39 protein-coding genes and 1 pseudogene (1 of these 40 running past the window's edge) are annotated in these 57,671 nt (G+C 51.9%); 16 read left to right on the top strand and 24 right to left on the bottom strand.

The genetic code is table 11. The features are described from left to right. Both QVO66_RS12780 and QVO66_RS12775 read left to right on the top strand, forming a co-directional pair. On the top strand, window positions 1-423 hold the 3' portion of the coding sequence (locus tag QVO66_RS12780; RefSeq protein WP_021855888.1) for a SufE family protein. 3 nt of this gene lie to the left of the window's left edge; 423 of the gene's 426 nt are visible here — the last part of the coding sequence; its start codon lies off the left edge, out of view; it ends in the stop codon at window positions 421-423. Between the two features lie 119 nt (window positions 424-542). Further along, entirely contained in the window at window positions 543-1,091 is a 549-nt protein-coding gene (locus QVO66_RS12775; RefSeq protein WP_021855887.1) for an RNA methyltransferase, read from the top strand. Between the two features lie 139 nt (window positions 1,092-1,230). Here the strand turns inward: QVO66_RS12775 and QVO66_RS12770 are convergent, their stop codons facing one another. Further along, window positions 1,231-2,394 (bottom strand): hypothetical protein, encoded by a 1,164-nt coding sequence (locus tag QVO66_RS12770; protein WP_021855886.1) that lies wholly within the window; start codon window positions 2,392-2,394, stop codon window positions 1,231-1,233. A 641-nt stretch (window positions 2,395-3,035) separates the two neighbouring features. Further along, window positions 3,036-3,696 (bottom strand): annotated as a pseudogene (locus QVO66_RS12765) (MarC family protein). 252 nt (window positions 3,697-3,948) lie between these two features. Here QVO66_RS12765 and QVO66_RS12760 point away from each other — a divergent pair. Next, window positions 3,949-4,668: a porin family protein gene (locus QVO66_RS12760; protein ID WP_021855883.1), complete on the top strand. Its 720-nt coding sequence runs from the start codon at window positions 3,949-3,951 to the stop codon at window positions 4,666-4,668. Between the two features lie 309 nt (window positions 4,669-4,977). On the opposite strand, the gene QVO66_RS12755 is transcribed toward QVO66_RS12760, so the two are convergent. Further along, complete coding sequence (locus tag QVO66_RS12755; protein WP_021855882.1) at window positions 4,978-5,499, bottom strand: methylated-DNA--[protein]-cysteine S-methyltransferase; 522 nt, start codon at window positions 5,497-5,499, stop codon at window positions 4,978-4,980. 154 nt (window positions 5,500-5,653) lie between these two features. Continuing rightward, the gene (locus tag QVO66_RS12750) at window positions 5,654-7,003 is read right to left on the bottom strand and encodes an ATP-binding protein (RefSeq protein WP_021855881.1); all 1,350 of its coding nucleotides are present in this window, start codon (window positions 7,001-7,003) and stop codon (window positions 5,654-5,656) included. 731 nt (window positions 7,004-7,734) lie between these two features. On the opposite strand from QVO66_RS12750, the gene QVO66_RS12745 reads away from it, so the two are divergent. After that, the gene (locus QVO66_RS12745) at window positions 7,735-7,983 is read left to right on the top strand and encodes a hypothetical protein (RefSeq protein ID WP_288172880.1); all 249 of its coding nucleotides are present in this window, start codon (window positions 7,735-7,737) and stop codon (window positions 7,981-7,983) included. A gap of 270 nt (window positions 7,984-8,253) precedes the next feature. On the opposite strand, the gene QVO66_RS12740 is transcribed toward QVO66_RS12745, so the two are convergent. The 12 genes from QVO66_RS12740 to QVO66_RS12685 all read right to left on the bottom strand — a co-directional run bounded on the left by QVO66_RS12740 (window position 8,254) and on the right by QVO66_RS12685 (window position 26,886). Next, complete coding sequence (locus tag QVO66_RS12740) at window positions 8,254-10,335, bottom strand: DUF262 domain-containing protein (RefSeq protein ID WP_021855880.1); 2,082 nt, start codon at window positions 10,333-10,335, stop codon at window positions 8,254-8,256. A 40-nt stretch (window positions 10,336-10,375) separates the two neighbouring features. Next, on the bottom strand, window positions 10,376-10,768 hold the full coding sequence (locus QVO66_RS12735; RefSeq protein WP_021855879.1) for a hypothetical protein: 393 nt from the start codon (window positions 10,766-10,768) through the stop codon (window positions 10,376-10,378). A gap of 7 nt (window positions 10,769-10,775) precedes the next feature. Beyond that, window positions 10,776-12,047, bottom strand: a complete 1,272-nt coding sequence (locus tag QVO66_RS12730; RefSeq protein ID WP_021855878.1) for an AAA family ATPase — start codon at window positions 12,045-12,047, stop codon at window positions 10,776-10,778. Window positions 12,048-12,592: 545 nt separating this feature from the next. Beyond that, window positions 12,593-13,579 carry a serine/threonine protein kinase gene (locus QVO66_RS12725; protein WP_021855877.1) on the bottom strand — a complete coding sequence of 329 codons (987 nt, stop codon included), beginning with the start codon at window positions 13,577-13,579 and terminating at the stop codon, window positions 12,593-12,595. Next, window positions 13,576-14,157 (bottom strand): hypothetical protein, encoded by a 582-nt coding sequence (locus QVO66_RS12720; RefSeq protein ID WP_021855876.1) that lies wholly within the window; start codon window positions 14,155-14,157, stop codon window positions 13,576-13,578. Before QVO66_RS12720 ends, QVO66_RS12725 begins: the two co-directional genes overlap by 4 nt. 40 nt (window positions 14,158-14,197) lie before the next feature. After that, entirely contained in the window at window positions 14,198-15,826 is a 1,629-nt protein-coding gene (locus tag QVO66_RS12715) for a leucine-rich repeat protein (protein WP_021855875.1), read from the bottom strand. Beyond that, the gene (locus QVO66_RS12710) at window positions 15,823-16,800 is read right to left on the bottom strand and encodes a hypothetical protein (protein WP_021855874.1); all 978 of its coding nucleotides are present in this window, start codon (window positions 16,798-16,800) and stop codon (window positions 15,823-15,825) included. Before QVO66_RS12710 ends, QVO66_RS12715 begins: the two co-directional genes overlap by 4 nt. A 53-nt stretch (window positions 16,801-16,853) precedes the next feature. Further along, complete coding sequence (locus QVO66_RS12705) at window positions 16,854-17,702, bottom strand: hypothetical protein (RefSeq protein ID WP_021855873.1); 849 nt, start codon at window positions 17,700-17,702, stop codon at window positions 16,854-16,856. Window positions 17,703-17,905: 203 nt separating this feature from the next. Then, window positions 17,906-18,772, bottom strand: a complete 867-nt coding sequence (locus QVO66_RS12700; RefSeq protein ID WP_021855872.1) for a fimbrillin family protein — start codon at window positions 18,770-18,772, stop codon at window positions 17,906-17,908. Window positions 18,773-18,852: 80 nt separating this feature from the next. After that, window positions 18,853-22,359, bottom strand: a complete 3,507-nt coding sequence (locus tag QVO66_RS12695) for a leucine-rich repeat protein (protein WP_021855871.1) — start codon at window positions 22,357-22,359, stop codon at window positions 18,853-18,855. Window positions 22,360-22,421: 62 nt separating this feature from the next. After that, window positions 22,422-25,901: a leucine-rich repeat protein gene (locus QVO66_RS12690; RefSeq protein ID WP_021855870.1), complete on the bottom strand. Its 3,480-nt coding sequence runs from the start codon at window positions 25,899-25,901 to the stop codon at window positions 22,422-22,424. 64 nt (window positions 25,902-25,965) lie between these two features. Next, window positions 25,966-26,886 carry a fimbrillin family protein gene (locus QVO66_RS12685; RefSeq protein ID WP_021855869.1) on the bottom strand — a complete coding sequence of 307 codons (921 nt, stop codon included), beginning with the start codon at window positions 26,884-26,886 and terminating at the stop codon, window positions 25,966-25,968. Between the two features lie 574 nt (window positions 26,887-27,460). On the opposite strand from QVO66_RS12685, the gene QVO66_RS12680 reads away from it, so the two are divergent. The 10 genes from QVO66_RS12680 to QVO66_RS12635 all read left to right on the top strand — a co-directional run bounded on the left by QVO66_RS12680 (window position 27,461) and on the right by QVO66_RS12635 (window position 42,573). Beyond that, entirely contained in the window at window positions 27,461-29,029 is a 1,569-nt protein-coding gene (locus QVO66_RS12680; RefSeq protein ID WP_288172879.1) for an ATP-binding protein, read from the top strand. Window positions 29,030-29,357: 328 nt separating this feature from the next. Then, window positions 29,358-30,767: an amidophosphoribosyltransferase gene (locus QVO66_RS12675; RefSeq protein WP_021855866.1), complete on the top strand. Its 1,410-nt coding sequence runs from the start codon at window positions 29,358-29,360 to the stop codon at window positions 30,765-30,767. A gap of 378 nt (window positions 30,768-31,145) precedes the next feature. Further along, on the top strand, window positions 31,146-32,240 hold the full coding sequence (locus QVO66_RS12670; RefSeq protein WP_021855865.1) for a leucine-rich repeat domain-containing protein: 1,095 nt from the start codon (window positions 31,146-31,148) through the stop codon (window positions 32,238-32,240). A gap of 580 nt (window positions 32,241-32,820) precedes the next feature. Continuing rightward, window positions 32,821-32,979 (top strand): hypothetical protein, encoded by a 159-nt coding sequence (locus QVO66_RS12665; RefSeq protein ID WP_021855864.1) that lies wholly within the window; start codon window positions 32,821-32,823, stop codon window positions 32,977-32,979. 328 nt (window positions 32,980-33,307) lie between these two features. Further along, on the top strand, window positions 33,308-35,914 hold the full coding sequence (locus QVO66_RS12660; protein WP_021855862.1) for a hybrid sensor histidine kinase/response regulator: 2,607 nt from the start codon (window positions 33,308-33,310) through the stop codon (window positions 35,912-35,914). A 184-nt stretch (window positions 35,915-36,098) separates the two neighbouring features. Beyond that, a complete protein-coding gene (locus QVO66_RS12655) occupies window positions 36,099-37,874 on the top strand; it encodes a sensor histidine kinase (protein ID WP_021855861.1) in 1,776 nt (591 codons plus the stop codon). 72 nt (window positions 37,875-37,946) lie between these two features. Next, complete coding sequence (locus tag QVO66_RS12650) at window positions 37,947-38,630, top strand: response regulator (protein WP_053397636.1); 684 nt, start codon at window positions 37,947-37,949, stop codon at window positions 38,628-38,630. Window positions 38,631-39,044: 414 nt separating this feature from the next. After that, window positions 39,045-40,208, top strand: a complete 1,164-nt coding sequence (locus QVO66_RS12645; RefSeq protein WP_021855859.1) for an MFS transporter — start codon at window positions 39,045-39,047, stop codon at window positions 40,206-40,208. Between the two features lie 20 nt (window positions 40,209-40,228). Continuing rightward, window positions 40,229-42,118 (top strand): AAA domain-containing protein, encoded by a 1,890-nt coding sequence (locus QVO66_RS12640; protein ID WP_021855858.1) that lies wholly within the window; start codon window positions 40,229-40,231, stop codon window positions 42,116-42,118. A gap of 56 nt (window positions 42,119-42,174) precedes the next feature. Beyond that, window positions 42,175-42,573 (top strand): hypothetical protein, encoded by a 399-nt coding sequence (locus tag QVO66_RS12635; RefSeq protein WP_021855857.1) that lies wholly within the window; start codon window positions 42,175-42,177, stop codon window positions 42,571-42,573. Window positions 42,574-42,584: 11 nt separating this feature from the next. On the opposite strand, the gene QVO66_RS12630 is transcribed toward QVO66_RS12635, so the two are convergent. The 6 genes from QVO66_RS12630 to QVO66_RS12605 all read right to left on the bottom strand — a co-directional run bounded on the left by QVO66_RS12630 (window position 42,585) and on the right by QVO66_RS12605 (window position 49,860). Next, window positions 42,585-43,565, bottom strand: a complete 981-nt coding sequence (locus tag QVO66_RS12630) for a flavodoxin (protein ID WP_021855856.1) — start codon at window positions 43,563-43,565, stop codon at window positions 42,585-42,587. 797 nt (window positions 43,566-44,362) lie between these two features. After that, window positions 44,363-44,953 (bottom strand): Crp/Fnr family transcriptional regulator, encoded by a 591-nt coding sequence (locus tag QVO66_RS12625; RefSeq protein ID WP_021855855.1) that lies wholly within the window; start codon window positions 44,951-44,953, stop codon window positions 44,363-44,365. A 232-nt stretch (window positions 44,954-45,185) separates the two neighbouring features. Next, the gene (locus QVO66_RS12620) at window positions 45,186-46,526 is read right to left on the bottom strand and encodes an MATE family efflux transporter (RefSeq protein ID WP_021855854.1); all 1,341 of its coding nucleotides are present in this window, start codon (window positions 46,524-46,526) and stop codon (window positions 45,186-45,188) included. 437 nt (window positions 46,527-46,963) lie between these two features. After that, window positions 46,964-47,695: a GYF domain-containing protein gene (locus QVO66_RS12615; protein ID WP_021855853.1), complete on the bottom strand. Its 732-nt coding sequence runs from the start codon at window positions 47,693-47,695 to the stop codon at window positions 46,964-46,966. Continuing rightward, window positions 47,695-48,855, bottom strand: a complete 1,161-nt coding sequence (gene pelA / locus QVO66_RS12610) for a pectate lyase (protein ID WP_288172878.1) — start codon at window positions 48,853-48,855, stop codon at window positions 47,695-47,697. The genes QVO66_RS12615 and pelA overlap by 1 nt, the downstream gene beginning before the upstream one ends. A gap of 294 nt (window positions 48,856-49,149) precedes the next feature. Beyond that, on the bottom strand, window positions 49,150-49,860 hold the full coding sequence (locus tag QVO66_RS12605) for a DNA alkylation repair protein (protein ID WP_021855851.1): 711 nt from the start codon (window positions 49,858-49,860) through the stop codon (window positions 49,150-49,152). 579 nt (window positions 49,861-50,439) lie between these two features. On the opposite strand from QVO66_RS12605, the gene QVO66_RS12600 reads away from it, so the two are divergent. Together QVO66_RS12600 and QVO66_RS12595 are read left to right on the top strand one after the other, a co-directional pair. Beyond that, complete coding sequence (locus QVO66_RS12600; protein WP_021855850.1) at window positions 50,440-51,222, top strand: Cof-type HAD-IIB family hydrolase; 783 nt, start codon at window positions 50,440-50,442, stop codon at window positions 51,220-51,222. An 882-nt stretch (window positions 51,223-52,104) separates the two neighbouring features. After that, window positions 52,105-53,280, top strand: a complete 1,176-nt coding sequence (locus tag QVO66_RS12595) for a hypothetical protein (RefSeq protein WP_021855849.1) — start codon at window positions 52,105-52,107, stop codon at window positions 53,278-53,280. Between the two features lie 348 nt (window positions 53,281-53,628). Here QVO66_RS12595 and QVO66_RS12590 read toward each other — a convergent pair whose 3' ends face one another. Together QVO66_RS12590 and QVO66_RS12585 are read right to left on the bottom strand one after the other, a co-directional pair. After that, on the bottom strand, window positions 53,629-55,770 hold the full coding sequence (locus tag QVO66_RS12590) for an alpha-galactosidase (protein ID WP_021855848.1): 2,142 nt from the start codon (window positions 55,768-55,770) through the stop codon (window positions 53,629-53,631). Window positions 55,771-55,846: 76 nt separating this feature from the next. Beyond that, window positions 55,847-57,671, bottom strand: a 1,825-nt coding sequence (locus QVO66_RS12585; RefSeq protein WP_288172876.1) for a sialate O-acetylesterase, incomplete at its 5' end; no start/stop codon positions are given.

The raw sequence follows: 57,671 nt of genomic DNA, 5'->3' as shown, positions 1-57,671 counted from the left end.
ACAATAAATGAAGCACAGGACGAGGTGATTGAGGAGTTTTCTGACTTCACCGACTGGATGGACAAATATCAGTTGCTCATTGATCTGGGCAACGAACAGAAGCCGCTCGACGACAAGTATAAGACGGAGAGTAACCTGATTGACGGCTGTCAGAGCCGCGTGTGGCTGCAGGCTGACTATGAGGACGGCAAGATTTATTTCACGGCTGAGAGCGACGCACTCATCGTGAAGGGCATCATCGCCCTGCTGATACGCGTGCTGAGCGGACACACACCGCAGGAGATTCTCGACACAGACCTCTATTTCATCGACCGCATCGGTCTGAAAGATCACCTCTCGCCCACCCGCTCAAACGGTCTGCTGGCTATGGTCAAGCAGATCAGAATGTATGCGCTGGCGTTCAAAGTGAAGAACGAAGAGTGAAGAGTGAAGAATTCATTTGAATTGACAATTCATAATTCTTAATTCACAATTCATAATTTCCGCCTTCTTGGTCAAATCATAATTTTCAATTCTCAATTATCAATTCTCAATTTGAATCGATGCGCAAGTTAAAGGTTACGGAGATGAACCGTCTGACGGTAGACGAGTTCAAGAGTTCTGAGAAGATGCCGCTCATCGTGGTGCTCGACGATGTGAGGAGCCTGTATAACGTAGGCTCGGTGTTCCGTTCGTGCGACGCTTTCCGCGTAGAGGCTGTGTGGCTCTGCGGCATCACGGCATGTCCGCCCCACGCAGAGATACACAAGACGGCGCTCGGAGCTGAGGACAGCGTTGAGTGGCGCTACTTCAAGACGGCTGCCGAAGCCGTAAGCGAGCTGCACGCCATGGGATGCAAGGTGATGGCCGTGGAGCAGTGTGAAGGCAGCACCATGCTCAACGAGTTTGTGCCCGACGCAGGCCAACGCTATGCCGTCGCGCTGGGCAACGAGGTGAAGGGCGTGCGCCAGGAGGTGGTTGACGCCAGCGACGGCTGCCTTGAGATACCGCAATTCGGCACGAAGCACTCGCTCAACGTGTCGGTAACGGCAGGCATCGTGGTGTGGCACTTCGCGCAGGAGCACATCAAATCAGCAAAGCAACAGCAATAATGCCACGGCACCGCAATAAGCGGCGGCATAACACAGAACACATACGGCCCTGAAGCCGGCCGAAATAAAACAACGTCCGCAGATGTCTGCATCAGGCAGAATCTGCGGACGTTGCATTTTCTATCTTGCTAATATAATCCTATCTGTTCCACACCTTTACAGAGCCCAGCCTTGTAGAGATGATGTATGCACCTGCCGGCATGCTGCTGATGCTTATGCCCTCCTGCGAGTTATATTTCTTCATATCCATCAGCACGCCCGTCTGGCTGTACACCCTTACCGGCTCGTTTTCAGCCACGCCCGTCAGGCGCACTCTGCCGTCGGCATAAACAGCCTGCACCATGTCCTTCACAGCCGGACGTATCACGTTGATTCCGGTAGACGCCACAGGAGCATATTCCATCACAAGCTCGTCATACACAGCCATCTCGCCCGTGTTTCTGTCCGTCTGATAAACGATGTTTGAGAGTATGGCGTTCTTCGAGTTGAGATAAACCGTTCCGTCCCACTCGTTCTCCACGGGATAAAGCGTGTTGACAGTCTCGAGCGACAGGTCGTGCGTGTATTCATCACGGCTCGACGGCTGCTCCTTCACTTCACTGTATGTCATCCATTCCACAATGTTTCCTGCTTCGTCATACGTGCACACCTCGCCTCCGGCCGGCATCTTCGCGCCGGTGAAGAAGTCGCCAATGGTGCTTATCTTCTCAACCATACGGTCCTTGTCGTCATAAATATACTTCGTGCCGCTCGAGAACGTCATCTCATCGCCGAAGAACGACGAATAGACATTCTCCTCGTCCAGACGTCCCTTGTCGTCATAAGTATAGATCACCTCCTCGAATTTCTCCGTCAGCGCCTCGTCAACGTAGGTGTTGCGCTTAACGAGCTTGTTGCCTTCGTAGACATACTCATAGACACCGCCAAGTTCAAACTCGCCCTTCTTGCGGTTAAGGTTATAGTTGGCACGGCTTAAGATGCGTCCGTTCTCGTCGTAAGTGTATCTCACCTGCGTAGAATATGTATAGAAGTCGTCGCCCGAGAACTTCTGGTATCCCTTCTCGAGCACCTCGTTTCCGTTTTCGTCATAAACATATTTCAGCGTATAGTCGTAGATAAAGCCTGCCAGTTCGCGATACTGCACCGCACTGTCTACACGGCCGTTGGCATCGTCGTAGAAGTATTTGTAATAGTCGTTAGTGTGCTTCGATGTTATTCCGGTCAGCTTATATTCATACTGCTGGGCAAATGATGCCGAAGAAAACAATACAGCGATGATAAGGGAGATAAAATTTCTGTTCATAATGCGTTTGATTTAGAGGTTATACATGTTGTTTCTTAAAAGCTATAGCATTCCGAAAGCAAATATAAGCAAAATTTTATAAAAACAAAAGATATTTTGTAAAAATGTAATAATCTTTTATAAAACCAGCCCTTAAAGTTAAAATTAGTCGTCATAGCAAGACAATTTGCAGACAATTTCAAGGCAAAAAATCTGTCAGCCGCCGCATTATTTCTATCCATTCAGCCCCAGCGTGCCCTCAGCCGTCCCTATGCTCTTTGCCGGCGTCATGCCGTATGACATTTTTGAGGGCATAACACACCATGCCAAAGAAAACATCCGACGGCACCCTGCCATACATGAAACCGCAAACACAATATCTTATATTCAGAATACAGCCGGTATTTTAACCCCTATCTGTTATTATAATCCGGCCGGAATTTTTGCTTTAATACTGAGCGGAATTTTCATTTGACGTTCCGCAGGCGTGGCTGATATGTCAAGAAGAAGCCGCCAAAAGACGGACGACGAAGGCAGGAATAAGCCGAACAGGCTGAGCTATATGCTGCCTAAAAAGCGTTTTGAGACAATAAATGCGGCAGCCCGGACACTTGTCCCGACTGCCGCATTCAACGCGTCATACCGCATTATATGATATCACGTCAGGCACCTGCCGCGCCCTGACTTATTATGTCTATAAGTATAGGCTTCATTCCGCCGACGAAACATTCAACGGCGATGACCATAAGCAGAAGGCCCATAAGGCGCATCATTACGTTGTTGCCCGTCTCGCCGAGCACGCTCACAAGGCGCGTGGAGGCGCGCAGGATGAAGTATGTAAGCACGTAGATAAACACTATCGAGCCTATCAGTATGCTCTTCATCGTTATTGTATGGGCGTCGCTCATCAGCACGATGGTGTTGGCTATGGCGCCCGGACCGCAGAGCATAGGTATGCCCAGCGGCGTTATCGATATGTCGTTGGCATAGGTCTTTATCTCGTCAGAGTTGAGCTTCACGTGCGTGTAGCGTGCCTGCAGCATGTCGTAGCATGTCGTAGCCTATCTTGAAGATTATCACGCCGCCGGCTATGCGGAAGCCGTTGGTGGATATGCCGAAGAACATGAAGATAAACTGGCCGGCAAAGGTGAACACGATGAGGATGATCAGCGCCGTGATGGTGGCGCGCTTTACGATAGACTGGCGCTGCTCCTCGCTCATGCCCTGGGTCATGGTAAGAAACACGGGCATCGTGCCAAGAGGATTGGCAAGCGTGAAGATTGACGTGAGGCACAACAGTGCGTAAGGAAGTAATGTTTCCATGGTTTTTTAAATTTTTCTGCAAATTTATAAATAAATTAATAATAAAGACATAAATGTCATGAAAAATAAAAATAATAACCGCCCAATGGTTATTTCGGCTGCGCGTGCCGGCAAATACAGCCGCAAAAAGCATACATGACAGCGCCGTCAGGGCGCATATTAGGGGTTTCCCTACGCAATTTAGGCCTTTTCCTTTTGACATCTCGCCATTTTTTAGTTTCTTTGCACCAAGTAAACAATATTCAGAAACTTATGAGCACGAAAACAATTAAGAGATTTGCCATAGCCGCACTGGCAGCAACAGCACTCTCACTGCCGGCATCGGCACAGAATTATTGCCACAGCCGCTACTACAACGAGAGCACCGGAAGACTGGAATATTCTTACGGACGCCACGACAGCGGACTGGGCACGGGCAACATGTATTACGGTTTCCGCATAGGTCCGGCGTTCTCAACGGTCAACTCTGACGACCCAACGCTCGACGGCAGCGACTCGCAGACAGGCCTGACCGTAGGAGCAGTGGTGGGAATTCCGCTGTCGGCCGACATTCCGCTCTACCTTGAGCCGGGACTCTTCTACACCGAGAAAGGCGGAAAGAAGGACATAATAAACGACATGGGCGAGAAGAAGAAGATGACCTACGACCTCAACTACATAGAGATGCCCATCGTGCTGAAGTACATCTACAGCATCACCGACCACTTCTCCGTGCAGCCGCAGTTCGGCGGATATCTGGCATGCGGCGTGGGCGGCAAGATGAAGAACTATGACGAGCGCAAGGCCTTCAGCTCGTTCTCCGACGATGCCTTCCAGCGCTTTGACGGAGGTCTGCGCGTGGGATGCGGCGTGGCTTACGACCTGTTCTACTTCGACATAACATACGACATCGGTCTGTCTAACATCTGTCACGACACATTCGACACGTCGCACAACGGATGTCTGTCGCTCAACTTCGGCGTAAACTTCTAAGTCTGCCGATGCCGTATCAAAGTAGGTACCCGGACGCATGCCGCAAGGCATGACGACAACATATCACAATTTATTTTATAATGTTATTTTAAACTGAGGCTGCCTGCCCGCAAGGGTTACGGCGGCCTTTTTCGTTGACAGCCTTACGGGCTGCGCCACCGCCCGTAAGACAAGCGGTCAGCCCAGCCCAAATCCGGCGTTATTGTTCTGCCTGAATTTTTGCCTCATGGTAATCCCGACGCATATAACAACACACCCTACAATGCGCCCCACATGAAGCCTCTGTCAGGCCGAACCGCAACAGCCTCACTACACCAGTCTGCCTTCTGCCATAGAGCGCTCCGCCTGCAGCAGCCATTCCTTGCGCCATATGCCCCCGGCATATCCCGTCAGGCTGCCGCCCGAACCGATGACGCGGTGGCAGGGCACTATAAGCGACACGGGATTGCGCCCTATCGCTGCCGCCACGGCCCTCACAGCCCCAGCGCCACACTCGCCGCAGGCAGCCATGCGCAGCGTCAGTTCCTTGTATGTCAGCGTAGTTCCGCATGGAATGTCCATCAGCCTGCGCCACACGAGGCGGCTGAACGGCGTTCCCATAAGGCTCAGCGGCGGCACAAACTGCGGCTCATGGCCGCTGAAATATTCGTCGAGCCATCTCACGGCAAGCCTCAACACGGGCACGTCTGCCTCTTCGGTTCTACCGGTCAGCGTGCTGCCGTAGTGTTTCTGTCCGTCAAACCACAGCCCCGTAAGCCTGTCGTCGCGGCATGCCAGGGTTATCTCTCCCAGCGGCGAATGATATTTGCATGTAAATGAAATGTCGCTCATGCGGATATGTTTTTACCTGTTAAACGATTAATGCGGCACGACAGACGGCCCGTTTACATGCCCGGCGCCACATTTCATCATAATATATGGCACGACAGAAACAGGCTATACACACCAGAAAGCCTCATGCCGCCATACGGCTTTGCTAATTCCACTAACAGCTGCGTTTGCTCTCTGCCACGAATCTTCGCAGCAGGAAGGTCAGAAAATATGGAAATGTATAGAATTTGCCGTTGAATCCGATGTTCCTGTAGCCCAGTTTGATGCCATACTTCACGTCATTATATTTGTCGTCATTCAGCAGTCTGTTCAGCGAAGCCGTAGCCCCGTCGTTGGCCTTCACCTCCACCGGTATGAGCGAATCGGCGTCCCTTATAAAGAAGTCCATCTCAAGAGCCGGTCTGTCGCTGTGGTAATAAAACAGCCGGTAGCCCTGCTTTACGAGCATGTCGCCTACGATATTCTCGTATATCGCCCCTTTGTACGTTCCGAGATTCCTGTTTGCCCTCAGGTCTTCCTGTGCCTCCTCGTCGAGCGAGGCTATCAGCAGTCCTGTGTCCTTAAAGTATATCTTGTACATCTTTGGGTCGTAGTTGCCTTTCAGCGGCAGCTCGGGCTGATTAAGACAGTAGCACACGTTCACCACTCCGGCATCGGCGAGCCATTCAACGCATCCCATATAGTCTCTGTTGCGCGCGTTTCTGGCTATCTTGGTTATCTGAAACCGCTTGTTCTCCTTTGCCAGGAAGGTCGAGATATGGTTATACACCGCCTTCACCTTTGCCTTGTCCAGGCCTTCAACATATTTTGTTATGTCTTCCTCATAATCCTTCAGCAGCTGGCGCTGAATGTCGAGCGTGCCGCTGAAATTCTTGTTCCTTACGTACGTGCTGACCACTTCGGGCATGCCTCCGATTATGACATAGTCGCGGAACAGGCTCATCAGTGTGTCCATCTGCAGTTCAGACAGCGGCCTTACATCAAGCATTTGACTTAGCAGGTCGGCCGTGAACTCGTCATTATAGCCCATTGCCCACAAAAATTCCTCAAAGTCCATCGAGTGCATCTCGTAGTCCTCCTTATATCCCACGCTGTTAGATTCTATCTCATTGTAGCTTATCCCCATGAGCGAGCCTGAGCAGATTACGTCGAAACGGCCGTCGAGCTTAAAAAACTTCAGCGACGTGGCGCAGTTGGGGCACGCCTGAAGCTCGTCGAAGAAAAATATGGTATTGCCGGGAATAAACTTCAATTCAGGATTCAGCAGTGATATATTCTTCAGAATGGCGTCCACCTCAAATCCGTCGTTGAATATCTCACGGTATTTTTTCTGCTCGATAAAGTTTATCTCTATCACGCTTGCATAATTCTGACCGGCAAACCACTCTACTGAGCACGTCTTGCCTATCTGCCTGGCACCCTTGATGATAAGAGGCTTCCTGTCAGGTCTGTTTTTCCAGTCAGTCAGATATTTGTCAATCTTTCTTTTCAGCAACTTCTCCATATTTCCAAACGTCTTGATACATCTGCAAATATAGTAAATTTCACATTTTCCGCATCATAAAAACCCATATTTTTCACACTTTCCGTGCCATATTACCCCATTATTTTCACATTTTCCATACAATATACAGCCATCAATTTCACACTTTCCGCATCCAAAAGGCCTATAAATTTCACATTTTCCCCTTATTAAGGCCAAAAGTAATCAGCTGTATAAGCAGACTAAGCCAACAGACGATACTTATTCTGACGGTATCTGTGTAATGACATTATGAAGGTCGTGAGGCACACTACACACCGTGGCGCCGCCGCATTTTGTAAATATTTCAGACAAAATCCATACCGTTTGACGTCTTCAGAATGCCCATGCTCCTCACGTCTCCGCGATTTTGCCTGAAAAACGTCAAAAAACGAGCATTCACACTAAAGCATTGACATACAGACATTTAAGCCATTTTGAAAGCAAAAGCCGCAGTGTTAAAATATATTACTCTGCCACTTTCGGTGCAAAACCCATAGGTTTACGCTCCAAAAGCAGTGCTATTGCAACGCAAAACAAGCCCTTACATGCCCCAAAAACATCATCCTCACATCGCTTATAGCCGCACAAAAGCAAACATAAGTTAAAACAAAGACACTCAGCACGCCATTTCTTTAACATCCATTAAGGTCTTCTTCTCCAGATTACAAAAAAATTTTGTCCTGACTTTTTACCGCGTTTTTAGTTTTTGTATGAAAGTAGTGAAATTATTTGTTGATACAATATGGGCAAATTTTATTATCAATGATAATAACGTTCCAGAAGATACAAAAGCAAGGCAAATTCGGACAATTACCATAACTATAGAATTTTGTTTTTTACATAAACAAGCACAAAAAATCAATATAATCAGCCAAATCACATTAAATTTTAGAGATTTGGCAAATTATAGCTTATTTTTAATCAAGAATAGCTCAGATCAATATAAATATTATCATTGATTAAAATCAGCATTTATCCTATTATTCGATGCAATATGTGTACATCTTTGATTATCAATAGTATGGCGCTCTAAAATGTACAGCCAGCAAGTTGGCAAGTATCTGAGAATGTGCAAGTTAATGATTTTCAGCTTCATTCTCGACTTATCCTCCATTTTGAAAAGTAAGTGTAATTTCTTGAATATCAAAATTGCGGTACAAAGAGATGAGAAAAGGTACAAAAATAGCTCTGAAACCGAATGGTAATCAGAGCCATCTTTGCATTAAATATTATTCTTCATCTTCATCACAAATATCAGACCTAAATTCAAAAATTAGTTCCGAGGAGGGAATATTACATTCTTCAAATAAACCATGTAGAATATTTATCTTTGTCTGTGTACTATTATCAGTCCATAAGTACATATTTGGTCCAAGCTCTCTTCTCCATGATTCTGGGGTTGTTGAAAATCCAGATTTTTCATTTGCACATAACCACTCAATAGTAGAGCGCCTTTTCAATAAAATGTGATTACATACTTGAATCAGCATGTCTTTCCAAGTGTTTACTGTGTATCGAACTCCATATAGGATGTATGCTTGCAGTTTTTTACCTGTAAATTCAAAATCATCATCTTCTAATGATGCTGATTCTGCCTCTTGCTTAATAGGCTTGAATGTGGTTGACGGCATCGGCCATAATTTCATAAAAACGCCCAATAGTTCCTTTTGTCTTTCTTTCAGTTCATCCTCAGTCCATTTATCACAAGATTTGACATAATTGTTTAATCTGAAAGCACTCTCTTTAAACCCTTTCTCCATATCTCTCTTCTCAAGGAATGTAAGGTTACTGTATTGTGAGTTATAGGCTGTTAGTGTAAGGTTAGCCATAGTGTGAAGATATGTCTGGTGTATGCGTTCCCATTCTGGGCCTAAATCTTTTTTCCATTGATTCGAAAGCGTCTGAGGCATTATGTGCTCAATGGAAATTTTCTTCTCTGAAAGTCCTTTTACAACATCATGGCGTTCATTATTATCCCTGTTTTCCAAACGTTCCAATATGAACATTCGTGCATTTGCCGGAATCTTGTACACTTGGCGTGTGGCAAAGTCCGTTTTAACATCCTCGTCACTGGGGAAAATAGACGAACGTCCCTTCTTGAGTAGGATATATGTCAAGACATCAATATAAGCAGGCTTGTTGTCACTTACAACTTTACCTATATGGTTTAATACGTCTCTATGTAAAGTGGCAAATACTTTGTTTAAGGCATTTGACGGAAGGTTACATATTATGCGGCGTGCCCAATAGGACTCAATTACATCTATGACCCTGCAGATTTCACTTTCAGGCAAATCGTTTTTTGAAGCATAATCAAAAAAAGCCATAAAGAAAGGATATGCAATTGTTGAATCAAGTGTTCGTAATTGACTTAGCTTTTGATTCAATTTATCGGTTCCGGCTTTTGCATTATCTATTTGACTATATATTTTAGCATAATGGTGCATATCCTCAAGCAAATCAGCTCTTGCCATATTGTTTCCTTCAGCATACTCCTTAAATATAAAATAAATTTTATCTATACGACCTATTTTACCTTGCTTCATAGTGAGATAATCGCGCACAAATGAAGAAGGATCATACTTTGTAAAAACTTCTATAGGATTCCAAAAACGGTTATAGAGATAATCTTGTTCTGTTGGGGAAAGAGACATTAATAAATAGTTGCGTATCTTATCAGCTTCACTTAGGTCAAGCCCTGTTGAGTTGAGACTTTCAAAAATCAATTGAGGATCGTCATCTGCATCTAGACGAATATTTATGACTTCCAATTTCTTAATTGTTTCAAACAATTCGTCAATTGTAAGTCCTGAACGTATGACCCTATCATAGAAAAAATCATAATTTCGCGTAACATTAGATTCTTTAATGTATTGTTCTCTTGATTTATATAGCAAAGCATCGAATGCTTCCATATCCTTTTTGATCGGTTTGAGTTTTACCTTGCGTTCGTCTTCTTGGTACTCATCCACAAGGTATCGCTTGAATATTTTTTCAACCAATTTGGAATCTACTGCCTCTATCAATCCCTCTTTTTTTGCATTGACCATAGCAATCAGCAACAACGAAACGGTGGTAATACGTTGTTGCCCATCAATGATATACCTGTCTTCAGTTCCAGGTTGAATACTTGATACAATGCTTCCAAAAAAATGGCTTTTTCTGTTACTCTCGTGCAGATTTAGCAAATCATTAAATAGTTGTTCGCAGTTTTCTTCCTTCCAATCATAATTTCTTTGATATAGAGGTATTATAAATCTTTTATCTGAGCCATCAAAGAATTTGATTAATGGTTGAGCATCACCTTTCATAACAAGTTTATTTATGTTGTTTATAATATTCGTTGCAATATCAAAAAACAGATTTAATGTAGTTTATCAATTCCGTATTGTTACAATTGGGAATTTCTAAACTTTTACCTCCATTAAATCCATGTTGCAATAAATCGGATTCTGTTAATTGAGAACGATTTGATTCAGCAAGCAATTCCAGTTTATAAGTTTTATCATCAGGAGCCTTTTCTACCCAAAACTCCTTATCCTCACGTTTGCAGTTCTCTGCTGTTACAATCATTTTGAAGCGGACATAACGCTCATCTGACATAAACAGATATACTATATCGCCTATGGCGAAACGAGCTCTCCCCATTCTCCAAGAAATAAACCCTAAGGTGTTTATAGCATCAGCATGCCTACATCTTTTCTTATTAGCGAAGGCAATCCAAGTACGGTTACACTTATTCATAGTCTTATTATTTTGCAAAATACTCTTTTTTTAACCAATATGCATAAATCGGATCCTGGAATGAGATTTCACCGGCCTTATTATCCAATATATCATTCTTGATAAGGGCTGCCTTTGAACGGGATATTGAGGTCGTTGAAGAGATTTGATAGCGATGCATCACTTCAGTCGAACTGATGGCTTTTTCGCCGGCTATAAGGGCTTTAAGATAGTTCAGCTGCTGTGTCGTAAGTGTTTCGGTGATTGTTACGAACAGCAGACTCAACTGCTCCACTAATGCCGTGTGTGCCTCACGCACAATCTCAACAGTACATACATCCTTTGTTCTGAGCCATGAAAGCTGTGCCAACTGCTGTGCGTAGTATGGATGGTTATCTACGAGTTTTGCAATCAAATGGCTTGCTTCATCGTCGATGTTCTTGCCGGTATCAGCGAAACGATCAACAGTACATACATCCTTTGTTCTGAGCCATGAAAGCTGTGCCAGCTGTTGTGCGTAGTATGGATGGTTATCCACGAGCTTTGCTATCAAATGGCTTGCTTCATCGTCGATGTTCTTGCCTGTATCAGCGAAACGACTCTTGAAGAATTCCACAAGGCAAGGCGTTTCAATCTTATTTAGAAACATCAGATTACCGAACTTATAGAATGGTTTGGACGAGTCGGTAAAAACTTCCATCATCATGTGGCGTTTGCTGCCATAGAGACAATAGGCCACATTCTGGTGCAGCTGCCAATGGGAACGCAATTTTTTTTGGAAATAATCTGGGTCAGTAAATTCTGCGATATTTTGGAACTCATCTACGCAAATCACGATTTTCAGCCCCTTTTTCCTGGCAATCTTTTCGGCAAGGTCGAGCACTTCATCGGGGTTGCGCTTTACCTCCTCCCAATCAAAGTCGATTGAAATCTCATTGGTGGGGTCCATACCGATTGTTATCTTGGGGACAAGATGCGAAAAGAAACTCTTCGCGCTCTCTATTGCTTCCTCCCATTTTGAGGAAGTGGCGGCAATAACCTTCTGGGCGAGCAGTGAATAGAAATGCTCCTCGCTACGAACATTGAAAAGGTCGATATGGCAGATTCGGAGGTTGCAGTCCTGCGCCATCGCTAACTTTGCAGCCTTATTTACAAGTGAACTCTTACCCCAGCGACGAGGAGATATAATAATTGTATTGATTAACGACGTAAAGCTCTGAAGCAGGTCGGCTGTTTCTTTCTCACGGTCGGTAAAATTCTTTTCAGTAGCAATTTTTCCAAATATAAACGGAGTTTCCATAACGCTCTATTTTGATTTAAGGAACAAATATAATACATAAAATGTAACTACAAAAAATGTTGCAACAAAAAGTGTATATACATTTATTGTAGTATTTTAATGACCTGCATCGTTTTTATATAAAAATCAGGCCAAAGATTGTACAACCATAATGGGCTTGAGCATTTTTATAGAAACAATATATTGTTTGTTAGAGGTGAAATACGAACCCTATGAATAAAATAATAGTGTTTAGTATTTTTCGAAAATTTATAAGCGGACAAAAAGACGGCTGAAAAACATGAATGCACAAAATAGATAAAGCTATGCGCAGGATAATGACTGATTTGGGTTAAAATCATCATTATCCAATTCTTCGTATTCTAACTCACAAGATGTATTGTTCGGGGATATTATGTCGTTCTATTTCGCCTTCAAACCGGCAGGTATAAATAGAGCCTTGGGAACGAAACTTCGCTCGCCTTATCACGTAGAAAAAAATACTATTTACGCCTATTTGCCGGGGGAAACTGCGGAAGAAGATGTAAATTGTCGGGGGACTGGCTCTACTTTTCACCGCGTTCGGGCCACAGGGTGTAGTCTAAGGCGCGGTTGCTGTCGGGAGCAATCTCTATCGGAGCGTTGTCCTGCCGTACGTCGTCTGATGCCGTGGAACGGTTGTAGAGCGTAACAGCCACATAAGCAGTGAGCGCAGCAACAACTAATGCCAGCAATGCAACCACGATGCGCTGACGGTTGTCTGTGCGCGGCAGCGACATCACGGCCGACATGTCTGCCGGACGCTCAGAGGCGTTGCGCCGGGTGCAGGCTGCAGCTATACGACGCAGATAGGCATCGCCAGTAAGCCGGGCCATGTCTCTTACCACCATTCCGAACGAATAGATGTCGGCCTTTATGTCGGGCTTGGCGTCGGGCTGAAGCTGTTCCGGGGCGATGTAGCCCGATGAGCCGGCAGGACATTTCAGCACGTTGAAATAGTCGCTGTCCGACAAGCTGAAGTCTATCAGCTTGGTGTTGTGGCCGTTGTGCGTTATCATTATGTTCGAAGGCTTCAGGTCGCGGTGTATTATCTGCTTGCTGTGTATGTATCCGAGCGCGTCGGCCAGCTGCTCGGTTACTCTGCGCGCCATGTCGGGCGTCAGCGTCTTGCTGTCAATGAGGCTCTTCAGCGTGTCGCCGTCGATATATTCCATAACGATGACCGTGCCCAGCTCTGCCACCTCTTCCATGCTTATGGTACGGCAGATGTGCGGATGGTCCATCTGCAGCCCAATCTCAAACTCCTTGGCAAGGGCCTGACGGTAGACGGGCGTGTAGGCAAAATCGGGCTTCAGGCATTTCAGCGTATAGCGCTTGCCGAAGCGTGTGGCTGTCAGCAGGCGCGTATGTCCCGACCTCGATACGTAGAATTCGCTTATGTCTCTGAAGGCGTTCTGCACGGGTATGCGCACGGCACTGTCCATCTCGCCGTCTATGTCGCTCATGTATCCTGAGGGGCTGTCGTCCAATATTTCGGTGTCTGAATTGTTCATTTCTCAATGTTGATGACGTTAATTATGGTTAGTCCGCCGTTGCGGCCTGCCACAAAGGGGGCCGTGCGGCCGTCAGGTCGCTCGATGTAGGGCAGATAGAGCGGCTGCTCCTTGATGAAGCATCCTGTTACGAAGCTGTCGCCGGGCACGAGCTTGCTGTTCTGCGACGACACCACCTCATAACGGCTCTCGCCCACGTAGCGCAGGCGCACCAGGCGGTTGGGGCTCCAGCCTATCTCCACCTCTGTTCCGGCGTCGAGCTCGTTGCTGATGAGCTGCTTGGCGTTGAAGAACGACGAGTTGTAGCGTGTGCTTGTCTTGAGCCACGAAACGAAGGCGTAATAGTTGGCATGGCCAAGATACTGGGCCAGGATGTCGAGCGTAAACATGCGCGGCTTGTGGCTGTCGTTGACGTATCCCCAGAGCCTCTTGAGCGTCGACGCCGACACGTTCTGTCCGGTGTCGTGGCTCAGATGAACCGAAAACTCCTCAAAGTCGGTTGTCGTGCCGAGCGTCTTTCCATATTTCTGTTCAATGAGCAGCTTCAGCTCCTCTATTTCAGGTGTATTCATTGTCATAAACTTAAATGCTGTTTTGTTTGTAAATGAGCAGCACGCGTCATTCCTCTACGATGGTGCCGAAGCGCTTCCAGCTCGAGTCGGCACGATAGAAGTTGCGCCGTCCCTTGGGCACGTGCAGCGTGCATGTAGGCAGAAAGTCGGGCGTGCTGGTCAGGGCGTTGCTGTTGCACACGGGCGGATACTGTGCGTCGACATACAGATGCTCGAGCGGACAGCCGTCGAACACATAGTCGGATATCAGCTCTGTGGCTGCACCGAGACGCACCGTGGTGAGCTTGTCGCACTTCTGGAAGGTGGCTGTGGGTATGAGTCTAAGCCCTGACGGCATGACCACCTCCTCTACGCTGCTGTCGTAGAACACGGCCTGCCCTATCTCCATGAGGTTGTCGGGCAGGGTGAAGCGTGTTATGTGGCAGCCCTGGAAGGCATAGTCGCCTATGGCCTTGACAGTAGACGGCAGCGTATAGTCGCCCTGCTTGCCTATGGGGAACCACAGTATCTCTGTGGCACCGGCGTCGAACAGCACTCCGTCGATGCTGCTGTATGCAGTGTTGGCGCCCGACACGTTGATGGCGGCGAGCGCCGTGCAGCCCGACGACGGACTGATGTCGGTGGCTGATGCCGGTATGGTTATCTCTCTGAGCGCCGTGCAGTTCATGAAGGCGTCTTTCTCTATCTTGACGGCATCGGAAGGCAGAGTAACGCTTGTAAGTAGGGTGCAGTCGGCAAAGAGGCCGTAACCCACTACATTATTCTCGGTGTATCGCGACGAGCCGTACACTCCTCCGCCCTCCACGATATGGGCGTCGGCCATGTTTACCTGTGCAAGGCGACCAGCCGTGGCAGAGCCGTCGATGTCGCGTCCCATCATCTGGCGCAGGCACCGCAGGTCGTCGCCGTTCATAGGTCCGGCAATAGACAGCGTAGTATACTCGTATTTGCTGTCGCCCATAAGTTCTTCAAACTCGCCAGCACTGGCCAGCAGAACAGCGTCAGACGTGGTTATGGTCAGTGCCTCGCCCACGCTCTCGCCCTCGCCGTTGGCGGCATAGGCCTTTATCTCGTAGGTGGCGTTCTGGCGCAGTCCGCCTATGCGCACCCTCATGCCAACGCCTTCGGCGCCCGGCGTCTCGGCCTCTACGCTATGCGTGTCGCCCGTCTCAATGTCGGTTACGTAGCACCCCGTGGAGGTTATGGTCTCGTTGCCGTCGTCCGTTATTTCATATTCTACAATGACGCTCATTGGGCCTTGACTCAGCACTGTCGGCACGCCCACCGTGGGCCTATCGTTTGGCACGGTTACAAAGGTCATCGTGTTGCCATGCAGCTCCACGCGGCCGTTGGTAGCATGGAGTCTGTAGTAGTACATCGTGCCCGGCTGAAGCCCCGTCAGCTGTATTTTCACCTTGTTGCCGTCGGGGGCAAGCACGCCCGTGGTGTGGTCCATCTGGTCTGTCGTGCCGTATCTGAAGTGCAGCTCCGGCATGTCGGTACTTCCCTGCAGCACCACCTCGCCTGCGATGACGGCCTCTGTGCGCGTTATGTCAAAGGCCTCGCCCGTTACGAGGCGCGGTTCAAAGTTATCCGGAGCCTCATCGCTGCTGCATGCGGCCAGCGTAAGCAGCAGCGCTATCAGTGTGGTGAGTGATAATATCCTTGTCTTCATCTTTTGCCAATGTTAATGCCTACACCTATGCAGCCCTGCCACTGGCGTCCGGCTATGGTTACGGCAGATGCCGACACGCTTATCCGTCCGAACGACAGCATCACGCCAAGCTCGGCTGCGAGGCCCTTGTGTGTCAGGCCGTCGTTGAGCGCAAGCCCGCCTCCTTCGCTCTCAGCCAGCTCCCATGCCGTGGCCGTGCGGCCATAGCCAATGCCCTCAAACAGGCTGACCATGCGCCCGAGGCGGTGTATCGCTCCGGCCGTCACGGTGTATGTCGAGTGGCGTGTCTGTCCTGTGTAATATGGTTTTATGCTGCTTCCGTCGGTAAATCCTTCCTTGTCGCAGGTGGTTACGGTCTTGCCTATGCTGCGCAGGTCGGCACTTGCATGAACGAAGAAGCCATGGCGGCGCATTAATGCCACCATGACACCCCACGAAGGTCCGTTTTCGTGCATCGAAACTGTAAACAGGGCATGAGTCCTGAGCGGCAGCTTCGGCCGCCGCTTCTTCACGGCTATTGTGTCGACGATGGTCTTTGTCAGCACAATGGTGTCGTGCTTAAGGGCTATGTCTGGCTTGGGCGAATTGATGACCATCTCGTAGGTCATGTGGCTCTCAAGCGGTTTCTCAAACTTATAGTCGCGCATGACGCCCCATTCAGGATGTTTTATGGTAATCTTTTTTGTGCCTTTGGGCAGATAAAGCCATATCTCGCCTACATTGTCCTTACGCATGACAATGCCCAAAGGCGACGAGAAGGCATACTCGGGCGTGGCCGTAACCTTCAGCAGGGCGCACGCCTCGTCGTTGAGGTCGCGCACCGGAGTGATAAAGGCGCTCACGTCGTTGGGCAAGACGCGAAACTTAGTCACGCTGAACTGCTGTGCCAGGGCCGTGCCGCAGCCTGCCATGCAGAGCATGAGCGTCAGCAGCAGTGCCTTTAACGTGCGTATATGTAACATCTTGCCTGTCATATAGGTTTGTTTAAAGTGATAATGTCGTTTGTCTTAGCTTAACTTGTCTTTAGTTACTCCAGGTTGAAGTCTCTGATGTTCATCACTTCGTTATCATCGCTGATGGTCTCTGTCGGCTGCCATGTGCGCACATGTATCAGCGGCATCGACTCGTTGCGGAAGTCCCAGAGCAGGAAGAGGTAGCCGTCGTCAGCATAGCAGTCGCTCTTGTACTGCTGGCGGAGGCTGACGCCGTAGATGCCGTCCATGGTTGGATGGCGCATTATGCGGAAGTCGGAGAACTTTACGCTTATGTTCTTGCTGGCGGCAAAGGCCTTGCTTAGCCGCGATATGTATTCTTTCTTGGTGCGGATGTTATACTCAACACGCGACGCCGGAATAAACTTGCCTTCGCTGCCGGCCTTGGTCTTGACCACGTTGCCCACGATGATGAGGGCCTGCTCGCTGAACACCTGGCGCAGAAAGTCGATGTCCTTGGTGGTGTAGGCCATGCGGAAGTGTTCGCAGTAGTTGAGTATCACGCGGCGGCGCTGAGCGTCGTCAACCGACAGTTTGCCTGCAAGGATCTTGGCAGCCTCCTTATAGAAAGGATTGCTGCGTGCCATTTGTTTCAGGTCGCCGTCGGTCATGCTGCCCGACTTGTCTGCCTTGCCGCTATTCTGTCCGCCTTCGTATGTGCTCTGTCCGGGCGCCTGCGCCATAGTGCTGCTCTCCTCTTGCTCAACCGTAGAGGGTATGCCGGTGCCTGTACTGAAGAACGTCACGTTGCCGTTGCGGTCGACAAATCCCTCACGGCCTGTGCCGTTCTCGCGGAAGCGCAGCTGTCCGTTGCGGTAGCGCACGTCGAACATGCAGTTGCGCAGCGGTATTGCGAAGAGCAGTCTGTCGTTTTCGTCTACCACCGCAAAGGTCTCATATCCCTTGCCGTCAACGCGGCCAACAAGCTCGAGCCCCTCATGCAGCCCGTATCTGTTGATGTTTTTTTGCTGTCAGTCTGTCCGAGGGTGGGCTGCAGCCCCAAAGCCACAGCCACACCCCCTAAAATGAGAGTTAGTATGGATAGTATATATATTGTCGCTTTCATTCAAGTTGATAACCGGCAAGACTATTGCCAACCGACAATCTCGCCTCCTATTTCAATTTTAATCTGTTCAGGGTTGCCTGATATGATGAAGTTTACAAGGTGCTCCGTGCCGGGCTTAAACTGGAACGTGCTCTCGTAGAGATACGACACGCCGTCCATCACAACCTCTATCAGCGGCATGCGGTTGGCCACGCGCTGAGGCACTATTATGGCCGAATAGATATAGCTGCTTATCTGTCGGGCCCTTATCGTGGTGCCGTTGCCCCTTACATATTTTGTGGCAACGCCGGCACTTAGGTCTATGGTCGACTCAGGCACAGTGTTGTGCACATACACCTCGGCGTATGTAGGCATCTCGCCCTCAAAGTCCTCGCCCTTTATCAGGCGTATGGTGAGCTTGCTCATTATGTGCTTGAAGGCCAGGGTTACGGGAGAGTTTGACGCGCTGACGTTGTTGGTCTGTGCATACAGAAAGTCGCTGGCCTCATAGCCGTCGGCCGTGCTCTGGTCGGTCTGCACGCAGAATGGCAGGTCCTCGATAGAGCTTACAGACGTCATGTAGGGATAATAGGCGTAGAAGTTGTACGTGCCTTCATCCCAATAGAGCGTGCGGCTTGCGGTCCATGAGCTGCCGCTGCACGTCAGCGGCTCGTTGTTCACAAGGTTGCCGCCTATCTCGAGGGGCTTGTCAGTGCTGCTTGCGAACAGACCTATCCTGTCGCCGTTCTCGAATCCCGAGTCGGTCACCCTTGTGCGCTGTGAAGGATGAGTCACCTCAAACCTCATGGGCGTATGCCTTGCGTCTACCGGTGTGTCGTCTTCCTGGCTGCATCCGGCTGCTATCAGCGCAACAAGTGCAAGACCTATATGTATAATACGCTTTTTCATCGTCTTTATTATTTAATTTACTTAAAAATTTATACTAAAATAGCATTATTCACGTTATCCACAATTTCCGTTTCATGTTTTTATCTGTGGCGGCGTGCCTTGCGCATGTTGCTGAGCGGACTGCCCTTATGTATCTTGGGCGGCATATGCTGTCCGTGCCCGACGCTTACAGAACCGACACCCATGCCGCGGGTGACGATGCCTGCATCACGTTTGTCGTTGGCAACAAACTCCTCGAACGAGAATGTCTCACCGGCATACTTCTTTATGCGCCTTACTATGCTCTCGCGACTTATGGTGCTGTAATATGGTATGTCGTTGTTCATGCATGAATTCTGTTCTGAACGGAACACTCCGCGACTGTGCATAAATCCGCCTTCATAGATGTCGACAACATCGCTGTATCGGCTGTCGAATATCAGGTGGCTCCATGGCACTTCGTGCATCTTGCCCGTAAGCGACAGATTGTCGTACCAGCCGAGCGACTTTGCCCAGTTGATGGCGTCAACATGGCCGCAGCACGTGCAGTTGCAGAAGTCGATAAAGGCGTTATGGTAGATATACTCGTCGCCAAGCTTGCCGAAGCCGTGACCGCCGGCCTCATGCTGTATCACTCCGCGGGTGTCGAGCGGATAGCCATAGGTGCTCCGCGGACAGAAGGCTATAGCCGAACCATCCTCCCACATCTGGCAGATGCCGCCGTATTCGGTAGTGTTGGGCACAATTATTATCAGCGTCTGGTTCAAGTTGTTCTGATTTACGGTCGGAGCATTGAGCGCATAGCTGAATATCTCGTCATAGTCGGCACGCAAGCCGACACCACTGGTGAATGTTGTGCCGAAACGGTTGTAGCGTATGGTGTTCACCGTGCCTATACCGCTCTCGTTAGACATGGCAAAACCTATGTAGATGTTAAAGTATTTTGAGTATGTCTTATATGGCTCTATGGTTATAAGATATTGCGCAGCCTCTTTCAGGGCAGGAAGACAGTCGCCTTCGGCTATGTCTTTGGCGTTGTATCCGTCGCCTATAATCACAACGTTTATTCCGCCTGTGTTGCCTCGTGTCGCCTTCTGCAGCGTCAGCCACTCGTCTTCACCATAGATGTAGTCATACTGACTTACGCTGCACGTATGGGTATAGTCTTCATTTTTCAGCTTGAACACCACTTCGCCGGTTCTGTTGCCGGCACCTTTCGACAAAGTGTTTATACTTATGGTCACCTCCGTCTTGCCTTTGCCGCTCATTGGCGACAGCTCACACCAGTCGGGCTTGCTCTCCACTTCCCATTCACCTTCAGCATCCAGCACCAATGTCTGCGTATGTCCGTTGTTCAGTGCGCATACCGTAGACGGACGGCATACCAACTCATGATGGGCGGCAATGCGCTTGAAGTCGCACCATCCCGGTGCCGCCTGATACTGGGCTATGGCACTTTCGGGCACTTCAAGCGTGAAATTATCCTTGGCAACACCGTTGAAAGAATTATCTGACACACGCGGTGGCACTTCACCCTTACATACAATCGAGCCGATGCCGTAGCACTCGTTAAAAGCATTGCTTTGTATGTTTTCAATACTTTCGGGTATTATCAATCCTTCCAGGCTGCGGCAGTTTGAGAATGCATCAGAGCCTATTGTCTGCAAGCCATCAGGAAATTCAACAACACCCATAAGACGCCAGTTGCCGGCAAAAGCACCATTTCCTATCGATGCTATATCATTAGGAAGTTTAAGCGTACCTGAAAAATCGCATCCGAAAAAAGCGTTTGCTCCAAGCGTTGTCAAATCCTTTGGTAATACTAATTCACCTTTGAGAGGACTACCTTCAAACGCACCTGTCTGTATCCCCGTTATGCCATCATGCAATTGGAGAGTTCCATTAAGACCTGTATTTTGGAATGCATATTGTGATATTGATGTTACTCCTTGCGGTATTCTCAGGTCACCTGAAAGGTTAGTAGCTTTTGCAAAAGCAAAGTCACCTATGAATTCTAGCTTTTCAGGAAGTACAAGATTGCCATAATAACCATCATTTCCAGCAAAAGCATTATGTCCGATATATTTCAAATTGTTTGGAAGTTTCAGTTCGCAATTAAAATGACAATCGTTAAATGCTCCATGAATGTCTACAGCTCCGCCACCGCCAATATACTCAAGAGTACTTGGCAATGACAAAGTTCCTGTAAGTGATGTGCACCATAAAAATGCGCTTGGTCCAATTTCGGTTACACCTTCAGGTATTGTTATTGAGCCGGTAAGATTTACACAACTACGAAAAGCACATTCACCAATACCTTTTAGCGTGTCTGGGAGAACAACTCTCAGAAGTGAAGTTTTTTCGTTAAACGCACTTCTAGTTATTATATCATCTTTTTCTTCATTACTATCGGGTGCATCGCCTTTAACCCAAGGTTTAAGTCCCATAGCTCCACTAACTCTAACTTCTTTCATGTTCAGCGACTGCAACATATCCATAGAGTCACGCATGAAATAAAAGTCTTGACTGTTTATCCTTCCCGTTATCTTCAGGTTCTTCAGCTTTGTATAGTCCTTGTTGGCAGCAGTGATAGCGTCTTTAAGATGACCGGGGGTAGAGTTGATTATGACATACTCTTTTGCCGTGGCGTTATGGCTTACGAGGTCGTTCTCCCATGGCGTGATGCTCTCGCTTACAAGTGTGAGGGCATATTGTCCGCTTACAGACTTCTTATCGACACGGATTGTGAAGTTGCTCATCTTTCCTGCCGTATACGTAAACGCCTCGTTCTTGCTGAACTTATAAGGTATGCCGCCGATGGTTATGCTGAACAGCGTTGTGCCTGCCGGTACGGTCTGAGGCACAACTATTGCGCGCCACTCGTCGCCTACGCGTGCCGGCATTGTTGATGTCTGCTCTATGCCGCCGCTTGCCTTTACAGTTCCGTCGGCAAGGTTTATCGTAGCCTCGCGTATCAGGTTGGTGGCAAGTACCACACGCTCTGTCTGCTCCCATTCGCCGTCGGCAAAGCCTGTACCCTTTGTGAGGGTTACACGGGCGTTGGCCATGCGGTGGGCCATGGGCAGGCGGATAACCTTATCTGTCGGGGCCACGTCGGCCACCTTACCCCACAGAAAGTCGCTGGCCTCATAGCCGCCCATCGTGCCGTCTTCCGATGGTTTGCTCTGGTCGCGCTCTACGGTGAACGGATAGGCGTCTATGCTCTCGGGACTGCCGAAGGGATAATATCCGTATATGTCCACGTGAGTGTGGTCGTCTTTCCAATAGATATCATAGGCCGAGTTCCATTTATAGGCTGCTTCGTCGAACGTATGGCGCACGTTGTCTGCCCTGTTGCCGTTCAACTGCAGTGTTCCCGGCGTGTTGCCGTTATAGTCGACAATATACACGCCCATCACGTCGCCGTCGGCAAAGCCGTTGTCGTTTACTCTCGTAACCGCCAGCTGGTCAATCTCGCCCGACAAAGTTATCTTCTTTCCGTTGCCGCGACCTGTGTCATCGGTAAACAGATCATCAGAGCATCCTGCCAACAGGTGGCAGAATGCTAATATATATATTAAAATTTTGTATTGGTTCTGTCTTCTCATAATCTTATGGCTTTATCATTTGTTTAAAACTTTAGCCGCCATCTATATAGACCCGAACGTGGTCAGCGTCTGTGCCTGCGCGCTTTCCTTATGCTCTTTAGCGGACTGCCCTTATGTATCTTGGGCGGCATCTGTCGTCCATGATATGTTGATGTTGAGCCTACGCCGCGTGTGGCACTGACTGCGCTGCTTGCATCAGTCTTGTCGTTGGCCACAAATTCCTCAAACGAGAATGTCTCGCCGGCATATTCCTTTATTCGCCTTACTATACTCTCGCGGCTTATGGCGTTGAAGTACGGCACATTGTTGTTCATGCACGAGTTCTGCTCTGAACGGAACACTCCGCGACTGTGCATGAATCCGCCTTCATAAATATCTACAAGATTGCTGTATCGGCTGTCGAATATCAGATGACTCCAGGGCACTTCGTGCATCTTGCCCGTAAGTGACAGGTTGTCGTACCAGCCGAGCGACTTTGCCTGATTAATAGCACCCACATGGGAACAACATATACAATGACATGCGTCGATGAAGGCATTGTGATATATATACTCATCGCCAAGCTTACCGAAGGCATGACCGCCTGCCTCATGCTGCAAAACTCCACGCGAGTCGTAAGGATATGCGTCTGTGCTGCGCGGACAGAAGGCTATAGCCGAACCGTCTTCCCACATCTGGGTTATGCCGCCGTATTCGGTAGTGTTGGGCACAATTATTATCAGCGTCTGGTTCAGGTTGTTCTGATTTACTGTAGGGGCATTGAGCGCATAGCTGAATATCTCGTCATAGTCTGCGCTTAATCCTGAGCCACCAGTGAATGTTGTGCCGAAACGGTTGTAACGTATGGTGTTCACCGAACCTATACCACTCTCGTTAGACATGGCAAAACCTATGTAGATGTTGAAGTATTTTGAGTATGTCTTATAAGGCTCTATGGTTATAAGATATTGTGCAGCCTCTTTCAGGGCAGGAAGACAGTCGCCTTCGGCTATGTCTTTTGCGTTGAATCCATCACCTATAATCACAACGTTTATTCCGCCTGTGTTGCCTCGTGTCGCCTTCTGCAGCGTCAGCCACTCGTCTTCACCATAGATGTAGTCATACTGGCTTACGCTGCACGTATGGGTATAGTCTTCATTTTTCAGCTTGAACACCACTTCGCCAGTTCTGTTGCCGGCACCTTTAGACAAAGTGTTTATACTTATGGTTACTTCCGTCTTGCCGTTACCGCTCATTGGCGACAGCTCACACCAGTCGGGCTTGCTCTCCACTTCCCATTCGCCTTCGGCATCCAACACCAATGTCTGCGTGTGTCCGTTGTTCAGTGCGCATACCGTAGACGGACGGCATACCAACTCATGATGGGCGGCAATGCGCTTAAACTCATTCCAGCCGGTGGCTGTCTGATATTGTGGAACAGCCGACTCAGGCACTTCAACCGTAAAGTTATCCTTTGGCACGCCGTCGAAAGCACCACTCTCTAAATAAGGTGGAATTTCCCCTTCACAGACAATAGAACCTATACCAAAGCAATTTAGAAAGGCACCAGATTTTATACTTTCAATATTTCTTGGAATAATTATATGTTCTAATCCTTTACAATAAGCAAAAGCTGCTGTATTTATCGATTGTATTCTTTGTGGTAATTTTAATGTTCCTGTTAATCTAGGGTTGCTTTGGAATGCACAAGAACCAATAATCGCTAGATTATCAGGAAGTATTAACTCACCAGAAAAATCACAACCACTAAAAGCACCCCCTCCAATAGCATTTATATTTTTTGGCAAAACAAGTTCACCTTTGAAACTACATCCACTAAAAGCATAATCATCAATAAAAGTAATTCCATCGTGTAATTTAAGGTTGCCGTTTAAACCTTGACATCCACTAAATATAAGTTTATTTATTGTTTTTATTCCTTGAGGAATAGAGATGTCTCCATTTATATTTATGCAATCTTCAAAAGCTCCAGCATCTATATTTTCCAACGTTTCAGGTAAAGCTATCGAGCCATATAATGAAGTATTAGTTTTAAAAGCTTCTCCTCCTATATATTTCAACTTATTTGGAAGTAATAAATTACACGTGAAATCACAATAAAAAAAAGCCCGATAAGAAATTTCTTCCAATGTATTTGGTAATGATAATGTACCCGTTATCCCACTGCAATATGCAAAAGCTTCTCGCCCGATTTTTGTTACCCCTTCAGGAATTTTTAAAGAGCCTGTAATGTTTACACAATGATTAAACGCATAATCTCCAATACAAGTAAGTTTATCCGGAAGTACAAGAAATAACAAAGAAGTTTTATTTTCCATGGCATTTGCCGGAATCACGCCAAATTTATCATCATCATCTTCTGGTTGCTCATTATAATTTCCATACACCTTTACATCCTTAAGATTCAACGCCTCGAGCTGAGTCATCTCATTTCTCATAAACTCAAAGTCTGTTGCGTTTATCTCTCCTGTTATCTTCAGGTTTTTCAGCTTTGTGTAGTCTTTGTTGGCAGCAATTATAGAACTTTTAAGATGTCCGCGTGTCGTGTTTATCACAATATACGCCTTGCCTTCGGCGTCGTGGCTTACGAGGTCGCTCTCCCATGGTGTGATGCTCTCGTTGACGAGCGTAAGAGTGTATTGTCCTGTTTCGGCTTTCTTGTCAACACGGATGGTGAAGTTGCTCATCTTTCCTGCTGTATACGTAAACGCCTCGTTCTTGCTGAACTTATAAGGTATGCCGCCCACGGTTATAGTGAACAGCGTTGTGCCTGCCGCTACTGTCTGAGGCACAACTATGGCGCGCCACTCGTCGCCTACTCTTGCAGGCACTGTGGCCGTAGGCTCTACGCTGCCTTTGGCTTTCACCGTTCCGTCGTTAAGATTTATCTTTGCCCCTCGTATCAGGTTGGCCACGAGCACAGTGCGCTCTGTCTGCTCCCATTCGCCGTCGGCAAAGCCTGTGCCCTCGGTAAGTGTTACGCGGGCGTTGGCCATGCGGTGGGCCATGGGCAGACGTATTACTCTGTCAGTCGGGGCCACGTCGGCCACCTTTCCCCACAGAAAGTCGCTGGCCTCATATCCGCCCATCACGCCGTCCTCCGAAGGCTTGCTCTGGTCGCGCTCCACGGTAAACTGGTAGGCGTCTATGCTCTCCGGACTGCCGAAGGGATAGTATCCGTAGACGTCAATGTGTGTGTGGTCGTCTTTCCAGTAGATGTCGTAGGCAGAGTTCCATTTGGCGTTGGCGGCGTCGTATGTATGGCGCACGTTGTCTGCCCTGTTGCCGCTCGGCTGCAGAGTGCCGGGCGTGTTGCCGTTATAGTCGACAATATACACGCCCATCACGTCGCCGTCGGCAAACCCGCTGTCGTTTACTCTCGTAACCGCCAGCTGGTCAATTTCGCCCGACAGTGTTATGCGGTTGCCGCTGCCGCGGCTTTCGTCTCCGCCGAAAAGATCGTCAGAACAGCCTGCCAATAAATGACAGACTGTGATTATATATATTAAAAGTTTGTATTGGTTGCTTTTTATGGTAATCATCTGCAGACTTTATTTAATGGCGTTAAATTTTTACATGCTACATTAGTACAACCGACCTGAAACATTATTCTGCCGTTCCGCCATTATCTGTGCCGTCGTCTTCCCAATCATCTATGTCGACGTTTATTCCGTTGCTTGTCTTGCTCAGCGTCACGGTGAATTTGTGGCGCTTGCCGCTCTCAAATGTAAATGCCTTCTGCAGGTTGTAGTCGCGGCCGTCAACGGTTACAGTCACCAGGTTGCCCTGTGCCACTGTCTGCGGCACTATTATGGCCTTGTAGCTTCCGTTTTCTTTCAGCGGTGTTATGCTTGTGGCTGTTCCCGTGGGCGTAACGGCTTTTGTTGCAAGGTCTACCGTGGCCTGTGTCTTTATGCCGTTTATCTTCACGCTTACTGATGCTGCGGCCAGGCTCTCGTCGGTAAATCCGTTGCCTGCCGCCAGATTTATCAGCATCTGGCTCATCACGTGCGATGCAGTTATGCCAACGGCAGCCTCTGTGGGTGCCACGTCTTTTGTAATTCCCACAAGCAGGTCGGATGCCTTATAGTCGCTTGTGTTGCTCTGGTTGGCCATCGTGCTGAACGGCATTGCGTTTACCGATGTCAGCGACGGCGTGTAGGGGTAGTAGAGATAGAAGTCGGCGTGTGTGGTCTCGTCTTTCCAGTATATCTGTTCGTCAGGAGTCCATGTTCCGCTGTATGTAAACCTCATGTTGTCAACATGGTTGCCGACCGGCTGCAGCGTTCCCGGTGTTCCGTCGGCATTGTGGTTCACTACGAACAGACCTATCCTGTCGCCGGCCTCAAATCCGTAATCTGTGGCTCTCGTGCCGTCTACGCTCTCCATCGTAGTGCTTATCTTTATAGGCACAGCGTGGGGCGACGGCGGGTCGATTTCGCCTTCATCTCCGTTGTTTTCACTTGATGAACATGCGCAGAATGCAAGTGCGGCAGTCATCCATATAAGTATATTTTTCTTAATCATACCCAACAGTCTTTATAAGGTTTATCGTTTGTGAGTGCAAAGATACGCCAAAAGCAAACGCAAAACAAGTTCACAATGGTTCACAAACTTAAAAAAGTGAATATTTAATATGTATGAGCGTCAAAAACGGATGTTTTATGGACATTTTACCATAAAATAAGACAGAAATTCATGTTTTTTATGTGCACGCATAAACAGCAGCTGATGCCGATGCGTTTTCTGTCTTCAGCGAAAATTGTGTATATCCGCATAACAATAGATAATATTAGGAGGCGGCTCGGAAAGACAAATTCAAAAAAAGTGTTTTTTGTTTTGCATTGCACTCGCCTTTCACTATATTTACATAATAATAGGAGGCGGCTCGGAAAGGCAAACTCAAAAAAAGTGATTTTTTGTTTTGCAATGCACTCGCCTTTCACTATATTTACCTAATATAGGAGGCGGCTCGGAAAGGCAAACTCAAAAAAAAGTGTTTTTTGTTTTGCAGTGCACTCGCCTTTCACTATATTTGCATAATGAACGGGCGGGATTCCGCCGTATAAGTCAACCATACATAGAAAGGAAAGACGCAAAGATGAAATACCCAATAGGAATACAGAGCTTCGACCGGATTATAGAAGACGGCTACGTTTATGTAGACAAGACGGACATGATTTACGACCTCACGCATGAGGGCGGAATCTACTTTCTGAGCCGTCCGCGCCGCTTCGGAAAGAGTCTGCTTGTGTCTACGCTGAAGAACTACTACCTTGGCCGCAAGGATCTTTTCAAGGGTCTTGCCATCGACGGCATGGAGAAGGAGTGGAACGTTTATCCTGTGTTCCATGTTGACTTCAACGGCGGAAACTTCACAAATGCGGGCGAACTTGAGCAGAAACTCAACTTCTGTCTGTCGGAATGGGAACATCTTTATGACATGCCTGTACGTCAGAACGAGCTGGGCTACGGCGACCGCTTTGTTGAGATTTTGCGTACTGCTCATGCCAAGACAGGCCGCCGCGCGGTGGTATTGATAGACGAGTATGACAAACCGATACTCGACGTGCTCGACATGAGCCGCGAGCTTGAAGACCGCCACCGCAACGTTCTCAAAGCCTTCTACTCTGTGTTCAAGGGAGCCGACGCCCATCTGCAGTTTGTCCTGCTAACGGGCGTAACCAAGTTCTCGCAGGTCAGCGTGTTCAGCGGCTTCAACCAGCCCAAGGACATAAGTATGGACGCACGCTACGAGACACTGTGTGGCATAACGCAGGATGAACTTGAGCGTTATTTCGCCGAGCCTGTTGAACTTATGGCCAAAGACTATAAATACAGCACTGACGAGATGAAGCAGCGGCTCAGACGCCAATATGACGGATATCACTTCAGCGACAGAATGACGGGCGTCTACAATCCATTCAGTCTGCTCAATGCCATGGACAGCCGCAGAATGTATGACTACTGGTTCCGCTCGGGCACTCCTACCTATCTTATCCGCCTGCTTGCACACTTCAACGAGAACATGAACGAGCTTACGGGCAAATATTACGCCATGGAGGAGTTCATCGACTATAAAGCCGACGTGGAGCGCCCGCTGCCTATGATATACCAAAGCGGCTACCTCACGATAAAGGACTACAACATGCGCCACAACACATTCCTTCTCGACTTCCCCAACGACGAAGTCAAGAAGGGCTTTCTCACGATGATTGCCTCTTCGTATCTTCAGCCGCGCGAGCGTCTCAACGGCTGGATATTCGACGTGATTGACGCCATGGAGGCAGGCGAGGCCGACAGTCTACGCACGCTGTTCACCTCCTTCCTGTCGAGCATCCCCTACACCATGCGCCGCAAGGACAATGAGGCGGAGCGCGAGCGCTACTTCCAGTATACATTCTATCTCATCATGCGTCTTATCAGCGTCTACACCGTTTACACAGAGAAGGTGCAGAGCCAGGGGCGTGTTGACTGCGTGGTGGAGACTCCTCAGTATGTATATATCTTTGAGTTCAAGCTCGACGGCACGGCAGACGAGGCTCTCAGTCAGATAGAAGACAAGGGCTATGCCCGCGAATACGAATCAGACAGCCGCCGTGTGTTCAAGATCGGCGCCAGCTTCTCGTCGGAGACGGGAACTATATCCGACTGGAAAGTGCAGGATTGAGCTTTCGCCTTACAGCAGATATGGCCGTAGGTTACGGCGACATAATAATAATTTTTTGTTTTACATAGTTCACATTCCGGTTCGGGCTTCGTGTCCGGGCCGGATATTTTTTATCCATGACCAGCCATTTTACACCCGGCTGTGTTGCCGTTTTATATCGGGCTTATGGCCGTCTGATTTACATTAAGCGAGAATCCCGGCTGAATAATAAAGCCCTGTATGGGTTAAAAAAACTGCATGCCGGCTGTTTATGATTAGCCAATATTTTTGTAACTTTGCAGCCACCGAAAACCATTCGGATTCTTGAACACTAACAAAAACATATCTTATGGGAGGATTCTTCGGAACAATCTCGAAGTCGAATTGTGTTACAGACCTGTTCTACGGTACTGACTATAATTCGCATTTGGGAACAAAGCGTGGCGGACTTGCCACTTATAATGCGGAGGAGAAACAGTTTATGCGCTCAATCCACAACCTTGAGAGCACATACTTCCGCACTAAGTTTGAAGACGAGCTCGGCAAGTTTTCAGGTAACTCAGGCATAGGCATCATCAGCGACACTGACGCCCAGCCTATCATCATCAACTCACACTTAGGACGCTTTGCCATCGTAACCGTGGGCAAGGTAAACAACATCAGCGAACTTGAGCAGGACCTGCTGGCCAGGAACATGCATCTGGCGGAGCTGAGTTCGGGCAAGACCAACCAGACCGAGCTCATAGCGCTGCTGATAATCATGGGCAAGAACTTTGTTGAGGGCATAGAGAATGTGTTCAACAAGATAAAAGGCTCGTGCTCGCTGCTGCTCCTCACCGAGGACGGAATCATCGCGGCGCGCGACAAGTGGGGCCGCACGCCTATCGTGATAGGCCGCAAGGAAGGCGCGTTTGCAGCCACGAGCGAGTCGAGCAGCTTTCCTAACCTCGACTATGAAATCGACCGCTATCTTGGTCCGGGCGAGATTGTGCGCCTCAGGGCCGACGGCGTAGAGCAGATGCGCAAGGCCGAGAAGCAGATGCAGATATGCTCGTTCCTGTGGGTTTACTACGGATTCCCCACGTCATGCTACGAAGGCCGCAACGTTGAGGAGGTGCGCTTCGAGATGGGAAAGAAGATGGGACAGCAGGACAAGTCGGAGGTTGACTGCGCCTGCGGAATACCCGACTCGGGCGTGGGCATGGCCCTCGGATATGCCGAAGGCAAGGGTGTGCCCTACCACCGCGCCATATCTAAATATACGCCTACATGGCCGCGAAGCTTCACTCCAAGCCGTCAGGAGTTGCGCAACCTCGTGGCAAAGATGAAGCTGATACCTAACCGCGCCATGCTCAAGGACAAGCGTCTGCTGTTCTGCGACGACTCTATCGTGCGCGGCACGCAGCTGCGCGACAACGTTAAGGTGCTGTTCGACTACGGCGTGCGCGAGGCTCACGTGCGCATAGCCTGTCCGCCGCTCATCTACGGCTGCCCGTTCATCGGCTTCACGTCGTCGAAGAGCGACCTCGAACTGATAACTCGCCGCATAATAAAGGAGCTTGAGGGCGACGAGAACAAGAATCTTGAGAAATATGCCACCACAGGCTCGCCCGAATATGAGCGCATGGTGGAGATAATACGCGAGCGCCTGGGCCTCACTTCGCTAAAGTTTAACACGCTCGAAAACCTCGTCGACGCCATCGGTCTGCCCAAGTGCAAGCTCTGCACTCACTGCTTCGACGGCACCGGCTGCTTCTGACGTATTATATATAAGGCGGAGTCTGTAATTTCGGATATATAAAGGATGCATATATTCCCGTCATCCGTTCGGGCCGCTTTTCTGACATTACCGGTGTCTTTTTGTCAAGTCCTGTCGGGCGTACAGTCAGCTATACTCTACCGTCGGCTTACAAAGATACACTTGCTAAAATGCAAAAAGCGCATCGGCCGAATTGACAGAATCCTGCCGCAAGCAATATTGAAGGTGAAGACCGGGCACTGATGCTTTGGCCGTTCACCTTCTTTTTTTATGCCGCAGCAGCCGCAGTAACCTTTCAGCCAGCCTGCATAACGGCATACGGCGTGCATACAAACAAGTCGATACGATATTATTAAAAACATTTCAACAGTTCATACCATGATCATCAGACAGACATTAGTAGTGCTGACAGCTCTTCTGTCGGCATCGGCATGCGCCCTGGCGCAGACATTCAGCGTAGGAAACCTTACTTACTCGGTAACCGACAAGACTGCCGGCGAGGTTGACGTCAGCTCGTGCGAGAGCTACGAGAGCGAGATAGACGTGCCCGCCACGGTAAGCCACGGCGGCATCAGCTATAAGGTAACAGGCATAGGCATAACGGCATTCAGCGTCAAGAGCAGCCTCAGGCGCATAGGCCTGCCCGAGGGCATACGGCATATCGGAGAAGAGGCCTTTGCCTATTGCAGCCAGCTTACGTCGATGTCGCTGCCTGCCAGCGTGGAGAGCATAGGCAGCAAGGCGTTCAGCGGATGCCTTATGCTATCGCGCGTGAGCATGGGTAGCGGCGTCAGGAGCATAGGCAGCGGCGCGTTCATGGACTGCAGGTCGCTTCTGTCGGCTGCCGTTCCGGCCGGTGTGCGCATCATAGAGGCAGCCACGTTCGGCGGATGCAGCTCGCTCAGGGAGGTTAGCCTGCCCGAAGGTCTTGCCATAATAGACGACCTTGCCTTCAGAGAGTGCGGCTCACTCAGCTCAATATCCCTGCCCGGCTCACTGACTTACATCGGCGACGAGGCCTTTGCCTCATGCGGCAGCCTTGCCCGGATATCGCTTCCTGCCCGAATCATGAGCATTGGCGACAAGGCGTTCAGCGGCTGCGTATCGCTCAGTTCGATAGTGTTGCCCGACAGTCTGATAAGCATTGGCGACGGAGCCTTTGAGAAGTGCCGCAGCATAAGCAGCATAACCATGCCCTCAGGCACCACCAGCATAGGCAGCGAGGCTTTCAAATATTGTATGAATCTTAGCAACGTGGTCATAGGCGAAGGCGTTACGTCCATAGGCGACAGGGCGTTCAGGGTGTGCACGTCGCTGCGCCAGATAACGGTAGGTGCAACGGAGCCGCCCGCAGTGGGTGCCGACGCCTTCTTCGGCGTGTCGCGCCGTACAGCGGTGCTTGTGCCCTCAGCCTCGCTCGATGCCTACCGCCAGGCGGCCGTGTGGCGCGAGTTCAACATCCGGCCCATGTAGCCGTGTGGCTGCCCTGCCATGCTTCCTGTACCAGGGCGACGGTTCATGAGTGCCGTTGTGCTGGCATCCACAATACCCTTGTTGCAAATATCTGACTGACAGGCGTTTGCGCGTGCGATGCAAAAGACCGCAAATCAGCCAGCAAAAGGTATGCTTTTAGGCTGCAAAAGACCACATATCGCAGGGCAAAAGGCATGCTTTTAGAAAATGGCCTCAGGCGGCAAGCCTATGACTTAATATAATAAGGCGGCCGGAGGCGTCAGCATGCCTGCACGGCTAAACCTTACACCGGCCTGATGACCGGTATAGATTTTACAGCAGATCACGCCCCGAAAAATCTTCATCGGCGTGCCAAAGCGGAGCGTGTGTAGAGGTGTGGAACGGCGTTTCCACACTTTTTTGTGGAAAAATTCCACACCTCTTCCACACTTTTCCACACATTCCGCAATTCCCCAAAATATCATAACCGCCTGATAATCACCGATATAGCTGTTTCTGGCATAGTTTGGCACGGCTGTTGCAATATGAATAAGCGAGAACGTTGAAAATAAAATTATTAACAATAAAAAAAGAAAGCATTATGAAAAAGTTAGTTTTCGCTGCAGTAGCAGCTCTCGCATTGGTTTCAGTTAGCAACGTATTTGCAGGTCAGAACGAAAATAAAGTACAGAACACAGTAGTATCAGACACAACAGTAACAACTCCCGCTCCTGCAGACACAGTAGCTACAGCTGAATAAAAAGTTCGGTTAAGACAAGAATAATAGGTTAATTCATTTTTTCGGAGATAAGGCGTTTTATCTCAAAAGCGAGCCCCGGAAGCTGTAACAGCCAGCTGACGGGGTTTGCCTTGTTTATATGCATCACGCCCGAAGGTGATACTAAAAAAGGCATAAAACTTACAAAAAGTGAACATTTTGCGGTTATTTTTGCCAAAATAATGCATCGTTGACATATTTTTACTTTATCTTTGCAAAAATGGGACATTACTCCCGGCACGCCCGGTTGGCATGCAATACGACGCGCAGGCAGCGCTGAAGTCTGCGCTTGGACTAATACTTGAAACGGATGAAGACAGGCGTACAGTTTAAGATAGCGGCGGGATACACGCTTGCAATATTGGTGCTCGCCCTGGCGGTGTGGCTGGTCTACGGCAACACCAGGGCCTTCATGCAGATAGACAAGGCCGAGCGCGAGTTTATGGAGCGGCGCGACGTGGTTGACAGCCTTATCTACTGCTTTCTCGAAACCGACAACTGCGAGAGGTCATTGTGCCTCGGCAACACCGACGAGCTCGACAATTTCGACGCATCGCTCCGCAAGACCATGGCTTTGGCCGACTCGCTGAAGGCCATGGTCAGCGACAGTTCGCAATGCCTGAAGATCGACTCGCTGCGCAGCATGCTCCTGCTGAAGCGCGAAAACACGCTGATGATTGTCGACGAGATGGCCAGAAACAACCCTGACAAGTTCTTCCGCGAGAAAGTTATCAAGCTGCAGGAGGGGCAAGACTCGGTTGTGATACATCCAAAATCGGTAGAAGTGCAGGAGAAGAAGGAAGTGGTCTACGACATCGTGAAGAGCAAGAAGGGCTTCTTTGCACGCCTTGCCGACGCCTTCCGCAAGCAGCATGCCGACACCATACAGGTGAGCAACCGCAGCCGCAAGGCCGTAACCGACTCTGCACGCCACAGCATCAACATAGCCGACACCGTGGCCGGAGTGCTCAAGGAGATTAAGCGCGAGGAACTGAAGGCGCGCAGGGCACGCCAGGAGCAGCTCGACGAGAAGCGGCAGACGCAGCAGCTGGTGGGCGTGCAGCTGGCCCGGCGCATAGAGCAGCTGCTCGAAGACATACGCGACGAGGAGCACCGCGCGCTGCAGGCAGCTATAGACACCGACCTGTCGGGGCGCCGCAGCGTCATGCTCAAGATAATATCGCTTGCCCTGGTGGCCGTCATGTCGGCGGTGGTGCTGCTGCTCTACGTCAGGCGCGACATGCGCAAGGCACGCATCTACAGCGAGAACCTCGAGCGGGCAAAGGCCGAGACAGAGCGCATAATGGCTCAGCGCGAGCGTCTGCTGCTCACCATCACCCACGACATAAAGGCTCCGGCAGCCTCGATATCGGGCTTCATAGAGCTGCTCGGCGACTATGTCAGAGACGGAAAGGCGGCATCCTACCTGAGCAACATCAAGAATTCGGCCACACATCTGCTCCATCTGGTCAGCGCACTGCTCGACTATCACCGCCTTGAGAGCGGCAAGGTGGAGACGCGCAGCGTAAGCTTCAGTCCGCGACAGCTCGTCGACAGCTGTGCCGAAGGCATACGTCCGCAGGCCGAGGCCAAGGGGCTTGCCGTCGAGAGCGACACCTCCGGATGCGGCTCACGCCTGTGTCTGGGCGACGCCTTCCGCATAAAGCAGATACTCGACAACATTATAAGCAACGCCCTTAAATACACCGACCAGGGCAGCATAGCCATATCGGCGCGCATGCAGGGCAGCCGCCTGCAGGTGGATGTGGCCGACACGGGACGCGGAATGACGCCCGAGGAGGCGCGCCGCATATTCAACGCCTTCACGCGTCTGCCCGGAGCGCAGGGCACCGAGGGCGTGGGCCTGGGCCTGTCGATAGCCCGCGAGCTGGCCACTCTGCTCGGAGGGCGCATCACGCTCGAGTCGGCCAAGGGCAAGGGCACAACGTTCCATGTGTCGCTTCCGCTTGAGTTCAACGGCAACGGCATAGCCGACGACGAGGCTGCAGCAGCCGAAAGCAGGCCGGCAGGCGCCGGCAGAAAGCCCGGACACAGACCTGAGGGCATGACGGCCGACAGAATCAGCATACTGATTGTTGACGACGACCGCCTGCAACTGCAGCTTCTGCGCGAGATGCTCACGGGCATTTCGGGCAGCAGATGGCACATAACGGCATGCAGCCATGCCGACGAAGCACTGAGGCAGCTTGCCGACCTGCGTCCGCACGTGTTCTTCATAGACATAGAGATGCCCGAGATGAGCGGCACGGAGATGGCTGCCCGCATAGCCGGACGCTACGACACGCTGCTCATAGCCATGACGGCGCACGAGCCGAGCATAGAGCCAAGACTGCTGGAGGCTGGCTTCGACGCGTGCCTTTTCAAGCCGTTCAACACCGACCGCCTGTGTGCTACGCTCCAGGCTGCCACAGGCATTGAGCTTGATGGCGGCAAGACGGTTGCCGGGAAGGCTGATGCTGACGGCTGCGGGGGCACCGATGAAGACGGCAACGGCGATGAATGCCGCACAGACAAGGCACCTGACGCCACGGGAGACGACGACGGCTGCAAGGCCGGAGGGCACGACTTCAGGGCCGTAACCGAGTTTGCCGCAGGCGACAATGAGGCGTGCCGCGAGATTCTTTCGAGCTTCATGACCGAAATAGACGGCCACATGGCCACGCTCGACAAGGCCAAGGCTGGGCCCGACCGCGCCGCCATAAGCCGCGTGGCACACAAGGCGCTGCCCATGCTGACCATGATAGGGGCGCGCTCCGTCGACGAGTTGAAGGCCCTGTCGCCCGAACACATAGGCAGCGTGGCCGACGCCGACATGACGGAAATGTGCGAAAAGATAGCCGGCGAGATGCGCCAGATAAGGCATGAGCTCGACGAAGAGATAAAGACTCTTGGCTAGAACCACAAAAAAAAAACAACGACCCTAGCCCACCCGCCGGCCGCGGCGTGTGCAACGGCTGTTATTGCACACGCCCACAGAACATACTACGGCACGCAGGCTCCGCACCTGATGTGCGTGCCATCCTCTTTATTGCTGCTATTAAGACAAGCCTTATATTAATGAACCCTAACCTGTTATTACCATGAAAGGATTACGACTGATTTTATTTTTGGCCGCAATGATGGCTGTTGTGCCTATGGCGGCTGCCGACAAGCTCAGTGAACTGAGGCAGAAGGCCGACGCGCTGCATGGCGGAGGAAAGAACGACTCGGCACTTATAGTGGCGCGCGAGGCTCTCGACATGGCCACAAAGAGCCGCAACACCACGGCAATAGTGGGCATTAACTCGTCGATGGGCGTGTATCTGCGCACCATGGGCAAGACCGACGAGGCGCTCAGACACTATAACGAGGCCATGAAGCTCTGCACCACTGCCGAATTTAAGGCCAAGGCCGACGAGGACGCACGCCAGGAGGCGGCTGCCCTCTACCTAAACCTCGCCACGCTGCACATAGACATGCAGCACAAGAAGGAGGCCATGTATTACGCCGGACTGTCGGTAGACTGGACGCAGAAGTGTGCCGACAAGGCCTTCAAGGCGCAGATGCTGTCGCAGAACGGACTGATGTTCCTCATGGCGGGCGACAACAACAAGGCTGCCGACATGCTGACACGGAGCTACGGCTACGCCATGGAACTGGGACAGACCGACGCTGCCATGAGTGCGGCGGCATATATGGTGGCCACGGCCGACAGACTGGGCGACAGGCGCGGGGCAGACATGTGGCGCGGACGGTGCCGCACGCTGGAGCCCAAGGTGGAATCGACGATGACGCTCGTGGCCTATTATCAGATATTGTGCAGCATTGAACTAAACCATGAAAACTGGCGCGGGGCGCTGCCGCTGTTCAAGAAGATTCTGACAATCAAGGGCATAGAGCAGATGCCCTTCGTGGTGTACGACTGCTACAACAACATGCACGAGGCCTACGCACGCCTCGGGCAGTGGGAGCAGGCCTACGGAGCCATGACCAAGGCCGTGGCCCTGAAGGACAGCTTGTTTGAGAGCCAGAAGGCCGAGAGCATGCGCGAGCTTACCGTGAAATATCAGGCCAAGGAGAAGGAACTCGAGCTGGCGCAGAAGAAAGCCGAGCTGGCCGAGACACGCATGTATGTCAGCACGGGACTGCTCGTTGTGGCGGTGCTGGCTGCCCTGACCGTGGTCTACATCATGAGGCAGAGGCGCAAGGCGCGCATGCAGGCCGAGGAGTTTCGCAGGCTGCAGGCCGACACCGACCGCAGGCTCATGCAGAAGTATGTGGACGGACTGGAGAACGAGCGCGAGAGGCTGGCGCGCGAGCTTCACGACGGCGTGTGCAACAGCCTGTACACCGTGCAGCTGAAGATTGCCGCGGGCAACGGCGACGCCGCAGGACAGGCCGCCATGCTCGACGAATGCCGCGAGCAGGTGAGGCGCATATCGCACGAGATGATGCCGCCGGAGTTCAGCTATGCCGACATAAGCATGGTGCTCGACGACTATCTGTGTCAGGCGACAGGCGCAGGGCAGTGTGAGATAACGTATGAGGCCGTGCCCGAGGATGCCGACTGGAGCCGCGTGGCCGACGCTACGGCGCTCGAGATATACCGCATAGCACAGGAGGCCGTGGCCAACGCCATGAAGCACTCGGGCGCAACTCGCATAGACGTGGGCATGAGGCTTGAAGGCAACAGCCTCAGTCTGACCATAAGCGACAACGGACAGCCACAGCAGCACGCATCGGCAGGCATCGGACGGCGCACCATGAGGCAGCGCGCGGCGGCCATCAACGGACAGATAACCACGGAGAGCGAGGGCGGAAGCACCACCGTCAGACTAACCATAAGCAGTCTGCCCGAAAAGAAGACAAGGCCGTAAGACATAAAATTTCTTAAAAAACCACGGATTTCCGTTATTGCAAATATGAATGTATGGTATAATTTTGCCCCGATGAACGAGGCACAAAAATATTTGCTGCAGGACCTGTCGGTTGCAATAGTCGACGACCACGCGCTGATTCTTGAGGGATTCAAGAGTCTGATGCAGGGCTGCAACGCCAAAAACGTCGAGACGTTTGGCTGTGCGGCCGACCTGATTGACGCCATGGGCCGCCACAGCTTCGACATATACATAATAGACATAGGCCTGCCCGACATCGACGGCTTTGAGCTTATCGACAAGATACGCTCGCGCCACGCCGGGGCAAGGATAATAGTCAACACCATACATGAGGAGATATGGCTGCTAAGGCGCATGCTCGACAAGGACGTCAACGCCATACTGTTCAAGTCGACCGACTTCATGCAGATGGTCAGCGCCATAGCGGCCGTGATGTGCGGCGAGCAGTATTTCTGCCCGGGAGTGAAGCGCAAGATATCGAGATACACGCAGCGCATAGAGCATCCGTCGGAGAGAGAGACCGACATACTGAGGGCGATAGCCGGAGGATACACCTCGAAGGAGATAGCCAACATGCTCTTCATATCCGAAAACACGGTTGAAGCCCACCGCAAGCGGCTCTTCGTGAAGCTTGGCGCACGCAACATTGCCGACCTGATAGTGAAGGCCATCGACCGCGGATACATCAACGCCTCGGAGATAGTGAAGGGCAACAAGAACGACAAGAACACCTGACACCGGCACCGCTGTTGGCAGCCGACGTAATGTTTTGATATCCAGTATGTTATGAAACACGGCTTTTTGCACTGCAAAAGGCCGTGTTTTGCGTTGTAAAAGGCCACCTTTCAGCCCCTGAAAGGGCACATATTGGGCGGCACGACCGTGCCCGGTAATATATCTTTACATTTCAGCGGCATCTTCCTGCGGCATGTACATGTCTGCCTGCGGCTGCCCCTATACGCAGACACGGGCACGCGGCCTTGCGCCTTCATGGTTATCTCATTTCTCGCCCTACGCTATCAGGCGGCTTAGGCCTATGTCAAGATTTTTGCCCGTGGCGCAAAAATGAGGGGGCGGCGGCTTTGCGTTTTGATGCGGTTGCATTAACTTTGCATGCGTTTTTCAGGATAAATAATCAAAGCTAAGCAAATGAAGAAAAGTCTGGTGGCTCTGGCCTTCGGCACACTTGCCTTGGGCATAGCCGAGTTTGTCATGATGGGCATCCTGCCCGATGTGTCGCGTTATTTCGATGTCAGCATCCCCACTGCCGGCCACTGCATATCGGCCTACGCCCTGGGCGTGTGCTGCGGCGCCCCTCTGCTGGTGGCGTTCCACAAGTATCCGCTAAAGCGCCTGCTGCTGTTTCTTGCCGGCCTCATCCTCTTCGGGGCTGCCCTCTCGGCCATGGCGCAGAGTTTCGTCATGCTTGTCGTGGCCCGTTTCATCTCAGGTCTGCCCCACGGCGCCTATTTCGGCGTGGCGTCCATCGTGGCAGTTAAGCTGGCCGACGAGGCTCACAAGACGAGTGCCGTGTCGATAATGGTGGCGGGCATGACCGTGGCCAATCTCTTCGGCGTGCCTCTTGCCACGGCTCTCAGCTCGCACATATCGTGGCGCTTCCCGTTCATGCTGCTCATCTTCATCAGCATCATCGTGATATATTACGTATGGAAGTGGATTCCGGCGTCGGTGGGCGCACTGCCCGACGAGGGCTTCCGTCATCAGTTTGCCTTCCTTCGCCACGGCGCGCCCTGGCTCATCCTTGCCGCCACGATGCTGGGCAACGGCGGCATATTCTGCTGGTACAGCTACGTCAGTCCACTGCTCACGTCGGTAGGAGGCTTCCCTCATGAGGCCCTGTCGGCACTGATGATAGCCGCGGGCTTCGGCATGGTGGCGGGCAACCTTATCAGCGGCCGCCTGTGCGACCGTCATCGGCCGGGACACGTGGCCGCCGTCACGCAGACCATAACCATAGCCACGCTGCTGCTGATATTCCTTTTGGCCGGCTACGGCTGGATATCGGCCGCACTGATGGTGGTGTGCACGGGCTGCCTGTTTGCCCTGAGCAGTCCGCAGCAGTTTCTTATACTTAAGCATGCGCCCGGCGGCGAGCTGCTTGGCGGCGCTGCCATACAGGTGGCGTTCAATCTGGGCAACGCCATCGGAGCCTTCTGCGGCGGCTTGCCCATGGAGCACGGGGCCACTCCGCGCTGGTCGGCGCTCGTGGGCGTGCCCTTCGTAGTCATGGGACTCGTGGCTTTTATCTGTTTCTGCCGCAAATATGAGCGCCGAAGCGCTGCCGTTGACTGAAAATTGTTAACTTTGCATCTGTGAACAACATTCAGTCATCATCCGTTCAGGCCCTGCGCCAGCAACGCCTGCTGTTGGAGATAGAGTACAACAGCGAGAAGGAGGCCTTCCGCCGTCAGACCGAGACCACGGGACTGGCGCGTAAGGTGAAGCGTGGCGACGCGTGGCATCCGCTGCGCTTCGTGCGCAGCTACTACAATTCGCTCAACCAGCTTTCTGTTGAGGTTGTGCGCACTGCCGACACCGACATTGAGCACAACTTCGAGTTCGGACGCCCCGTGTGCTTCTTCCGCATGAGCGAGGGGGCAGAAGGCAAGTCGATAAGATACTTTAATTTCACCGCCACGGTGAGCTATGCCGACGGCGACCGCCTTGTGGTCACCGTGCCCGACAACGCACCCGTGGCAGAGCTGCAGGCCACCGAAGGATTGGGCGTGCAGCTGTTTTTCGACGAGACGAGCTACCGGCTTATGTTCGAGGCTCTAGACCGTGTGATAGGCGCACGCGACAACCGCCTTGCCTATCTGCGCGACCTGTTCTATTCGGGCGTGCCGGCTGCCGAACTGAGCTTTGCCCCGATAAGCTTTCCGTGGCTCAACAGGGCGCAGCAGGAGGCAGTCAACAAGGTGCTGCGCGCCAAGGACGTGGCCATTGTGCACGGACCTCCGGGCACGGGAAAGACCACCACTCTCGTTGAAGCCATATACGAGACGCTGCGGCGCGAGAGCCAGGTGCTGGTGTGCGCGCAGAGCAACATGGCTGTAGACTGGATTAGCGAGCGGCTCGTTGACCGCGGAATAAGCGTGCTGCGCATAGGCAACCCGACGAAGGTGAACGACAAGATGCTGTCGTTTACCTACGAACGGCGCTTCGAGGCTCACCCAGACTATCCGCAGCTGTGGAGCATACGCCAGGCCATACGCAAGCTGCGGCAGGAGCGCAAGCGCCGCGACAACGGCTGGCACCAGAAGATGGACCGCCTGAAGAGCCGTGCCGTGGAACTCGAACTGAGGATAAACTCGCAGCTCTTCGGCGAGGCCAAGGTCATTGCCTCAACGCTTACGGGCAGCGCGAGCCACTTGTTGTCAGGGCAGAAGTTCGGCACGCTGTTCATCGACGAGGCGGCACAGGCGCTCGAAGCCGCCTGCTGGATAGCCATACGCAGGGCATCGCGCGTGGTGCTGGCGGGCGACCACTGTCAGCTTCCGCCCACGGTGAAGAGCATTGCGGCGCTGAAGGGCGGACTGGGCACTACGCTCATGGAGCGCATAGTGGCGCGCAAGCCGTCGGTGGTTACGCTGCTGACGGTGCAATACCGCATGAACGAACAGATAATGCGCTTCTCGAGCAACTGGTTCTACGACGGACGCGTGGAGTCGGCGCCCGAGGTTAAGTACCGCGGCATACTCGACTACGACAACCCCATAACATGGATAGACACATCGGAGAGCGACGCTAAGGAGGAGTTTGTGGGCGAGAGCTTCGGCAGGATAAACAAGACTGAGGCCGAACTGACACTCGATGCCCTTAAAAACTACTTCACCAAGATAGGCCGTCAGCGCATAGCCGACGAGCATATCGACGTGGGCGTAATATCACCCTACCGCGCCCAGGTGCAGCTGCTGCGCCGAATGGTGCGCAAGGCGGAGTTCTTCAAGCCCTACCGCGGCTGCATAACGGTGAACACCGTTGACGGATTTCAGGGGCAGGAGCGCGACATCATCGTAATATCGCTCGTGCGCTCGAACGACGACGGGCAGATAGGCTTCCTGTCAGACCTGCGACGGATGAACGTGGCAATAACCCGCGCACGCATGAAACTGATAATAGTTGGCAGCGTGCAGACCATGACTCGCCACGCCTTCTACAAGGAGCTGTACGGCTACGTGCAGGAGTCTGCCGGCATTTAGGCAGCATAAAGACATCAGAAAAAGCAGACATCGAAACATAACAAACAAAGGAAGACATGCTTCAGAGAGACTACATTTCGCGACTTATACGTGAGTTTATGGCGGCGCTTCAGCGCTATCTCGAGAAGAACGAGGCGGGAGCGCGCCGCAAGACGGCCGAAGACCTGTTCCGCCAGTACTTCGGCTCGTATGAGTTTTATCACACGGCAACGCATGACGAGATAATGTCATCGTTCGAAAAGTATCCCGAGGAGGAGCGCATAAGCCGCATGGAGATGCTTGCCGAGCTGTATTATGCCGAGGCCGACGACCGCCCCGAGCCGTTCAGGACGCAGCAGCTCGACATGGCCCTCAGTCTGTTCAGGTTTATCGACGCCCACAGCCGCACCTTCTCCATCGACCGACAGAACAAGATAGGCGCGATAACAAAGATGATATACAGCGGCGGAAAATAAAAAAGGCACGCTTACTTGCGTGCCGAAAGTGTTACTGTTACGTTGCCCTTGCCGAACAGTTCTTTAAGCTCTGCCTTACTTATGCCGTCTATCTTGCCCAGACGCGTGAAGTTCCACGTGTTGGTGTCGTAGTAGATAACGAAATTGTTGCCCTGATACAGTATCAGGTCGCCAGCCTCCGTGGTTATGTTCTCGTTGTTCTGCGGCAGCGTGTGGCCCAGGCTGCCCACCTTCTCAAAGTTGCCGTAGTCGCTCATGTCTATCACGATGTCGCCCTCTTTCAGCAGGTCTATCAGCGCTCTTGCCGAGCTGTTGTCTGCCATTGTGGCCGTGAGGGTGCGGCCGTTCACCTTTATGTTCATCTTGCTGTAATTTATGTTGTTGTCTTCATCTGTTGCGGTTTCCATCGACTTTATCCATTGTTCCACCTCACTGCGCTGAGTGCCTGCGCCAAACCTGCGTCCTGCGGTCCATGTGGCTCCGGGCGCGAGCGCCTGCAGCAGGGTTGCGCTTGAGCCTATGCCGCTCGAGCCTGACGTGCAGAAGGGTATTACGGTCTTGCCGCTGAGGTTGCAGCTCTCAACGAAGGTGTAGACAACGCGCGGCGCCTGCCCCCACCATATGGGGTAGCCAAGGTATATCGTGCGGCACTTGCTCAGGTCGGGCACGCTGCCCTTGATCTCCGGACGTGCGTCGGGGTCGTTCTGCTCGAGCGACGAGCGCGACTGCGGATTGCTGTAGTCGAGGTCTGCCGCGGTGTAAGGCTCTGCCGCCTCAATTCGCCATGTGTCTGCGCCGGTTATGTCGGCTATGTGGCGCGCAACGCCTTCGGTGGTGCCGGTCTGCGAGAAATACACCACCATTACATTGTCCGCCTGTCCGCCAGGCGTTGCCGGTGTGGTGCCGGCGGCGTCGCTGCCGTTGTCCTTGGCGCACGAGATATGCGATACGGCAAGGCAACACGCAACGACATAATAAAGAAACTTTTTCATACTTACATAGTTTTTTGGTTCAACAACTGCTCTTGCTGTCTCTTCAGGCTTATGCCCCTGCATGGCGTCAGTCGATTAAGAGCGCTGCGGAGCATGCCTTTTTCTGACGCTACAAAATTATTATATTCCTGCATGCGGCATGGTATATTATTTACAGATAAATGTACCCAAAAAACGGAAAACGCCGTCTTCACAGTCTTTTGCCGTGTCCTGCCCCCATGTAATCCTGCCACGGCGGCACTGAAATGGCGCATCAGGCAGTGCGGGAGACTGACAGACGTGGAACATCATGTGGACATCAGAAACACGACTCTTAGCATAAAAAAGCGGCAACGGAGACGGCCGGCAATGCTGCCAAGCGACACCGACACACGACGGCGGCAGGCATCACCGCGCAAAAGGCGGCAAACGGCGATGCGAAAGCTATCCTTTCGGGCGCCAATATGCCACATATTACAGCGCAAAAGGACAGCTTTTGCAAAACGGACAAACTGCCGTGGAAAAACAGCTGAAATAAATGCGCCCGCCTGCGGCATAAGTATCCGCAGGCAGGCGCATTGTCATCATGATGCAGCCTGACGCTTTAACCGCCATAAGGCGCTATGACTAGGTCTGCATTTTGCTTTACATTTAGCTGTATTTCGTCTTGTTATCAGCATGAACGGCAGGCTATGTCAAGAAGGAACGGACGAAAGAAGGGGAACTGAAAACTGAAAGACGGCGGAACACAGGAATACACATAAAGGATAAAGCCGTATGGGGCATAATTGCCTACATGGGTTTACGTCCGCCATTAGTCAGTGCCTCTTCTTCCTGCCGCGCGCCATCTCTGCCCTGATGCGGCTGAGCGACTGGGGCGTTATGAACAGATACGAGGCGATGTATTTCAGCGGCACGTGCTGCAGCAGTTCGGCCTTCTCGTCCAGCAGAGTCTCATATCGCTCGCGTGCCCTCGGCGCACCGCTGCTGAGCAGCCACCGCTCTATCTCGAAAATCTCCTTCTCATAGAGCCTGCGGCCTATACGCGCAGCCTCAACCGACGACATGAAGAAGTCTTCGGCGTCGCTGCGGCTTATGCCATAGACAACGCCGTCGCTCATGGCCTCGAGCGCTATCATCGACGGCATGTTGCCCACAAAGCACCACGACGAGAAGAGCAGGTCGCCCTTTGACGCAAACCACAGGGTTATGTCGTTGCCGTCGGAATTGACATACGACGCGCGCCATATCCCGTCCACTATAATATATATATCAGTGTTGCGCCCTCCCCTGCGCACAAGCGTGTCGCCCTTCAGTATCTCCATGCGTGTCATGTGCGCCTTGAGAGCCTCAACGTCGCTCATGCTGAGTCCGCTGCGCCGGCACAGACACTCCTCAAAAGTTTCCATAATCACACGTATTAAAATCGTTCGGCATGCCTTTTGCCCGAATATCCCACAGCCAACGGCCTGCACCGGGCATTCAGCCGTCATGCGTGCAGCCGCCCGTTACGCCGGCGCCGCTGTCTGACAGCACGGCAGCACACATGCACCTGCATCCAGCACGGACAAGTCGGCACGGACAGCGACAGGCCGCGGCAGCCGCCGCCATAAGGCCATAGGCAGCCGCAAAGGTAGCAAATCATTTCCGATTTCTCAAATACATCACAAAGATTAATACGCACGTAAGCAGCTCTGCCACGGGCACGGCGAGCCATATGCCGCTCACTCCGCACAGCTTAGGCATCAGCCAGAAGCACAGCAGCATGAGCACATAGCCGCGCATGGCCGTGATGAACATGGCGGCAGCGTCGCGCTCAACGCTCTGACAATAGCCTATGGCCACGATGTTGACGGCAAACGGCACGAAGCCCAGAGCAAACAGGGGCATGCCGCCTACGGCTATCGTGTTGGCAGGAAAGCCTGCCGGAATGAACAGCGACACTATGTCCGGCGCGAAGAAATACATTATCAGCAGAAACATCACGCCGCTGCCAAGGGCCGTAAACAGAGCCATGCGCAAGGCAGAGCTTACCCTCCTGGTGAGCCGCGCGCCGTAGTTGTAGCTCAGAATGGGCTGAGCCGACTGCGCTATGGCGTTATACACCATGAAGATTATCGGGAACACATAGCACGCTATGCTGTAGGCCGCCACGCCGTCCTCGCCGAGATAGGCTATGAACACATAGTTGCCGGCAAACATCATGGTGGCGATGGCCGCCTCGCAGAGCAGCGACGGGAAGCCCAGACGGCACATATAGCCCACGTTGCGGCGCGTCATTCGCAGGCTGCGCAGATGGGTCTTAACACGGCATAACTTTATGGTGCGCCCCATCATCAGCATATACCACAGCACCATGCCGGCACCGGCTATATAGCCAAGACTGGTGGCCACGGCTGCGCCTATCACGCCCCAGTGGAACACAAAGATAAAAAGATAGTCGAGAACGATGTTGAGCAGCGCCGGCACCACGTTGCACATCATGGCGTAGCGCGGCGAGGCGTCGAGCCTTATGTAGAACATTCCGGCACTAAGCATGGCGCTGAACACAAAGAACGGCACGGCGCCGTAGATATACTCGACAGCAGGCACGAGCAGACGCTCCGAGCTGCCAAGCAGGCATGCCACGCCGGGCGCACGCCACACAATGAGCGCACTGAACGCCGCCACCAGCATGCTGAGGGCTATCACGGCCTGAGTGACGTTTATGCGCGCCGTCTTCGGCTTGCCGTGAGACAGATGGATAGACGCCACCACCGATGCGCCCACGCCGAACATAAGTCCGATGCCGGTATTTATAAGAAACAGCGGCGCAACGATATTCACCGCCGCCAGAGCATCGCTGCCAAGGCCACGGCCAACGAATATGCCGTCGGTAATAACGAAAAGGGCCGACGACACCATGCCGAGCAACGTGGGCATGAGCAGCTTGCTGAAAAGGCTTGACACCTTTGTTGTTCCGAAATCTATACTGTCCTTCATCATACTTTACGGTTGTTAGTTGTTGATATCGGGGCGCAAAAGTAAGTGTTTAAAAACGAAAGGCAGTTAACAATTGGTAATTTCTGCGGCTGACGGGGGATTTAATGACTGAAAAAGCATGTTTTTCACACGAAAAACATTGCAGCAACGGCTGCCGGAAGGATAAACAGGGGCATAATAAATGCTGCTTGTGATGCCCGGAAATCATTGTGCCGACAGACGGAGACGCAGGCTGCGGGGCATAACAAACAGCATAATTTATGCAGAACAATATATTTATAAAGCTAAAAGTGCGGCACCATCAGGCGCATATCATGCCATGAGAATAACGAAGCGAGGCCATACTGCGCTGCCAACGGCAAGCTGTGCGGCAGCAAAACCCGGCCTTGCCGCACTGTCATGGCGTAGCGCTACGCTGAGCGAGAGCACGCAAGGCATCACTCGGCCATGCGCTCCTCGTTGAGAGCCTCCCTTATATAGTCGTTGTCGAAGGTGAACACGTGGTTGAGAATGCCGAACGACACGGCTCTCGACTTGCCCTCGATATTGATTGTACCTATGGAGAAGAGATAATAGTTGTCTACATCCAGAAACTGGCTTACGGCCATGTTGACCACGCCCGAGGCAAATATGTTGCTGAACATGCCCCAGAAGCCCGACGCGCCATTGCTCTGACTTATGGCCGCGCTTATCTCGCCTGCCACGGCTTCGCAGTGCTGTTCGCGCGTAGGACAGGTTACGGTGAGCGCAAAGGCTATGACAACGGCCACCACTATGCCTGCCACGCGGCCGCCGATGTGCCTGCGGCGAGGCTCATATATTATCTCTTCGGCAGCATCGGCCATGCCCGACGTGCCGCTGCCTCCGCCCTGCCCGGCCGAATATGCCGCGCTGCCGGATGCGTCTGTGCGGTCGTCGCGGCCGCCGTCAGCCTGCCCTGAAGCGCTCTCAGCACGTGCCGACGGCTCAGACGGCAGGGGCGGAGGCACGGGGCCGGGCTGCGCCTTGCCCTCCATGGCGTCCTTAAGTTCCCTCACCTGCCAGGCCGGAGTCCACTGCTCCATGCCCTCGGCCCACACAAGAGTCTCCGAAGAGAGACCGCGCTCCATAAGTTCGCTTACGGAGAAAGGCCCCTGTTGCCGGTTGTCTGCATAAATAAAATATCTCATCAGTTACCCTCCGTCTTGTTCTTTCCGTATTTCTTGCTCCACTGCTCATACTTCTTAAATACCTTAAGAGCCTCAGAGTTGTACCAGCTGTAGCCTGTGCGGCGCTCGTGGCCTATCTCGCTGACGTCGAACTTCATCACGCCGTCGCGGTCGCAGAAGAATGGGCGGTTGTCCTCGAGCGTATAGAAGCGTGCCCACAGAGGCTTCGACACCTCTCCCTCGGTACACTTCACCAGGCGCCAGTCTTTCTTGCCGTCGCTGTTCTTGAAGTTCTCTATCTTGTATCCGTCTATCTCGTTCTGGCGGAACCACTCCACGGCTGCCTCAATACAGTTGACCACCTCGGGCGAAGGCTTTGACAGCGACATGAGGAAGAGCACGATGTCGTCAGACTCCTGTCCGCTGAGCGACGCCAGCTCGAAGGCGCGTGCGTTGGCGGGCAGCAGGGTCTTCTCGTCGTGCTGCGCACACCACACCGTGGGCTTGCCGTTCTGCACATACTGCGTCTTCAGTATGCAGCTGATACCCTTGTCGAGAGCCGTCTTGGCCTTCATCTTCACGCTGTCGGGGAAGAAGGCGAATGGAGCCTTGCCCAGACTTGCGTCGCGCATGATCTTCATCACGTTGATCATGGCGTCGTCGTTATATGTGATGTGTGTGTGATACTTCTTGTTGTAGGGATAAAACTGCGGCCAGCCGCCGTTGTCATACTGTGCCTCAAAGAGATACTGCATGCCCCTGAGCACGGCGTCCTTATACTTCTCTGTGCCCGTGGCGTTATACAGCTTCGACAGGTAGATTATCTCGGTAGAGGTGGCGCGGTTGTCTATCGTGCTGTACTTGGCAATGCTCTTGTCGGCCTCTGCCTTCTTCTTGTCGGCGTCGGTCATGTTCCTGGCCATGTCGATGTTCTTCGGCCATCCGCCCGTGTTCTGCTGATACAGCAGCACGTTGTCGCCTATGCGCACTGCCTCGGCCGTAGTGAAGAACTCAGGCTCGAGATGTGCAGCCCACGACGTCCACGTCTTATAGGTTTTCTGCTTGTTGTCTTTCTTGTCTGTTTTAGTCTGACTTGTTTTCTTTGTCTGGCCCTCAGCCGGCGTTACGGCGGTAAGCGCGAATGTAGCGGCAAGAGCCATCACGATGAATCCTTTTTTCATAATTTAGGTATAAATGTAACGTTTGTTGTTTGTAAATAGTTAGTCGTTGCCTCATGTTTGTCAGCAAACCTGACGGCATTCATTTTATTTAGATGCACGCAGACTGAAAAGGTTTAGTCATTACTTTGCATTTTAACCCAAATTAGCCGTCTGCCCCGTGTTCATCTGCCTGTCTGGCGTTGCGTGCGGCCTGCCTTATCTACCCTGACGGTCATCATTCCGCACACAGCTTTATCTATTTTGCACATTCATGCTTTCAGCCCGAAAGCATAACAGCCTATTGGGGGTTAAGGCTCACTTCATTCTGAGTATCATCTTGCGCTCGTCTTCGGGAAACTTCTCGATGGCATAGCGCAGCATGGTGCGCGGCATCTGTGCATGATGCTCCATGACGAAGGCTCTCAGTCTGCCCATGTCGCGCTTGCCTGCCTCGCGCAGCATCCAGCCCGTGGCCTTGTGCATAAGCTCATGCGGATGGCTTATGAAGCGCAATGCGAGGGCATAGGTGTCGTCGAGGTCGCCCTGCTTTATGAAGGCATAGGTGGCCACCATGGCTATGCGGTTGTCCCATAGCAGGGGGCTGCCGGCAAGGGTGTAGAGCAGGTCGCGCGGCTTGTCGAGCAGATAGGTCCCCACGATATGCGGCGCACTGAGGTCTACGAGGTCCCAGTTGTTTATGCGGTCTGTAACAGAGAGATACATGTCGGTAAGTTCGCGGCGTGCTCCGTCGTCGGCCTTCTTCATCTTCTCAACCATTATGAGCAGCGCGCAGAGCCTTATCTCGTGCCATTCCGACTGCATGAGCCGCCTTAACGTGTCGTTGTCAGCCGTCTTGTGCCGCTTTGCCACGCTTCGAGTCGCAGGCACCTTAATGCCCAAGAACTTGTCGCCATGTCCGTATTCGCCTTCGCCTGTCTTGAAGAAGCGCTGCAGCTGCTCGCTCTGTGCGTCGTCACGCAGCGCCGTCATCTCTCCGGTTATTATCTCATATTCCGTCTTTCCCATATTCATTACCTTTGTTTATTACGGCAAAGATAGTGCAAGGTGAGTGCATGGCAAAATGAATGCATATTATTTTTTATTTTCATTGGTTAAGCGGTATGAGTTGCGGATCACAGATCCTTATACTATATGCTGTCGGATTGCAAATCCGACAGAACATTAGTCTTGTTTTTTCGCATCGTAAATATGTTTTATATGCAACCAAATACAGCTTACATCAGTCTTTGTTTTTCATACTGTAGATTTACATATAGCCACAAATAGCGCTATCATTTTGCAAGGCTATTGTTCTGTCGGATTTGCACGAGTTGTTGAGCAAAGCGAAAAATCCGACAGCATAGAGTATAAGGATCTGCGATCCGAAATTCATACTTCTTATATTATATAAAACAGGCTTCGCCTCAACACTGCAAACTTAAAAAACTGTGTCTTTCATTTTGCCATGCACTCGGCTTGCACTATCTTTGAATAATATAGGCTTCGCCTCAACACTACAAACTTAAAAAACTGCGTCTTTCATTTTGCAGTGCACTCGGCTTGCACTATCTTTGCACTCAATAAAGATAATTTCAGGAAAAGAGTATGATTAAGGCTTTATTTTTTGACATAGACGGAACACTCGTGAGCTTCAACACACACGAGATACCACAATCAACGGTTGACGCACTCGAACAGGCAAAGAGAAACGGCGTGGGCGTGTATATATCTACCGGACGGCCGGTGAAACTGATCAACAACCTGCACGCCATAGAACATCTGATAGACGGATATATAACCACTAACGGCGCATACAGCTTCATAGGCGACAAGGTGGTGAGCTGCGTAGACATTCCGCTCGAGGACGCACGCACGCTGATACGGCTGGCAGACGAGATGAACTTTGCCACGATGGTGGTGGGGGCGAAAGACCTCACGGTGTATCATCCCGACGAGATGGTTGACAAGGTGTTCCGACAGCTGCTCAACGTCAACGACCTGGGCGAGGACATCAGTCTCGACACGGTGCTAAACCAGCCCATACTGCAGCTTACGCCCATCATAGACGAGCAGCAGGAGAAGCTCGTCATGCCGCAGCTGCCCCACTGCATAGCCGCAAGATGGTATCCGGCATTTGCCGACGTGACGGCGCGCGGAGCCGACAAGGGCAAGGCGCTGCAGCGCATGGCCGAACACCTGGGCATGGACATCAGCGAGACTATGGCCTTCGGCGACGGCGGCAACGACAAGTCGATAATCTGCGCGGCAGGCATAGGCGTGGCCATGGGCAACGCCATCGACGACGTGAAGGCGCTGGCATCATACGTTACCGACCATGTTGACAACGACGGCGTGAGCAAGGCGCTGCGCCATTTCGGCATAATCTGACGCCACGGGGGCGCACATGCCCCTGCCGGTGGCAGCATACCTACAGGTAGGACACGCTGCACGGGGCGCAGACTTTTGTAAACTTTTATGACAAAAGGCATGACGCTTGACGCTCTCAGAATGGCCACAGCCGTGACGACACGGCCGTTTGGCGCGAAAAAGCCGGAAAATCAGCATTTTCGACAAGCATCTGACATTCAGCCATTTACATCAAAACGGCTGCTCAGTCGGCCGTGTTAAAAAACATTACTGTGCCGTTTACGATGCAAAAACGATAGGTTTAGGCACCAAAAGCAGTGCTCCTGCACCATGAAAAGCGCCCTTTTGGCGTCTGAAAATACCGGTTTTAAGACACACAACGCACACAAAAGCTAACCGATGTTAATAAAAGAATATATTTGAAAACCATATTTTAACATCCGTTATACTTTGATTTTCCAGAACGGAAAATAATTTTGTCCTGAGTTTTTACCATCTTCCTGCCCATATCCCGATGCCCAAAGCCGGCATAACGGCAACGACAGAAGCCCTGCAAACACGGCCGTGCGCACGCATACGAACAAGACCGCTGCGCACGCGCGCACAGGCAGAGACAGGCGCATGCACATACACGCGCGGCGCCCATAAGAAAAGTAACGCACAGGCGCACGTACATAACATAAAAGACGCAACTTTACACTTATTAAATGACAAAGGGCAAACAAAGCAGCACAAAGGCTTACAATCTGTAACTTTTCGCATTTTACAATTGATATAAATCAATTATGATAACATAAAACTAAAAAAATATTTCAATTTTAATCACATTTAAGATAAAAAATATTACTCTTGAAGAGAAATATAACATCAACTTATAATGTTTAACCGACTAAAAGTTAGCTTATGAAGAAACTTTTACTTATTGCATTTACACTGTTCTCAATGAACACATTTGCACAGACACCAATGCTAAAGGCAACCAGACTGAACGGACTGAAAGCTGAAAACAGCATGAAATTTGAGACCTCCAACCGCGTTAACCTGAAAAAAGCAAACAGCACAAACAAGGTGAAGGCACAGGCCGCACCTGAAGGAACAACAAAATCATACTATGCAGACTACGGCGAGTCAGTAACTCAGGTAGGCCTAATGCAGAGACTGCACGTAAAAAACGACATCGTGTTCGGCAATGACGGCACGGTAAGCATACCAAACATGTTCCTTAGCACTATTGTGGGCGAAGGCATATATCTTAAAGGTACATACAACGAGAGCACAAAGGAGATAACCATAGAGAACAACCAGGAGATATACAACGAAGACGGACTGTCTCTGTATGTATGTTACATGGATGCTGAGACAGGCGAGCCTTCAACAAGCAGCAACTTCAAACTGACACTCGACTCTGAGAGCGGCATCTACTACTCTGCTGAAGGCGAATATCTCGCAGCATTCCTCACCAACGGCAGCCAGACTCAGCTGTACACCTACTGCACATCTTTCTACTATTATCCGGCAGAACTCTTCCCAGAAGCCGTTTCACACAAATATACATACAGCGACTATTACGGAAACAGCAAATCTGCAACTGTCGACATAGTAAACCTTGGCGATATTTGCTATATAAAGAGCCTCCTGCCCGAATATCCTGAGGCATGGATGATCGGAATGTTTGAAGGCGACAACATCATCGTTTCTTCTTACGGAGTGGCAAGCGACGACACTGCACTGCTCTTTGGAACGACAACAGACTTTGTCGACGACTGTACGTTCACATACAGCAGCTCGAGCGACTCTTACACATCTGAGAGCGGAATAGAACTGACTGACTACTTCTACTATCCCGGCGACAGCCAGAATGATGAAGGATACTATTTCAGCGGATCTTGCAAAAACATGACCATAACAGGCAAGTCTACAACAGCCATCAGCAATGTTGAAAACAGCAACAAGGATGTCGTAGCAACAGAATACTTCGACCTCTCAGGCCGCCGCATCAGCAATGCAGCCCAGGGCGTAAGCATCATGGTAAGCAAGTATGCCGACGGAACAAGCAAGGCAATAAAAATTATGAAATAGGACATTATTTTTTGTGAAGAGCGCTTCATTGCCCGGCGTCAGACTCTCTGGCTCCGGGCTTTATTTATGTCCGCAGCGGCAAGTATACGGGCAGCCACCATGCAGGCCGCCCGGAGTCATGCAACCAGTCAGGCGTCATGCAGCCGCATCATACCATTCACGGCGCCGCATGCTTCAGCCCTGCACATCCGCCCATGCCGCCCAAAAATCCTGCGGCAATGAGGCAGGCACACTAACGGCAGCCATGCCCTGCGAAGGCAGATATGGGATAAAAGAAAGTCCGGCAGCCACGTCATCAGGACATGGCTGCCGGACCTTTTTAGTTTTATATCAAAGGCATCGGCCCCGTTATCTTGCCTTCAGCTCATACACGCGGCTGCTAAGCTTCTGCGCGCTGAAGAGCGGCAGACCAACGGTCATGAGATACTCGCCCGAGTAGGTCTTCACCTCGCCCTGCGAGCCGTCGGCACGGTTTATCTCGCGCACGTCATACTTCTTCGAAGCGTCGAGCCCGTCCATCACCACGTTGTAGAGCTTCTCGCTGTAGCGCGGGAATATGTCGAAGGCAAACACCACGGCGCTGGCCTTGTCCTTGCTGACATACATCGTAGAGGTGTGGTTGCCCTCGTATGGCGACACGAGGCGATACTGGTCGCCGTCGAGTATTACGGGCTTAAGCCTGTTGAAGTCGGCTATCGACTGCTTGCAGTAGGCCAGCTCTCCAGCCGGAATGTCGTGCAGGTTGATGTCGAAGCCCATCTTGCCCATCATGGCCACATTCACCCTGAACTTTATGCTTGCCGCCTTGTTCCATGTAGTTACGTGGGCACACTGCACCTTGGCAGGGAACACCTGCGAGTAGCCCCACTGTATGAAGATGCGCTCCACGGGGTCGGTGTTGTCGCTCGGCCACATCTCTACAAAATATTTCAGCGCCTCATAGTCGGTGCGTCCGCCTCCGCCCGAGCACAGCATCATGGGCAGGTCGGGATATTTTGCCTTGATGCGCTCCAGCACGTTGTAGAGTCCGCGCACGTAGTCAACATAAAGGTGTGTCTGCTTCATCTTCTCGTAGTTAGAGTAGATGTTGGTTATCGGGCTGTTGCAGTCCCACTTGAAGTAGGCTATGTCGGGATACTTCGTCATCAGTCCGTCCACCACGCCGAACACATAGTCCTGCACCTTGGGGTTAGACAGGTCGAGCACGAGCTGGTTTCTGAAGTAATACTCCTCGCGGTTGGGCAGCGTTATCACCCAGTCCTTGTGCTTCTCATACAGCTCCGACTTGGGGCTAACCATCTCAGGCTCTATCCACAGGCCGAACTTCACGCCCTGCTTCTTGGCCTCCTCCGTCAGTCGTCCTATGCCGTTGGGCAGCTTGTCGGCCGTAACCTCCCAGTCGCCCAGTGCCTGCGTGTCGCTGTGGCGCTTGTATTTGTTGCCGAACCATCCGTCGTCGAGCAGGAACATGTCAACGCCCAGCTCCTTGGCCTCGCCGATGAGCGAGAGCAGCTTGTTCTCGTCGAAGTCGAAGTAGGTAGCCTCCCAGTTGTTCAGCAGCGTCATGCGGTCGCCCTGTCCGTCCTTTATCTGATACTTGCGTGCCCAGTCGTGCAGGTTGCGGCTGGCGTGTCCTGTTCCGCTCTGGCTCAGGGTGAAGATAAACTCAGGAGTCCTGAAGCTCTTGTTCTTTGCCACGGTGTACTGCGACGCATAGGGGTTGATGCCGCTTATCACGCGCAGGCCGCCAAGATTGTCAACCTCGAACGTAAACCTGAAGTTGCCCGTCCATGCCAGCGTGCCCACCAGCACCTCGCCCTCTCTCTCTGTGGCCTTGCTGCCGAGCGACAGCTGGAAGAAGGGCTGGCAGAACATGTCGGCGCGCGCTCCCAGCTTGGTGTCTATCACCTTCTTGCCGAAGTAAAGCTCCTGCGTGTGGCTGCCCGCCTCGGTGGCCCAGTCGCCGTTATACTGTGTCAGGTAATATTTCGGCGCATACATGTGGAGCATCGACGAGGCATACTTCTCGAGCGTTATGGCCGACTTCTCCCTGTTGAATATCTCGGTCCACGCCTTAAACACGTCTTCCTTGGCGTAGGCCACAAAGTGCATTGCCACCTCGTCGGCATACACTGGGTCGGCAAGGTATATCACGGTCTCCGTGCCGCCGTCGCATGCCTTTGTCTCGTGCCTCTTGTATTTCAGCAGCGTCGACGGGTTGCCGTCAGAGCGCGTTATGTGGAGCGCAGGCTCAAAGTAGTCTTCCATGCCGTGTGTCATGTATGCCTCCTTGCCCTGCGGCAGCATGGCATATTCGCTCTTGTCCGTAAGGCGCTTGCCGAAGTAGCTCTGGTACAGCCGGCCGTTGTCGCCCACGGTGAACACGAGGCTCGTGCTGCCGGTCTCTACCACAATCTGTTCTTTGGCGCCGGCCTTGCAGACAAATGCCAGCAGGCCAAGTGCCACGAATAGTTTTGTTACGATTTTCATGTCTTTACTGTGTTTTATTAGTTAAAAATATTTATGTCCTTAATGTCCTGATTTTCCTGTGCGCAGGGCCTCACGGTCAGCGTGAGCCTGCCTCAAACAGAGCCACGGGCAGCCCCGTAGGCCCGAACAGGTTGCCGCAGGGATAGTCGGCCCAGTTGTATCTCACGGCCACTATGTTTCCGCCTGCGGTTATCCTTATGGTGCGCGCGTCGGTCTTCACGGCTTCGGGCGCAGCCCACTGCCCCTTGTCGGTCAGCACGATGAAGCCTCGCGGAGCCTCGCCTCTGGTAACCACGTCGCCGTCAAACCTCAGCACGGCCTCGCTGCCCTTTATCTCGCAGCTGATCAGGGCGGGCGCCCTGTCGGTTATGTCGCTGAAGCCGTAGGCGCGCCGGAGGGCCACGAGCGACAGCCTGCGCGCCACCTCCTGCTTGTTCTTCGGATGTATGTCGGTGCTGTCGCCTATGTCTGTCGTAACCACCATGGCCGTGCCGTCAAGGCTCAGCGCGCCTGCCTGTGCCTGCCGCAGCGCTGCCCACTCAGAGTCGGGCTGCACCTGCACGGGCTTAAGATATGCCGCCAGCTGAACAAAGTAGAACGGCAGGCTGTCGTTGCCCCACAGGCGGCGCCAGTCGGATATAAGCCGGCGGAACAGCGGCCCATACTGGGCGGCACGCCCCACGTTGGCGCAGCCCTGATACCACAGCACGCCCTTTATGGGCAACTGCCGCAGCGGATAGAGCATGGCGTTGTATAGCACCGTGGGGAAAGACGCGCTCTCGGCCGACACAGGACGCCGCGGCAGCTTGCCGAAGTCGGCAGCCACCTTGTAGGTCCAGTTGCCGTCGAGCGGCAGGCGGCTGTCGCCCTGCCGTGCAAACAGGTCTGAAGCGCTGCCGCAGATGCCGCCCTCTCCCTCAAAGTCGGTAACTCTTACGGTTATCAGAGCCTTGCCGCCCTTCACCAGCTCTGCCGGAACGGTGTAGGTGCGCTCCACGTTGTAGCCCGAGCCTTCGGCTATCTTTGTTCCGTTAAAGTAGGTAACGTCTTCGTCGTCTATGGCTCCGAGGTGCAGCTCTACGGGCTTTCCTGCCCATCCGTCAGGTATGTCGATCTCGCGCTGCATCAGCACAATGCCGTTGAATCCGGGCAGGGCAGAGCTCTCCCACTGCCCCGGAACGGGCATCACGGGCAGACTGCCGTCGGCTGGCAGGCACACCTTGTCGCCGCTGTCGGCCACCCCCTCCGTGACCATGCTCACCCACTCGGCCACGCGGCGCTCATATTCGGCCTTTATCCTGTCCTTGTCGAAGCCGTTGTCGGCCATCATGCCTGTCTCGTTCTCAAATCCCTCAACCGAGCTGACGCCTGCATAGCTGCTCCAAGCCTCGGCCGGCGTGCCGCCCCAGGTGCAGTCTATCACGCCCACATGTACGCCCAGGCGCCTTGACATCTCGCGGGCATAGAAGTATGCCACCGACGAGAAGTTCTCAACGGTCTCCGGCGTGCACGTGCGCCAGCCGCCCATGTTCACGTCGGTGTCGGCCGCGGGCACAAAGCTGCGCTGCTTGCTTATCTGCAAGAATCTCACTTCGGGATGATTGGCCGACATTATCTCGTGCCAGTAGTTCATCACCTTTCCCCAGCCGCCCACGGGCATCTCCATGTTCGACTGCCCCGAACAGAGCCACACCTCGCCCGAATAGATGTCGCGCAGCGTGGTCCTGTCGCCGTCGTCGAAGGTTATCGTGTAGGGTCCTCCGGCCTTGGGCGTGGCCAGCCTGATGCTGAACGTGCCGTCGCTCATCACCTTAGCCGTCAGGGCATGCCTGCTCCACGAGGCCCTGACCTTCACCCTGCCGCCGCTGCTCCTGCCCGTTATGGTCCAGAGGCTCTGGTGG

Origin of the sequence: Prevotella sp. CAG:255 (assembly GCF_000431195.1) — a bacterium.
Lineage (GTDB): Bacteria > Bacteroidota > Bacteroidia > Bacteroidales > Bacteroidaceae > Prevotella > Prevotella rara.
The sequence above is the reverse complement of the archived record's forward strand: the minus strand, read 5'-3'. Positions and strand labels throughout refer to the sequence as shown.

What these genes read in the sequence shown, in the direction of transcription:
- QVO66_RS12775 (WP_021855887.1), top strand. Translation starts at nt 543, where the DNA reads ATGCGCAAGTTAAAGGTTACGGAGATGAACCGTCTGACGGTAGACGAG.
- QVO66_RS12770 (WP_021855886.1), bottom strand. Translation starts at nt 2,394, where the DNA reads ATGAACAGAAATTTTATCTCCCTTATCATCGCTGTATTGTTTTCTTCG.
- QVO66_RS12760 (WP_021855883.1), top strand. Translation starts at nt 3,949, where the DNA reads ATGAGCACGAAAACAATTAAGAGATTTGCCATAGCCGCACTGGCAGCA.
- QVO66_RS12755 (WP_021855882.1), bottom strand. Translation starts at nt 5,499, where the DNA reads ATGAGCGACATTTCATTTACATGCAAATATCATTCGCCGCTGGGAGAG.
- QVO66_RS12750 (WP_021855881.1), bottom strand. Translation starts at nt 7,003, where the DNA reads ATGGAGAAGTTGCTGAAAAGAAAGATTGACAAATATCTGACTGACTGG.
- QVO66_RS12745 (WP_288172880.1), top strand. Translation starts at nt 7,735, where the DNA reads ATGAAAGTAGTGAAATTATTTGTTGATACAATATGGGCAAATTTTATT.
- QVO66_RS12740 (WP_021855880.1), bottom strand. Translation starts at nt 10,335, where the DNA reads ATGAAAGGTGATGCTCAACCATTAATCAAATTCTTTGATGGCTCAGAT.
- QVO66_RS12735 (WP_021855879.1), bottom strand. Translation starts at nt 10,768, where the DNA reads ATGAATAAGTGTAACCGTACTTGGATTGCCTTCGCTAATAAGAAAAGA.
- QVO66_RS12730 (WP_021855878.1), bottom strand. Translation starts at nt 12,047, where the DNA reads ATGGAAACTCCGTTTATATTTGGAAAAATTGCTACTGAAAAGAATTTT.
- QVO66_RS12725 (WP_021855877.1), bottom strand. Translation starts at nt 13,579, where the DNA reads ATGAACAATTCAGACACCGAAATATTGGACGACAGCCCCTCAGGATAC.
- QVO66_RS12720 (WP_021855876.1), bottom strand. Translation starts at nt 14,157, where the DNA reads ATGACAATGAATACACCTGAAATAGAGGAGCTGAAGCTGCTCATTGAA.
- QVO66_RS12715 (WP_021855875.1), bottom strand. Translation starts at nt 15,826, where the DNA reads ATGAAGACAAGGATATTATCACTCACCACACTGATAGCGCTGCTGCTT.
- QVO66_RS12710 (WP_021855874.1), bottom strand. Translation starts at nt 16,800, where the DNA reads ATGACAGGCAAGATGTTACATATACGCACGTTAAAGGCACTGCTGCTG.
- QVO66_RS12700 (WP_021855872.1), bottom strand. Translation starts at nt 18,772, where the DNA reads ATGAAAAAGCGTATTATACATATAGGTCTTGCACTTGTTGCGCTGATA.
- QVO66_RS12695 (WP_021855871.1), bottom strand. Translation starts at nt 22,359, where the DNA reads ATGAGAAGACAGAACCAATACAAAATTTTAATATATATATTAGCATTC.
- QVO66_RS12690 (WP_021855870.1), bottom strand. Translation starts at nt 25,901, where the DNA reads ATGATTACCATAAAAAGCAACCAATACAAACTTTTAATATATATAATC.
- QVO66_RS12685 (WP_021855869.1), bottom strand. Translation starts at nt 26,886, where the DNA reads ATGATTAAGAAAAATATACTTATATGGATGACTGCCGCACTTGCATTC.
- QVO66_RS12680 (WP_288172879.1), top strand. Translation starts at nt 27,461, where the DNA reads ATGAAATACCCAATAGGAATACAGAGCTTCGACCGGATTATAGAAGAC.
- QVO66_RS12675 (WP_021855866.1), top strand. Translation starts at nt 29,358, where the DNA reads ATGGGAGGATTCTTCGGAACAATCTCGAAGTCGAATTGTGTTACAGAC.
- QVO66_RS12670 (WP_021855865.1), top strand. Translation starts at nt 31,146, where the DNA reads ATGATCATCAGACAGACATTAGTAGTGCTGACAGCTCTTCTGTCGGCA.
- QVO66_RS12665 (WP_021855864.1), top strand. Translation starts at nt 32,821, where the DNA reads ATGAAAAAGTTAGTTTTCGCTGCAGTAGCAGCTCTCGCATTGGTTTCA.
- QVO66_RS12660 (WP_021855862.1), top strand. Translation starts at nt 33,308, where the DNA reads ATGAAGACAGGCGTACAGTTTAAGATAGCGGCGGGATACACGCTTGCA.
- QVO66_RS12655 (WP_021855861.1), top strand. Translation starts at nt 36,099, where the DNA reads ATGAAAGGATTACGACTGATTTTATTTTTGGCCGCAATGATGGCTGTT.
- QVO66_RS12650 (WP_053397636.1), top strand. Translation starts at nt 37,947, where the DNA reads ATGAACGAGGCACAAAAATATTTGCTGCAGGACCTGTCGGTTGCAATA.
- QVO66_RS12645 (WP_021855859.1), top strand. Translation starts at nt 39,045, where the DNA reads ATGAAGAAAAGTCTGGTGGCTCTGGCCTTCGGCACACTTGCCTTGGGC.
- QVO66_RS12635 (WP_021855857.1), top strand. Translation starts at nt 42,175, where the DNA reads ATGCTTCAGAGAGACTACATTTCGCGACTTATACGTGAGTTTATGGCG.
- QVO66_RS12630 (WP_021855856.1), bottom strand. Translation starts at nt 43,565, where the DNA reads ATGAAAAAGTTTCTTTATTATGTCGTTGCGTGTTGCCTTGCCGTATCG.
- QVO66_RS12625 (WP_021855855.1), bottom strand. Translation starts at nt 44,953, where the DNA reads ATGGAAACTTTTGAGGAGTGTCTGTGCCGGCGCAGCGGACTCAGCATG.
- QVO66_RS12620 (WP_021855854.1), bottom strand. Translation starts at nt 46,526, where the DNA reads ATGAAGGACAGTATAGATTTCGGAACAACAAAGGTGTCAAGCCTTTTC.
- QVO66_RS12615 (WP_021855853.1), bottom strand. Translation starts at nt 47,695, where the DNA reads ATGAGATATTTTATTTATGCAGACAACCGGCAACAGGGGCCTTTCTCC.
- pelA (WP_288172878.1), bottom strand. Translation starts at nt 48,855, where the DNA reads ATGAAAAAAGGATTCATCGTGATGGCTCTTGCCGCTACATTCGCGCTT.
- QVO66_RS12605 (WP_021855851.1), bottom strand. Translation starts at nt 49,860, where the DNA reads ATGGGAAAGACGGAATATGAGATAATAACCGGAGAGATGACGGCGCTG.
- QVO66_RS12600 (WP_021855850.1), top strand. Translation starts at nt 50,440, where the DNA reads ATGATTAAGGCTTTATTTTTTGACATAGACGGAACACTCGTGAGCTTC.
- QVO66_RS12595 (WP_021855849.1), top strand. Translation starts at nt 52,105, where the DNA reads ATGAAGAAACTTTTACTTATTGCATTTACACTGTTCTCAATGAACACA.
- QVO66_RS12590 (WP_021855848.1), bottom strand. Translation starts at nt 55,770, where the DNA reads ATGAAAATCGTAACAAAACTATTCGTGGCACTTGGCCTGCTGGCATTT.